This is a genomic window from Candidatus Bathyarchaeota archaeon, assembly GCA_026014725.1.
Classification (GTDB): Archaea; Thermoproteota; Bathyarchaeia; order Bathyarchaeales; family Bathycorpusculaceae; genus Bathycorpusculum.
The window spans coordinates 1-57,671 of sequence record JAOZHV010000022.1; the positions used below are offsets into that span (position 1 = coordinate 1).

General features: G+C 43.6%; 56 protein-coding genes and 1 tRNA gene (1 of these 57 running past the window's edge). 22 read left to right on the forward strand and 35 right to left on the reverse strand.

Annotated features, from left to right (window positions below; translation table 11 throughout):
* The 3 genes from NWE95_02455 to NWE95_02465 form a co-directional block, all read left to right on the forward strand.
* A partial coding sequence (locus tag NWE95_02455) for a DUF3387 domain-containing protein (GenBank protein MCW4002756.1) occupies positions 1–988 on the forward strand: 988 nt, incomplete at its 5' end.
* Between the two features lie 119 nt (positions 989–1,107).
* Positions 1,108–3,693, forward strand: a complete 2,586-nt coding sequence (locus NWE95_02460) for a hypothetical protein (GenBank protein ID MCW4002757.1) — start codon at positions 1,108–1,110, stop codon at positions 3,691–3,693.
* A 163-nt stretch (positions 3,694–3,856) separates the two neighbouring features.
* On the forward strand, positions 3,857–4,891 hold the full coding sequence (locus NWE95_02465; protein MCW4002758.1) for a hypothetical protein: 1,035 nt from the start codon (positions 3,857–3,859) through the stop codon (positions 4,889–4,891).
* A gap of 165 nt (positions 4,892–5,056) precedes the next feature.
* Here NWE95_02465 and NWE95_02470 read toward each other — a convergent pair whose 3' ends face one another.
* A complete protein-coding gene (locus NWE95_02470) occupies positions 5,057–5,377 on the reverse strand; it encodes a hypothetical protein (GenBank protein MCW4002759.1) in 321 nt (106 codons plus the stop codon).
* Positions 5,378–5,393: 16 nt separating this feature from the next.
* Positions 5,394–5,639 (reverse strand): hypothetical protein, encoded by a 246-nt coding sequence (locus tag NWE95_02475; GenBank protein MCW4002760.1) that lies wholly within the window; start codon positions 5,637–5,639, stop codon positions 5,394–5,396.
* Between the two features lie 188 nt (positions 5,640–5,827).
* On the opposite strand from NWE95_02475, the gene NWE95_02480 reads away from it, so the two are divergent.
* Complete coding sequence (locus NWE95_02480) at positions 5,828–6,541, forward strand: hypothetical protein (protein MCW4002761.1); 714 nt, start codon at positions 5,828–5,830, stop codon at positions 6,539–6,541.
* 47 nt (positions 6,542–6,588) lie between these two features.
* Here the strand turns inward: NWE95_02480 and NWE95_02485 are convergent, their stop codons facing one another.
* Together NWE95_02485 and NWE95_02490 are read right to left on the reverse strand one after the other, a co-directional pair.
* Positions 6,589–7,014, reverse strand: coding sequence for a hypothetical protein (locus NWE95_02485; GenBank protein ID MCW4002762.1), 426 nt, complete (start codon positions 7,012–7,014; stop codon positions 6,589–6,591).
* Complete coding sequence (locus NWE95_02490; GenBank protein ID MCW4002763.1) at positions 7,011–7,730, reverse strand: hypothetical protein; 720 nt, start codon at positions 7,728–7,730, stop codon at positions 7,011–7,013. Before NWE95_02490 ends, NWE95_02485 begins: the two co-directional genes overlap by 4 nt.
* Positions 7,731–7,926: 196 nt before the next feature.
* On the opposite strand from NWE95_02490, the gene NWE95_02495 reads away from it, so the two are divergent.
* Complete coding sequence (locus NWE95_02495) at positions 7,927–9,579, forward strand: hypothetical protein (protein ID MCW4002764.1); 1,653 nt, start codon at positions 7,927–7,929, stop codon at positions 9,577–9,579.
* Positions 9,558–12,044, forward strand: a complete 2,487-nt coding sequence (locus tag NWE95_02500; protein ID MCW4002765.1) for a phospholipase D-like domain-containing protein — start codon at positions 9,558–9,560, stop codon at positions 12,042–12,044. Before NWE95_02495 ends, NWE95_02500 begins: the two co-directional genes overlap by 22 nt.
* 300 nt (positions 12,045–12,344) lie before the next feature.
* Here the strand turns inward: NWE95_02500 and NWE95_02505 are convergent, their stop codons facing one another.
* Positions 12,345–12,500, reverse strand: coding sequence for a hypothetical protein (locus NWE95_02505; GenBank protein ID MCW4002766.1), 156 nt, complete (start codon positions 12,498–12,500; stop codon positions 12,345–12,347).
* Positions 12,501–12,654: 154 nt separating this feature from the next.
* On the opposite strand from NWE95_02505, the gene NWE95_02510 reads away from it, so the two are divergent.
* Positions 12,655–13,194: a hypothetical protein gene (locus tag NWE95_02510; protein ID MCW4002767.1), complete on the forward strand. Its 540-nt coding sequence runs from the start codon at positions 12,655–12,657 to the stop codon at positions 13,192–13,194.
* Between the two features lie 85 nt (positions 13,195–13,279).
* On the opposite strand, the gene NWE95_02515 is transcribed toward NWE95_02510, so the two are convergent.
* The 4 genes from NWE95_02515 to NWE95_02530 all read right to left on the reverse strand — a co-directional run bounded on the left by NWE95_02515 (position 13,280) and on the right by NWE95_02530 (position 19,439).
* Positions 13,280–14,653: a hypothetical protein gene (locus NWE95_02515; GenBank protein MCW4002768.1), complete on the reverse strand. Its 1,374-nt coding sequence runs from the start codon at positions 14,651–14,653 to the stop codon at positions 13,280–13,282.
* A 323-nt stretch (positions 14,654–14,976) separates the two neighbouring features.
* A complete protein-coding gene (locus NWE95_02520) occupies positions 14,977–15,579 on the reverse strand; it encodes a hypothetical protein (GenBank protein ID MCW4002769.1) in 603 nt (200 codons plus the stop codon).
* Between the two features lie 177 nt (positions 15,580–15,756).
* Positions 15,757–16,677, reverse strand: coding sequence for a DUF1385 domain-containing protein (locus NWE95_02525; GenBank protein ID MCW4002770.1), 921 nt, complete (start codon positions 16,675–16,677; stop codon positions 15,757–15,759).
* 209 nt (positions 16,678–16,886) lie between these two features.
* Positions 16,887–19,439, reverse strand: coding sequence for a PQQ-binding-like beta-propeller repeat protein (locus NWE95_02530; GenBank protein ID MCW4002771.1), 2,553 nt, complete (start codon positions 19,437–19,439; stop codon positions 16,887–16,889).
* Between the two features lie 315 nt (positions 19,440–19,754).
* Between NWE95_02530 and NWE95_02535 the strand changes: the two genes are divergently transcribed.
* Both NWE95_02535 and NWE95_02540 read left to right on the forward strand, forming a co-directional pair.
* A complete protein-coding gene (locus tag NWE95_02535) occupies positions 19,755–20,426 on the forward strand; it encodes a hypothetical protein (protein ID MCW4002772.1) in 672 nt (223 codons plus the stop codon).
* Between the two features lie 133 nt (positions 20,427–20,559).
* Positions 20,560–21,324 carry an orotidine 5'-phosphate decarboxylase gene (locus tag NWE95_02540; GenBank protein MCW4002773.1) on the forward strand — a complete coding sequence of 255 codons (765 nt, stop codon included), beginning with the start codon at positions 20,560–20,562 and terminating at the stop codon, positions 21,322–21,324.
* A 6-nt stretch (positions 21,325–21,330) separates the two neighbouring features.
* On the opposite strand, the gene NWE95_02545 is transcribed toward NWE95_02540, so the two are convergent.
* From NWE95_02545 to NWE95_02560, 4 genes are all read right to left on the reverse strand, one after another.
* Positions 21,331–21,486, reverse strand: coding sequence for a ribbon-helix-helix domain-containing protein (locus NWE95_02545; protein ID MCW4002774.1), 156 nt, complete (start codon positions 21,484–21,486; stop codon positions 21,331–21,333).
* Positions 21,487–21,575: 89 nt separating this feature from the next.
* On the reverse strand, positions 21,576–21,968 hold the full coding sequence (locus NWE95_02550) for a DUF2095 domain-containing protein (protein MCW4002775.1): 393 nt from the start codon (positions 21,966–21,968) through the stop codon (positions 21,576–21,578).
* A 78-nt stretch (positions 21,969–22,046) separates the two neighbouring features.
* Complete coding sequence (locus NWE95_02555; protein ID MCW4002776.1) at positions 22,047–22,661, reverse strand: nucleotidyltransferase domain-containing protein; 615 nt, start codon at positions 22,659–22,661, stop codon at positions 22,047–22,049.
* Positions 22,662–22,665: 4 nt separating this feature from the next.
* Positions 22,666–23,916 (reverse strand): glycosyltransferase family 4 protein, encoded by a 1,251-nt coding sequence (locus NWE95_02560; protein ID MCW4002777.1) that lies wholly within the window; start codon positions 23,914–23,916, stop codon positions 22,666–22,668.
* A 163-nt stretch (positions 23,917–24,079) separates the two neighbouring features.
* On the opposite strand from NWE95_02560, the gene NWE95_02565 reads away from it, so the two are divergent.
* Positions 24,080–24,643, forward strand: coding sequence for a DUF5752 family protein (locus tag NWE95_02565; protein MCW4002778.1), 564 nt, complete (start codon positions 24,080–24,082; stop codon positions 24,641–24,643).
* On the opposite strand, the gene NWE95_02570 is transcribed toward NWE95_02565, so the two are convergent.
* Positions 24,644–25,771: a fructose-1,6-bisphosphatase gene (locus NWE95_02570; protein ID MCW4002779.1), complete on the reverse strand. Its 1,128-nt coding sequence runs from the start codon at positions 25,769–25,771 to the stop codon at positions 24,644–24,646.
* A 122-nt stretch (positions 25,772–25,893) separates the two neighbouring features.
* On the opposite strand from NWE95_02570, the gene NWE95_02575 reads away from it, so the two are divergent.
* From NWE95_02575 to NWE95_02585, 3 genes are all read left to right on the forward strand, one after another.
* Positions 25,894–26,394 (forward strand): hypothetical protein, encoded by a 501-nt coding sequence (locus NWE95_02575; GenBank protein ID MCW4002780.1) that lies wholly within the window; start codon positions 25,894–25,896, stop codon positions 26,392–26,394.
* Positions 26,395–26,443: 49 nt separating this feature from the next.
* Positions 26,444–26,522: transfer RNA gene (locus tag NWE95_02580), tRNA-Arg, on the forward strand.
* A gap of 187 nt (positions 26,523–26,709) precedes the next feature.
* Complete coding sequence (locus tag NWE95_02585) at positions 26,710–27,351, forward strand: class I SAM-dependent methyltransferase (GenBank protein MCW4002781.1); 642 nt, start codon at positions 26,710–26,712, stop codon at positions 27,349–27,351.
* 11 nt (positions 27,352–27,362) lie between these two features.
* On the opposite strand, the gene NWE95_02590 is transcribed toward NWE95_02585, so the two are convergent.
* From NWE95_02590 to albA, 7 genes are all read right to left on the reverse strand, one after another.
* The gene (locus tag NWE95_02590) at positions 27,363–29,732 is read right to left on the reverse strand and encodes a PQQ-binding-like beta-propeller repeat protein (protein MCW4002782.1); all 2,370 of its coding nucleotides are present in this window, start codon (positions 29,730–29,732) and stop codon (positions 27,363–27,365) included.
* Between the two features lie 106 nt (positions 29,733–29,838).
* On the reverse strand, positions 29,839–30,507 hold the full coding sequence (locus tag NWE95_02595) for a DUF47 domain-containing protein (GenBank protein MCW4002783.1): 669 nt from the start codon (positions 30,505–30,507) through the stop codon (positions 29,839–29,841).
* A gap of 394 nt (positions 30,508–30,901) precedes the next feature.
* Positions 30,902–31,819 carry a 2-phospho-L-lactate transferase gene (gene cofD / locus NWE95_02600; GenBank protein ID MCW4002784.1) on the reverse strand — a complete coding sequence of 306 codons (918 nt, stop codon included), beginning with the start codon at positions 31,817–31,819 and terminating at the stop codon, positions 30,902–30,904.
* 16 nt (positions 31,820–31,835) lie between these two features.
* Positions 31,836–32,297 carry a molybdenum cofactor biosynthesis protein MoaE gene (locus NWE95_02605; protein MCW4002785.1) on the reverse strand — a complete coding sequence of 154 codons (462 nt, stop codon included), beginning with the start codon at positions 32,295–32,297 and terminating at the stop codon, positions 31,836–31,838.
* A gap of 104 nt (positions 32,298–32,401) precedes the next feature.
* Positions 32,402–33,025, reverse strand: a complete 624-nt coding sequence (locus NWE95_02610) for a 30S ribosomal protein S3ae (protein ID MCW4002786.1) — start codon at positions 33,023–33,025, stop codon at positions 32,402–32,404.
* A 51-nt stretch (positions 33,026–33,076) separates the two neighbouring features.
* Positions 33,077–34,366, reverse strand: a complete 1,290-nt coding sequence (gene serS / locus NWE95_02615) for a serine--tRNA ligase (GenBank protein ID MCW4002787.1) — start codon at positions 34,364–34,366, stop codon at positions 33,077–33,079.
* A 162-nt stretch (positions 34,367–34,528) separates the two neighbouring features.
* Positions 34,529–34,816, reverse strand: a complete 288-nt coding sequence (gene albA / locus NWE95_02620; protein ID MCW4002788.1) for a DNA-binding protein Alba — start codon at positions 34,814–34,816, stop codon at positions 34,529–34,531.
* A 226-nt stretch (positions 34,817–35,042) separates the two neighbouring features.
* Here albA and NWE95_02625 point away from each other — a divergent pair, with 226 nt between their 5' ends.
* The gene (locus NWE95_02625) at positions 35,043–35,669 is read left to right on the forward strand and encodes a CDP-alcohol phosphatidyltransferase family protein (protein MCW4002789.1); all 627 of its coding nucleotides are present in this window, start codon (positions 35,043–35,045) and stop codon (positions 35,667–35,669) included.
* 3 nt (positions 35,670–35,672) lie between these two features.
* Here the strand turns inward: NWE95_02625 and NWE95_02630 are convergent, their stop codons facing one another.
* On the reverse strand, positions 35,673–35,966 hold the full coding sequence (locus tag NWE95_02630; GenBank protein ID MCW4002790.1) for a 30S ribosomal protein S26e: 294 nt from the start codon (positions 35,964–35,966) through the stop codon (positions 35,673–35,675).
* 49 nt (positions 35,967–36,015) lie between these two features.
* A complete protein-coding gene (locus NWE95_02635) occupies positions 36,016–36,903 on the reverse strand; it encodes a DUF4438 domain-containing protein (protein MCW4002791.1) in 888 nt (295 codons plus the stop codon).
* Between the two features lie 145 nt (positions 36,904–37,048).
* On the opposite strand from NWE95_02635, the gene NWE95_02640 reads away from it, so the two are divergent.
* The 3 genes from NWE95_02640 to NWE95_02650 all read left to right on the forward strand — a co-directional run bounded on the left by NWE95_02640 (position 37,049) and on the right by NWE95_02650 (position 39,544).
* Positions 37,049–37,627: a CBS domain-containing protein gene (locus NWE95_02640; GenBank protein ID MCW4002792.1), complete on the forward strand. Its 579-nt coding sequence runs from the start codon at positions 37,049–37,051 to the stop codon at positions 37,625–37,627.
* A 76-nt stretch (positions 37,628–37,703) separates the two neighbouring features.
* Positions 37,704–39,050: a dihydroorotase family protein gene (locus NWE95_02645; protein MCW4002793.1), complete on the forward strand. Its 1,347-nt coding sequence runs from the start codon at positions 37,704–37,706 to the stop codon at positions 39,048–39,050.
* A complete protein-coding gene (locus NWE95_02650) occupies positions 39,047–39,544 on the forward strand; it encodes a Mut7-C RNAse domain-containing protein (GenBank protein ID MCW4002794.1) in 498 nt (165 codons plus the stop codon). The genes NWE95_02645 and NWE95_02650 overlap by 4 nt, the downstream gene beginning before the upstream one ends.
* On the opposite strand, the gene NWE95_02655 is transcribed toward NWE95_02650, so the two are convergent.
* From NWE95_02655 to NWE95_02675, 5 genes are all read right to left on the reverse strand, one after another.
* Entirely contained in the window at positions 39,519–39,914 is a 396-nt protein-coding gene (locus tag NWE95_02655) for a PIN domain-containing protein (protein MCW4002795.1), read from the reverse strand. The genes NWE95_02650 and NWE95_02655 overlap by 26 nt on opposite strands.
* Positions 39,904–40,140, reverse strand: a complete 237-nt coding sequence (locus tag NWE95_02660; GenBank protein ID MCW4002796.1) for an AbrB/MazE/SpoVT family DNA-binding domain-containing protein — start codon at positions 40,138–40,140, stop codon at positions 39,904–39,906. Before NWE95_02660 ends, NWE95_02655 begins: the two co-directional genes overlap by 11 nt.
* Positions 40,141–40,282: 142 nt before the next feature.
* Positions 40,283–41,011 carry a DUF4365 domain-containing protein gene (locus tag NWE95_02665; protein MCW4002797.1) on the reverse strand — a complete coding sequence of 243 codons (729 nt, stop codon included), beginning with the start codon at positions 41,009–41,011 and terminating at the stop codon, positions 40,283–40,285.
* The gene (locus NWE95_02670) at positions 40,924–41,166 is read right to left on the reverse strand and encodes a hypothetical protein (GenBank protein ID MCW4002798.1); all 243 of its coding nucleotides are present in this window, start codon (positions 41,164–41,166) and stop codon (positions 40,924–40,926) included. Before NWE95_02670 ends, NWE95_02665 begins: the two co-directional genes overlap by 88 nt.
* A 174-nt stretch (positions 41,167–41,340) precedes the next feature.
* Positions 41,341–41,976 (reverse strand): DUF996 domain-containing protein, encoded by a 636-nt coding sequence (locus NWE95_02675; protein MCW4002799.1) that lies wholly within the window; start codon positions 41,974–41,976, stop codon positions 41,341–41,343.
* A gap of 167 nt (positions 41,977–42,143) precedes the next feature.
* On the opposite strand from NWE95_02675, the gene NWE95_02680 reads away from it, so the two are divergent.
* Positions 42,144–42,617 carry a hypothetical protein gene (locus tag NWE95_02680; GenBank protein ID MCW4002800.1) on the forward strand — a complete coding sequence of 158 codons (474 nt, stop codon included), beginning with the start codon at positions 42,144–42,146 and terminating at the stop codon, positions 42,615–42,617.
* A 204-nt stretch (positions 42,618–42,821) separates the two neighbouring features.
* Here NWE95_02680 and carB read toward each other — a convergent pair whose 3' ends face one another.
* Genes carB through NWE95_02700 form a run of 4 tightly spaced genes read right to left on the reverse strand, consistent with a single transcriptional unit; the run spans position 42,822 to position 50,026 of the window.
* Positions 42,822–46,097: a carbamoyl-phosphate synthase (glutamine-hydrolyzing) large subunit gene (carB, locus tag NWE95_02685; protein MCW4002801.1), complete on the reverse strand. Its 3,276-nt coding sequence runs from the start codon at positions 46,095–46,097 to the stop codon at positions 42,822–42,824.
* A 1-nt stretch (position 46,098) separates the two neighbouring features.
* A complete protein-coding gene (carA, locus tag NWE95_02690) occupies positions 46,099–47,244 on the reverse strand; it encodes a glutamine-hydrolyzing carbamoyl-phosphate synthase small subunit (GenBank protein ID MCW4002802.1) in 1,146 nt (381 codons plus the stop codon).
* Between the two features lie 16 nt (positions 47,245–47,260).
* Positions 47,261–48,760, reverse strand: coding sequence for an argininosuccinate lyase (argH, locus tag NWE95_02695; GenBank protein ID MCW4002803.1), 1,500 nt, complete (start codon positions 48,758–48,760; stop codon positions 47,261–47,263).
* Positions 48,761–48,811: 51 nt separating this feature from the next.
* Entirely contained in the window at positions 48,812–50,026 is a 1,215-nt protein-coding gene (locus NWE95_02700; GenBank protein ID MCW4002804.1) for an argininosuccinate synthase, read from the reverse strand.
* Positions 50,027–50,153: 127 nt separating this feature from the next.
* Here NWE95_02700 and NWE95_02705 point away from each other — a divergent pair, with 127 nt between their 5' ends.
* Positions 50,154–50,732 (forward strand): ACT domain-containing protein, encoded by a 579-nt coding sequence (locus NWE95_02705; GenBank protein MCW4002805.1) that lies wholly within the window; start codon positions 50,154–50,156, stop codon positions 50,730–50,732.
* A 257-nt stretch (positions 50,733–50,989) separates the two neighbouring features.
* On the opposite strand, the gene NWE95_02710 is transcribed toward NWE95_02705, so the two are convergent.
* From NWE95_02710 to NWE95_02720, 3 genes are all read right to left on the reverse strand, one after another.
* Positions 50,990–51,235, reverse strand: coding sequence for a hypothetical protein (locus NWE95_02710; GenBank protein ID MCW4002806.1), 246 nt, complete (start codon positions 51,233–51,235; stop codon positions 50,990–50,992).
* Positions 51,236–51,538: 303 nt separating this feature from the next.
* Positions 51,539–51,817 (reverse strand): type II toxin-antitoxin system HicB family antitoxin, encoded by a 279-nt coding sequence (locus NWE95_02715; protein MCW4002807.1) that lies wholly within the window; start codon positions 51,815–51,817, stop codon positions 51,539–51,541.
* A 495-nt stretch (positions 51,818–52,312) separates the two neighbouring features.
* Complete coding sequence (locus tag NWE95_02720) at positions 52,313–54,085, reverse strand: AIPR family protein (protein ID MCW4002808.1); 1,773 nt, start codon at positions 54,083–54,085, stop codon at positions 52,313–52,315.
* 212 nt (positions 54,086–54,297) lie between these two features.
* On the opposite strand from NWE95_02720, the gene thrC reads away from it, so the two are divergent.
* The 3 genes in view from thrC to NWE95_02735 are tightly spaced (at most 15 nt apart) and all read left to right on the forward strand, a layout consistent with a single transcriptional unit that may run on beyond the window.
* The gene (gene thrC / locus NWE95_02725) at positions 54,298–55,548 is read left to right on the forward strand and encodes a threonine synthase (protein ID MCW4002809.1); all 1,251 of its coding nucleotides are present in this window, start codon (positions 54,298–54,300) and stop codon (positions 55,546–55,548) included.
* Between the two features lie 7 nt (positions 55,549–55,555).
* Entirely contained in the window at positions 55,556–56,584 is a 1,029-nt protein-coding gene (locus NWE95_02730) for a homoserine dehydrogenase (protein ID MCW4002810.1), read from the forward strand.
* A 15-nt stretch (positions 56,585–56,599) separates the two neighbouring features.
* Positions 56,600–57,671: the 5' portion of an aspartate kinase gene (locus NWE95_02735; GenBank protein MCW4002811.1), read on the forward strand. It continues 335 nt past the right edge of the window; the window shows 1,072 of its 1,407 coding nt (coding positions 1–1,072); it begins with the start codon at positions 56,600–56,602; the stop codon falls past the right edge of the window.

The following is a 57,671-nucleotide window of genomic DNA, read 5'->3' on the forward strand; positions in this document are numbered from 1 at the left end:
AACAGGCATCCCGCAGGAGCAGGCGGTGGCTATGATGCTGGAACGCTACGAAACCACCAAAGCCTTCTTCCACGGATTCGATTACCGCAGATTCTTCGATGCCCAACCCAAAGAACGCATAACCATCATCATGGAAGCCATGGAACAGATACTCAAACAGGAAAACGGAAAAGACCGCTACCTAAAAGAAACAACCACGCTGCTCTACGCCTTCGCCCTAGCCGTACCGCACCCAGAAGCACTCAAAATCCGAGACGACGTCGGCTTCTTCCAAGCAGTCAAAGCAGCCATCGTCAAAAACACCGAAACCAAACAACGCCAAACCCAAGACATAGACTCAGCCATAAAACAAATACTCTCCAAAGCCATCGTATCCGACCGAGTCGTCGACGTGTTCGCAGCGGCAGGACTCAAAAAACCCAACATAAGCATCCTCGACGAGGACTTTCTAGCCGAAATCAAAACCTTGCCCCAGAAAAACCTCGCCTTCGAAACCCTCAAACGCCTCTTAGCCGACGAAATCCGCTTCCGCCAACGCAAAAACCTCATCCAAGCCCGAAGCTTCGAAGAGCTCCTTGACAAAGCCATAAAATCCTACACTAACAAAAGCATAGAAACCGCGCAGGTCATCCAGCAACTCATAGACTTAGCCAGAAAAATTCGAGAGGAACAAAACAGAGGCACACAACTGAACCTGAGCGACGACGAGGTGGCATTCTACGATGCCTTGGCAAATCATCCGGGCGTTAAAGAAGTTATGGGCGATGAAACCCTCAAAACCATCGCCAGAGAACTCGTACAAACAATCAGAAACAACGTGCGCATTGACTGGACCCTGCGGGAAAGCGTGCAAGCTCAACTGCGCATTGCGGTTAAACGGATACTGCGAAAGTACGGGTATCCGCCTGATAAGCAGCAGAAAGCAACCGACACCGTGCTGGATCAGGCTAAGCTGCTAGCCAAAGACTGGGCAGAAACTAATGCGTGAAATATTTAGCGAAAGGTAACTGACAGCTTTTTAACACTTTTAAAAAAGCTCATATTAGTCATCCGAATTAACTTTGATATTATCCTTGCAACATAAACAGCGTTACATGGGGGAAGATAATGTCTGACGGCTGGCATGTTACTGCTATTAACATAACTAGATGGGTAGAGAACAATCAAAGAGAGGCACAGGAAATCCTTCCTCTGTTGATCAAAAGATTAATTTTTGCGAGCGTAAATGCCTCTTTGATTCGTTTTCCTTCTGGCGATAGCATTGTTCTACCTGGATGGGATGGTATACTCAAAACTGATAAAGGAAATGCCTTCATACCAACAGGCGACTCTGCATGGGAACTTAGTAATGAAAAAACCGTTAAAACCAAAGCAGATAGCGATTACCTTAAAAGAACCCAAAACCCCAGCGCCGTTGACAAAAAGAAAGCAACATTCGTTTTTGTAACAAGCCAACGATGGAGTGAACTTGCCAATTGGGTATCTGAGAAGAAATCAGAAGGGCAATGGGCTGATGTAAGAGCCTTATCGGCTGAAGAATTAGCAGATTGGCTTTCTCAGTGTCCTGCTGTTCATCGATGGTTTGCTAGGTTGATTGGAAATAGGCCAGAAGGTGTGTGGGATGCTGAACAAGCTTGGGAGGGTTGGTCGTTAGCGACCAAACCCCAGTGTAATACAAACTTAGTAATCGCGGGCAGAAATGACCAAGCTGATAATCTGGCAAACTTTATGTCGCAATCGCCGGAAATTATTGAGGTTTCATCTGATAATAAGGATGAAGCATATGCCTTTATTATCGCAAGTGTTAAAACACATCCGTGGCTATTACCTCGTTTGTTAGTTGTTAGAGATCAAAAAGAATGGGACCTCCTTATTCAAAATGATAATTCGCTGATTTTGGTACCTCTCTTCGATCCTTTACCCACACTTGGTCTGGCGGTTAAAAATGGACATTGGGTACTTCTTCCAGCTTTATCTCAGTTTAGTAAAAATGCAAAATTGTCTTTAAAAAGACCTAGTAAAGATCAACGTCTAAAAGCTCTTATTGAAATGGGCATACCAGAGGAAGCCGCTGAAGATATTGTAAATGATAGCAGACATCGGTTGCATATAATCCGTAGGCATTACATGATTGCTCAGGCAGGGCAGCAAAAGCCAGAATGGGCTGATTCTGAAAAAGCAGAAATAATGCTTGCAACATTGTTAGCTGGATCATGGTTATCTGACAATCCTAATGATCGCGAAAAGTTAGCCTATCTAGCCAATACTTCATATGACAAGTTGGAACAAACTTTAAACAAATGGCTAAATACAGGCGATTTTCCAGTAGAGCATCTTGGCAATAAATGGCAAGTAGTATCTGCTGTTGATTCTTGGCAATTTTTAAAACCCTTTGTAACCGACTCAATTTTGGACAGATTCGGCAAAGTAGCAGTTGAAGTTCTCAGTGAAAACGATCCCCGCTTAGAACTACCGCCTGAGGAAAGATGGCTTGCAACGTTACATAAGAAAATAACAAGGTATTCGTCAAACTTTCGCCACGGGCTATCTGAAGGATTGGCCATTCTTGGTAGTTTTGGAGACCGAGATTGCAAAAACTTAACAACAGATTCGATTCAAGGCATGGTATCTTACTGGTTAATGCAGCTTTTAAATGATACAATGTCTGAGACACAATGGGGTTCGCTTGCACCAGAACTGGATGTATTAGCTGAGGCTTCTCCAGAAGTATTTTTAGCATCAATCGAAAGTAGCCTTAATAATCAAAATCCACCAGTCTTGTCCCTATTTGTTGACGAAGGCACCATGGGTGGATGCTCGCATCTGGGATTGTTAAGAGGACTTGAGTATGTTGCTTGGGATTTAAATTATACAAGTCGTGTTGCGTCTATCTTAGCCAAACTATCGTTACGTGATCCCGGCGGAAAATGGGCAAACCGTCCATACAGTTCACTTAAAGAAATCTTTAGAGGCTGGTTACCCCAAACAAAGGCGCCCCTTGATAAAAGACTTGAAATTCTTGATTCTTTAATTACATATAACTCAGCCTTAGGCTGGAAATTATTGCTCGATCTTATTCCGGGAGACCATGAAGTTTCAACTCCCATAGGGATACCTCACTTTAGAGATTGGGCAAAAGGCTGGAAAAAGGGCGTTAGCAACTTAGAATACCGACAGCATATATGTGCTATTTCTGAACGTGTCCTTGGTCAAATTAGCAAAGACCCAGAAAGAGCTTGGTTAAGTGTGAATGAAATTTTAACGCTTCCACAACCATACTTGAGTCAAGCAATTGATCAACTGGACAAAGATGTGAGCACACTCAGTAGCAAAACTAAGCTTGTTCTATATAATGAAGTGCTGAAAACGATTTCTCATCATACTCAGTTCTCTAGTGCTGAATGGGCCTTACATAAGGAATGTATTGAAAAACTCACCACTATTTATCAAAAGTTAATTCCAGTAGACCTAGTAGATAGGTACAAGATTTTGTTTGATAATTACTTTGCGCCCATCATAAATCCAGTCCTGTATACAGAACATGAGGAAAATGAGCGAAGAGGAGAAAGCGCTCGCTCTATGGCTTTAGAGGAAATTTGGAGCAAGGATGGGATAGCCGGAATTGAACGGTTGATTGATAGCGTTCAATTTCCCGGAATAATCGGTAATTCATTAAGTGTAGCTTCGTTTTAGTGATAGTATCGAACAGGGTATATTCCATTGGCTATCGAATGCAAATAGTAAGTACCAGCAAGCAGCAAGTTCTTACATACGTGCAAAGGGCTTTAAGGCAAAAACCGAATGGTTAGATAGTATTTACAACAAATATTCATCTTCTTGGTCAGAATCGATTTGGGTGGATTTTTGTTTAGGGTTGCCGTTCAATAAGGCCCTTTTTGACTTCTTGGAGAAATTTAATGACCTAATAAAAAGTCAATATTGGAAAAATGTGCAAATGTATTTCTTAACAAAAGAAGATGCGCAGTATGCCCAATGGGTTTTAGAGATGTTAACAGCTAACAACAGACCATTTGCTGCCCTCGATGCTGCCGCAAATTACTTGCAGACCATTGCAAAAGATGCTGAAATAAGCAATGAAGTATTACTGAAAATACTGGAACAAACAATGGTTAACCCAGAAGATATCAAGACAATTCGGCAAGATATGCTGAGTTATGATTTTAGTTTAATTCTAAAAAGAATTACAGCGGACGAAAAAATAGATCAGAGTCGAATAGCGAGAATTGAATGGTTTTATATGCCCTTTTTCGGAAACGGAGAGACGCACCCGAAGATACTCACTAGTGAAGTTTTGAGGAATCCTGGGTTTCTAGTAGAGCTTATTTGCTTTATGTTTAAGGCAGATCCTCCAATTGATAACGAGTTTTCAGGTATACCTTCCGCTGTATTAGAAAGTAGAGCACTTAATGCCCATCGCTTAATTGGTTTAGTTAATTCGATTCCTGGACAGAAAAATACTTCAGAAATCGACCTTAATGAGTTAGACACTTGGGTTAAACAAGTGAGAGAACTGTGTGCCCAGAAGAACCGAAAAAGAATTGGCGATGAAATAATTGGGCAGATACTGTCTCATTCACCGATCGGAAAGGATACTATATGGCAGCATGAAGCAGTCAGGGACATAATCGAGCGGTATTGCAGCCATGACATAGAACAGGGGTTAGAAGTAGGTAGATTCAACCAACGAGGTGTAATTACTAAATCCTTGACTGAAGGAGGAGAACAAGAGCGGAAGATAGCGGCTAATTATGAAAGTCAAGCCGAGTTGATACGTTATAAGTTTCCGAGAACGGCTAGTATGCTTAAACGAATGGCTGATACATACAAGCGGGACGCAATACGTGAGGATAGAGACAAAGAACTAATGTAGTCGCTTTCAACAATCAAATAATCTACCGCTGGAATAAGCAGTAGTCTATACAACTGCTTTTTTACGATGGCAGAATAGTTAGTATAATTATCGGTCAGATTAGCAGCAACCACTTGCTGAATCAGGAGTTTTCCGGCTAAGAACAAAAAAGGAAATTTCATAGTTTTAGAATTTTCTTAGGATCTTCATCACAATGTAAAACCCAATTATAAACAGATAAATTGGATATTCCCAGGGTTCCATAAAATATTTTCCAATCAGAAATATTCCGCCAAAGTATCCAACAGAATAAAGTATGCCCCAATACTTCGCGCTTTGCAGTGAGCCTATCCCAACCAAAATTGAAACGAGATTAAACAAAACGGCTAGACCATTTCCAGCCCCAGAAATGCTGGTAGGGAGAACAGCACTAACAACTGCTGAAGTGACAAATCCAATAACTGAACTGGTTATGGCTGTTATCAGGCCGTTTCCCATGTCTGGCATTTTTGTTCCTCCAATCTTATACTTTTTTGAGAATACCAATGAAAGCTGTTACGAACACCATTGCGACCGCAAAATAGACTGCCCCAACTATATAGTCAACGCTAAAATTCACAACGTTGGTAGTTGCTGCTTGATAATCGCCTTTAAATGCTGGGGACGTGGCATCCATAACTTGGACTGCAGTATTCAAATCGTCAACTTGGCTATAGATGGCTATGCTAATCGTGATAAACGTAATTATGAGGGCTATAATTTTTTTCATGGCTTTTCTCCATCAACTGAAACAAGCTGGCTTTCCATTTCTTTTAGTCGTGTCATAATTCCAACAGTATAAGGGGTTGCTTAAAAGCATTTCTATGATGCACCTTAGTGCAAAATTCGTCAGTATGTTATACCTTACCGCATCAAGCTTTAATAAGGGTAATCATGACTAATATATGGGCGCAAGTCTTGAGCAAGACAAAAGAATTTGAAATCAGCACAGTCGTTGTAAGCGGGTCCCGCAACCTCTTCAAAGCAGCACTATCTCGATCACTTTTAGGTGTAACTTATAAAAAATTCAGTAGGAAAAAAGGGAAATTTTTTGCGAACCGCATACACAATGAAATAGTTACCGAAGGCGTTATCGATTGTGTACATGAGTCATTACTCTCAACATTGAGAAATGTTAGCGACTTAGATATGAAAACCAAGCTCAAACCAGAATGGGACGAGAATGGCAAAATTTTGGCGGTTTCCGACTTATCAGTGTCCGTCTATATGAAAGTAGGCGAGTTAAAAATCAAAAAGTTACAGGTACAAGATACCGTAGACTCGATTAAGGTAGACCTGTTCTTTTCAGAAATAGATGCAAGGAGCAAAAAGTTGAGAAACGATTTGCCGATAATTATTAATGAAATAGGAAAAGAAAGGGTAGAATATGCGGAACACGATTTCTTAACCTCCGAGGGGCAACAGCTAGCACAAGCTTACAAAATCACAACAGTACCTACAGTTCTGATTAATGCAGAGAAAGCCCTTGTAGACCCCGAAGAAAACCATATCAAACAAGAACTTGAAAAAGCCTTTCAGGCACGTATTGAACCAGTAGGAGATATTGAGTTTATCCCAGACACCTTATTGAAACCGAACGTCAAAGTGCTTTCACAAATTAATACCCGTTAACACGGCTAGCGAACGTTAGTCTATAAAAATCGCTTTTATGCTGTTCACTAGTGGGAGAGCGACTCCAATAACGCTTTATGCTTACTCAACTGTTTTTCTATTTCAGCCACCTTAAAGCCGCCCTCTTGTGTTTCTCTTAATGTTTCCAACCCAAGCAATGCCACTAGCCGATCAGTGACGTCTATCATGCGGGAGAGGTAAAGTGGTTTTTGGGCGTCACTTGCTGTCTGGAAATGGAGGCTTGCTTGGCGGTAGAGAAAGTCGTAACGGTTAATCACCATAAGTCTAGCTTTGTCAAGGTCAAACAGTTGGGTGAGGACTGGTTGCCAGGTGTCGCGGGTTTCAGCGTCATAGTAGATGTTTCTCTCTGAGGTTCGGTATTCTTCGCTTAGAACTTTCACTATCTCGCAGAGGGAAAAGCCTCTGGCTTCGAGCTTTAGGAAATCCAGCCTTCTTTTGACCACATCGTTCACAGAAAATCCTCCAAAATTGAAACCCGGATTTCATTATCACTGTAGTCTGTGCTTCTCTTTAGCATGTCACCTTCAAGTTTTACCTCTCTGCGGCGTGTTTCAGACAGGAAATAGTAGGGTTCCTCGAAGGTTGGCACTTTGTATTTTTTGCAGATTTTGAAGTAGGCTTCCACTATCTCGAAAATGTCACTATCCAGCAAAACGCCCCTAAACTCTTTAGCGTCTTGGATGTAGCTCCAGTCGCAGGTTAAATGCAGATAGAGGCGTAGACAGAACTTTTCATATTCTGAGGCTTTCTGTTGCAAAACTTGGACTTTGTCATAGATCGGTTTCGCCTGCATTAGTGCTTCCACAAAAACTTTGCTTAGGGGATCCTCTCTTGCTTTTGCAATGTCTATGTCATATTGTTCATTGGGTGCCTCTTCTAATGGCTGACCCTGCATGTTTGCTTCTTTTTGACTCCGCGGATATTTCTCTAAAAAGTACCTGCGAGTTTTACCGTAGGTCATCATTATTCGCAATTCAGTGTAGGACATTAACGATAAGTCGTTGCCATAGGCGTCTATAAATGGCGGAAAAAGCTGCTGGAGGGTGGCGTTGTCTGGGTCTATGCCGCTCTTTTTTAACTGTTCAAGAATTTCTGGGGAATATTCGGCAGACTGGGATTCGGTTTGTTCATGTTTTTGAGGTGTTTTCTTTTTTATTTCTTTAACCATTGCAGCTCCCTCTTGACGTGTTCTCCGACATCATGGAGAAGAGACAACAAAGCGAGCTAGCGCTCAAGACACCACAAAACAAGACAACAAATAGTCAATTATATTATCAGCCATAAAAAATTATTGCTGCATTGGCGGCGACTCTCTCTCGCAAATGTGATATATCGCTTAATTAAATAGTTGTTAGAGAAATGCTATGTCCTATGAAGTTTATTGGACAAAGAAAATCCCACTAAATGCAATAATTGACCCCTTAGGCATAAGATCACTTAGAGCGTTAGAAGACATATTTTTGCCTGGAATTACTACTCAGACTCACAGAATTCGCTACTTTACATTTCTTTTATGGGCGTGGAATCAAGTTAAAGATCGCAAAATTAACTTACTTCAAATGGAAAAACTGCTAACGTTGATTGTGCAATATAACCACGGAACAAATGTGCCCTATGGTTCTAGAAATACAGAAAAAACACAAGACTTCCTCCAAAAAAAGACTGAGGATGCAACAATAGACCTAGCTGAGTTTACAGATTTTGGAGTGCCAGGTAGCAACTATACAGTAGGATACGGTGATTCCCTTTACAAAAATTCTTTGGCAATGCTCGAACTTGTTGGAACTAACGATTTTAGGGAAATTAAATTCTCAGAAGCGGGAAGAACAATAGCAAATTCTTTAGAGCACGCAAAAGGAAAGGAAGCATTTTTCCAAACATCTATTTCGAAAAAGGAACTCAAAGAATTACACGACCATTTTTGCCTTTGCAGAGAAACAATTACTGACTTAGAAGTAGACCTATGGAGGAAAATATTTTTTGGGTTTACACGTTCCGACAAAACAGGAACACTTGTTTTTGATGAGGATAAATTCCAGAGTTTTCAAAATAATACGCTGCAGTATTACCGATCCCCGCAGGAATGGTATGAAATAGCTTGTTCAAACCAACCTGAAAAGATCGCGTTGGGCAGAGGCAGCCTCTTATTAATGATTTTAAGAATAATAGAGAACGCAGAACCATCTTCTCAGTCGGTTAACCAAACAATTCGAGACGCTATTTACTTCAAGCAGTTTATCAATTCAAAACAAGAGGTCCAAGTGATAGATTTTGGTAGTTTAGAAGCTTTTAGAACAATATGGGAAGTGTATGTTCACAATCTCTATATAATGTCTTTTCTCGAGAAAACTTTTGGAATTTTCTTGAAACTTCTCGAAAAAAAGCCTATGGGAACACGTCTGGAGAATTTAATCTCAGATTTATCATTTAATAAGCTAGAAGAAAATTTCCTTTCTAGCATCGGAAGCGTGGATTTAAGCCGATCAGAGGAAATACTTAGCAAAGAGTTACCCGGTAAAACAACGCTCAAGACCAGGATAAACGAAAGGGACATCTTCCGAAAGGCACAATCTTCTTCAACTATCGAAGAAAAACTATCAAATTATTTGGTTCTACTGTGCCTATTGAAGCATAGAAAAATGTCTTTTTCAGAACCTCAACTTTCAATGTTACAATATCTGGAAAGAAGCACATACAACCTTTCGCCAAATACTCTATACACTAACATCCTGCAAAGTGACCTGAGAAAGACGATTGGTGCCCTCTTTAGGAATCTCATCAATAATCATAGAACAGTTATAGCAGAAAGATACGGTGCTGGAACTAAATGCTGGCTATTGACAGAGGAAAAAGGCTTGCTAATTCCTTACAGTACTCCATATGAAGGAGTAACTTATTCAGAGACAAAATGGAGAAACGTACTTGAATTCCTATATGACCTGAAACTGGTCGAAAAAACGGATCAAAAATTCTCAATAAGTGAGGCTGGAAGTAGATGGCTCAAGCACCAAGTATAGTTTCTGAAATTGATCTCTTAAAAGAGACAGGGGCTGAAAAAAACTGCGAACTAATAATCTTTACAACCTTCTCTTTTGATCCTCATTTCTTTGACAATATAGTTCTTAAAAAATTAAGAAAAGACAACCCAATAGCCCGAATAGTCGTAGTTGCAGATTCAAACCACATCGATTTTGAAAAAAGAACTTATGAAACTGGAAGAGAATATCGGTTGATATTGGCGCCACCAACGTTTCACCCCAAGATATTCCTTTTTTGCAGCAATAAAACTGGCAAAACCTTGATTGGAAGCCATAACTTGACGCTTTCCGGTTTTAGTAACAATCTTGAACTGAGCTGTAAAATTGATAACAGAGATATCACAATAGAATTTCTAGAAATAATCAAAAACCTTCTTTCTAAACTACTCAGCTTAGATGACCCAATTTTTACTGACATAGATAAACAACTGCAGAATAAATTTATTCGTGGACAAACTGATCTTTATACAATAACAAATCTGGAACTTCCCATATTAGATCAAACATTATTAAAAATAACAAAACTAGACCCAAAAATCAGAACCGTCAAAATAGTGTCACCGTTCTATTCAGAACCAAGAAAACTAATTGAGAAAATAACTAACGCAACTAAAGCTGAAAAGGTGCAGATTTGTGTCCAAAAAAATAATCACACCCTTTCGTCTGATGAGATTAAGAACTTACTTCATGTTGAACCGTTAGAAATCCAAGCAAAACAAAAAAGGAGAATACACTCAAAAATTATTCTTTTTGAAGGAACAAAAAAACTTGCTTTAGTCGGTAGTCCAAATTTTACTACTGCAGCCCTTAATGAAATCTATCAAGTGGGCAGAAGCAATTTAGAAATTGCAGTTCTAGTGGATGGTGAAAAAATAAATTCCCTACTCAGTGAGCTTTCCTATCTTAGTATAACAATGGATGAGATTGATGATTCACGTATGAAGAATAACCAATGGCTCGCTGGTCATTATACGCATCATATTGTTACGTCAATTTACGATCCGTTTGGCTACTTACATATCGAGTTTGCATCAAGCCCGAGTCTTTCTGGAACCTATGCTGAATTAAAATCAATGAAAAACGAGATTAACATGATAGACATAGGAAGCAGCGAAAAAGTTGAAGGCCGCAAACTAACGTTTAATTGCCCTGTTAAGCTAGAGCCTGGTACGCTACTTACGATCTACTCCAATGCAGGTCTCCAAGTTTCAAACGTCAGCATTGTCAATATTTTAAGAAGTATCACAGACATAATGCCGATTTACAATACAATGTCACCCGACCAAATTATAAAAACTCTGGCAAAAGCGAGCACCTTTGAAGACTTGGTCAGATTAACTATTTCATTATGGAATCCCCCTGAAAAAACCGCCACCAGTTCTGAGAAACAAACAAGTGAAGATAATTCACAACCAGATATTCTGCCAAGTTCTTGGGGAAGAAGTCAAGCTCGAAAAGACATCTTGGACATTTTAGAAGAGCTTTATTCTTTAACTTCGTCTAGAGCCAATTACCCGACTGGTTTAGCCTCAACTACAAACTATTCAAAAGAGGATATAGTCGATATTAAAAACAGAATTCGAAGGATTCCTCTAAAGTTTACAAAGTGCTTTGAGAATTATAAACTTAAAACAGACAACAGTTCTAGCGTATACTCAATCTATCTTTTGTATTCCATTAGATTAAGTGAAGTCTTATCCAAAATTCTGCAAACTGACATTCAAGAACTATTACAGAGAGAAGCCCTTCTTAACTTCAATACACTAATTCGAAACTATGGGATTTCATTGGGTGACAACTCAAAATTGTTATCTTTACTACTTTACTTGGAATCACATAGCGGATTAAAACTCGATGAGAAGCTTCTACTGAAGCTTACATCCAATATTCGAATAAATGAGCTTAACCTATTCAATACCTCTTATTTAGAGGAAATGTCAATTGAGCTAAACAAAAAACAGGACTTGTACGACATAGCAGAACAGCTAACAATTTCCATAATAAAATCAAAAGGTAACCTATGGGAAAATATTCAAATAAATCCTGAAATTGAAAATAAGATATTTGACTATTATCAATCGATAATACCGGAATGCAAACAAATACCGAAACCAGTTTTCATGAAAGCAGTCACTGGAATAGATGTTATTAACCTCTATGGATACGGCGTATACCCGAGAACAGAGGCAGATGGTCTTCCATCATTTACAACACAAATACCTTTAAACGAAGTCTTGGAAAAGACACTCCAAATAATCAAAGGAAACCACATCAATTTAAACAATGAATCCTTGACGGCAATTCTATTAAATAAACTCCGTAAAGAAGACCTTAGAACAATTCTGGCATTTACCCTGGAAAGAGGAAAAGCAAGATTTACACCGGGGCGAATAATTCTGAAATTTAGAAAACAAAATGAACCGAAACTAGCAGCCACCAGGTAATACCTTTAAGAAAAGGTATGAGTTGCTGTGAGGAATATCATTCGTGATACTGACCTCTTACCCTTACACGTACCCCTACTCAATTACTTCTCAACTCCAACATATGCTTATGCATAGATTTAGTGCGCGTAACAGGGTACGAAGTCACAGGAAAGATTAACGGGAAAAAGGGAGAATGAAGCTGCGTAGAGACTGAAGAATTGGCGATGACGCCAGCGTGTTAGGGGTTCGAATCCCACCCCCTGCACCAAACTACACATTCCATCTATTTGTGCAAGATTACACATTTTAACCGCTACTTTACACTTTTACGCCAGGTTTTTCCTGTTTCATTACCACTGCGGTCATCAACAATGCTAACGTTAAAGCAATTATTGCTATTGGTGGAAACTCTGGTACAGTAGGTGAGGGGGTCGCTTGAGGTGTAGCTGTTGTGCTGTCTGATTTATAAGCCAACGAGTCCTTTTCGCCTACAACGTGGTTCTATTGATACTGTTATTTCAAAGGTACAAAAAACGCTAAAGCTAGTGATTGGACAAAAATTGAAGACTTAATTACAAGCAATCAGAATTATGTTCTTGCCAAAATCTAAATGAGGAGGCAGACTCGATTGAAAAGGAACTACTTCGGAATCAGCGCAGGCATAGTAGCGTTTGTTAGCTTGCTTTTACCTTGGTTTAATATCGAATTGTGGACTGAAAACCTTAGCAGTACCATGAACTTTGCTGCCAACCTGTATCAGCTAACCGGAACCGTGGAAGGAACAACAGCGAGAGTTTTTTTGATGACTTGGTTTACCGTGGGCGCCATTATTTTGATGTGTATAACCGGAGCAACTGCATTACTCGGCAGTACTCTTATCAAAAGAAAAAGGAAACTGTTTCTAATTGTTTCTTGTGCTTTTGCGTTGATTGCTATGTTGATCTTCGGTTATGGTTTAGCTAACAGCAGTTTTGCTGTTGAAGAGATAAATCCCGGATACACGATTAGTCAATTTCCCAAAGACACCTTTGGGTTATCAGCTGAAGAATCCATGCAGAATTCATATCATTACACTTGGAATGCCGGGATTGGCTTCTGGTTGGCGCTAGCCACTGCCATTCTTGCATTGGTTGCTACGTTCATGTCAAGAAAAATGGGTGAAAAATAGAAAGCTGATAGTATAGCAAGCGCGCAAATTAAAAAACAGAAATCAGCGCCTTAAACTGGTTGCTTCTCAGAGGATTTGTTTGAACTCATACTTTTATCGAGCGACGGCGGTATCTTATCAAAATAGCAATGGAGAGCATCATCACAAAGAAGGGCAGAATCATAAGCATTTGAAACTCTGGTACGCTTGGTGAAGGATACGGGGATGAATCATCTGAGTTTGTAGACCCCTGTGTACCACCTGCTTGTGCTGGACCAGCTTGGTTTGAAGCTGAAGGCGTAGGAGTGGCAACAGGGTTCTCCAATTTTTCTGTCTTGAGCAAAAGTATTTTGGAGGACTCAGTTATACCGACTAAGACATAAGCCCCATCACTTGTTTTAGTCATAGCTGTAGCGTAGTCGTCTCCTGTTCCGCCGTAAGTACGATTCCAAAGTTGTGTTCCTGAAGAATCAACTCTGACTAAGAAGAAATCTCTAACCGCATTAATAGGCTCTGCCAAACCCAATCCTCCTGCCAAAGCAAATCCGCCATCAGCTAAAGCAACAAGTGAATAAGCACCAAATTCCTCAAAATCACCACCATACTTCTTGCTCCAAACCGCGTTGCCAGAAGAATCAGTTTTCACAAGCCAAAAATCACCACGCGCATAGTAAATCCCTGAAAAGCCAGCCAAGGCAAATCCGCCGTCAGCAGTTTGAACTACCGAATAAGCTATGTCCTTATCGCCCCCTCCGTAAGTTTGACTCCACTGCATCTTACCAGAAGAATCTGTCTTAACTAACCGAAAATCCTCACGACCATCAGAGCGAAAGGTATAACCCGCCAATGCAAACCCACCATCCTTGGTAGTTACTATGCAATGTACGGCGTTCTCAAAATCGGAATACTCATAGATTTGATTCCACAACTCATTACCGGAAGAATCAACTCTCACAAGCCAAAAAGTAGACAACCCCGTGGAAGGACTCCAAGTTGAACCCGCAATAGCAAAACCTCTGTCACTTGTCTGCACAATTGAGTATGCTTTTTCATCCGCTTCGGTTCCAATAGTTTTGTTCCATTCAACGTTGCCCGATGCATCAGTTTTTATCAACTTAAAATCGCTATATCCCGCACTATAATAGGTGATGGAACCCGCAATGGCAAATCCCCCATCTTGAGTTTGAATTACGGCATATGGTGACTCAGTTACAGTGCCGAGGACTTGATGCCACAGTTTGTTTCCTGAAGGACTATATTTTTCCAACCACAAAGTACACAAGCCGTCATTTTTGTAGTCAAAGCCCACAATAACATAGTTGCCGTCTGTTGTCTCAATAACAGAATAACAGTATTTTGGTTCTGGCCCCTCAATCACTAAATTCCACTGCGGGGCAGCTTGCACAAACGGACAAATAGCAATTGGAAGCATTAAATTTAGAGTCAAAATGAATAAGAAAATTTTCGTTCTGTTTGGCAAACAACTCACCTACGATGACTATTAAGTAGATTTGTTTAAAAAATTTTCATTCTAAAATGGTATTTTTGGGTTTCCCTATATTAAGTAATTGCTAAATGTTGCAGTTTAACCAGGGCTATGAGGAAGACTTAAGTTGTCGATGAAGTAGAATCAGGGTTTGGGCGTCTGCCGCATTCCGTCTCTTGTGTGTCGCTATCCTTTTGAATGTTATCTACTGTCAAGCAGATTTACGTATCAGAAAAAAGACTTATACCCAGCGTCTTAAGGTTCGAGGCCGTCTGCGCTTTCATAAATATTATGTTTACTTTACGCCAGTGCCAGTCTCATGCTCTTCTTCTAGCCCCGCAATTTGGGCAGAATATTGAAGTTTGAGGCATTAGACCGCTACAATATGGGCATGGAATTAAAACCACTTCTCTTGTAACTTCTTTCACAATTGGTGAGGAATGACTAACTTGTGGTGGCGCTACTTGAATCTCATATGTTTGCGTACGAATATGAGGGCGACCGACTGGCTCCATCAATGCAAAAAGATGCCACTTAACGTTATGATCTAGACTATAGAGTGTCTCCTTAGCCCCAAATGATATGTCAATAGCATATGGATATGTCTGATTGAAACCTGAGGGGATTTGTACATTTCCGAATATTTTGCATGAGTTATTATATATTGTAGCGCTATCCCAGTATTCAGTTTGAAATGTTCCATACTGGCTTCCGGAAACTCGGGTTTTTTTCTTTGTTTCATTGCAACTTAAGCAAACGTTTAGTTGATTTACCAAAAATTCTTCTTCCGAAATAATTTTAATACTGCCTGTTACTTGTTCCCCAAGTGAATACTTGCTTTTATGCGAATAAAGCTCGATTTTCGCTTTAGGGGAATTTGATGAACTTGACTTGAAAATATCAGACCATTTTGGGCTCAATTTCAATCAATTCCTCAATGCTACTTTTTTGCAGTATTATTGATAACTATGCAGTCTTCTTAAAAAATTTGCGAACATCCATAACAGCGGTTTTTTCGGGGTGATATCACTTTACTGGAGGTTCAAATACTACTCTTGCACCGATGCGGCTTTACGGTTTGTCTTGTAGTGTGGGACTCATAGTTTGGCTGTTTCCCCGACTGCTTTGCTGGCTACTTCAAGCATGACTGTTTCCGTGACTGCCTTAATCGAGACTTCAAGCATGTCGTCAGTTGGCTCTTTTGTGGTTAAGCGCTGGAATGCCAGTCCCGGCGCAATCAGAACCTTCGTGATTGGTGAGTCTTTGTACTTGGCGCTTAACCTTAACAACTCATAGGAGATTCCTGCTATGACTGGAATCAAAAGCAATCGGTAAGATAAGTTGATTGCAAAGCCCAAGTTCGGCATCAACGTGAATATGACGATGCTGATTATGAGTACTATGAAGAGAAAGCTGGTGCCGCACCGAGGATGCAGCCGCGAGTACTGCTTGACGTGTTCGACATCCATTGGGGCTCCTGCTTCATGGGCATGTATGGCTTTATGTTCTGCGCCATGATACATCAGCACCCGCCTATATTGACCCCAAAGAGAAATGGCGGATAAATAACCAATAAACATGCCCAGACGGATAACGGCTTCAACTATTATGAAGAGAACACCAGACAGTTTAAGCCAAGTTGACAACAGGAAAGGAACCAAAAAGAAAACAGCCATAATCCCCACTACGCCCGCAACCAGCAGAGCGATTTCCTTGTAGCCAAACTCTATCTTTTCAGGCGTGCCCTCTTCATCCTCAAACTCAAACGCAACGCTGGCCGAATCCCATATGGCATTCATGCCAAGGTAGAGGTTCTCCACCATGTTCACGATGCCTCTAAAGAAAGGCCAACCCAGAACCCTGTGCTTCTCAGAATACGGCGTTACTGGTTTAATGTTCACCACTATTTCCTTTCTTGGGTTTCTAACGCAGCAAACCAAGTGTTTTTTGGAGCGAATCATTATGCCTTCAATTAATGCTTGACCGCCAAATGCAAGCGATTGCTCTTTCTGCGACAACTCGTCCCCTCACCCATAAGAGGATGGCTTGGCATTAATAAAACTTCAATATAGTGCATTCTAATTCAGAAAAGAAAAGTCATAAGCAAAAAACCAGCATGGTTATTATTGCCGCTTGTGAATCAAAGCCCTAATTGGCAGTAACACATCTCACTTGTAAGGTTTTCACAACTAGAAAAAGAAAAGGGGGAATTGATGTTGACAGCTACTTATCTTCGCCTAATCAGAAATGCCAAGACAGCACCTATGATGATGAGGATTATGATTATAACTATGATGCCTCCAATCAGCCACTGCTCAAGCGCCGATGCCGGAGGTTCTGCTGTGGGGATAGGTGTCGCAGCAACGGGTCCCACATTGATGTATGTTTGTGTATGCGTGCCATAGTAAGCTTTGGAGCCAGCGAAAGTAGCTATGATAATGTAGTCACCCTCAATGTCAGGTGTCCAAACGAACTTGAATTGACCAGTAGAATCAGTTGTGGTTGTGCCGATGTTGCGGAAGTTACCATTTACGTCGATGACATCTAATATTACAGGAACGCCTGTTATATTCCCTGCGTGATCAAACTGTTTGTACACCGTGAGCATCCATGCACTTTGGCTCTCGTCAGAAACTGCTGGAACACCATTGGGGAACCGCGCGGCAATCGCATAATCTAAGGTACCAGGTGAAATATCCATGACCGAACCAGTTATCATTACACCACTGTTCAAAGGCAAGAATCCGGGAGACGCTGAGACAGTAATTTTGGTTGGACCTTTGCCGATTGCATATATACGTTGGTCATAGGTATCCATGGTTGCGATGATGCTGTCGCCGATAACTCCGTTGCCACCCCAGCGGGTATCACGGAACATACCGTTAATACGCCAGATTTCACTGCCGTCGGTTGCGTTAATGCAGACTTGGGGGGCGCCACGAGGTAGAGGTTGTTCAGCAGAGTGTTCGATTGTTCCCATGTAGATTTTGCCGTCAGCAATCAGAGTAATCCAGCCCCACCAGTTATTGCCCGTTACAGGTTCACTGTAGGGGTCGGTTAAATTGTATGTCCATGCAACATTACCTGTGCTGAGGTCATAAGCATACAATATGCCAGAAATACCTGTTGAGTACAGTTTATCGTACGCAAAGTACCAAGTGTGCTCAACATTACCAAAGCCATATGCATTTAAGAAGTTCTCAGATGGAGTTTCCCATAAAAAGCTGCCTGTTTCTGTGCTGAATGCATAGTGTTTGCGTAGTTCCTTGTTCCAAACCGCGATTACACCATCCTCGGGCTGGTTAGTTGCACCGGTGTAGTGTAGGGTGTTTGAACCAGCAAACCATTCAGCAGGTGCTGACCACGTCTTATCGAACAATAACGATGCGGAAGTGGAAGCACGAGTCACGCCTTCAATGTTTAGTCCCCATACGCGAACTTGTGTTTGGTTGAAGAATATTCCCACCACCCTGTCTGAATATGGTTTGAGTATTGGTGTGAAGAATGATGCACTGACCTGTAGTCCTGCAGGGATTGTGACATTCCATGAATAGCTCTCTGGGTTCGATGCATCAAGTGTTCGTCCGTGAACTATTCTACCCCAACTACCATAGTCAGCACCAGTAGGGTCTTGACCTTGCTGACCGCAAGCAGTTGAGTTCCAAAGAGCCATCCAATTGTTAGCAAAGTCAGCTTGCAGTATCAGAATTTCACCACTAGGACCATAATACTGAGTTCCTGAGGGGACGTTTATCATGCTATACAACCATTCGCTTGTGAAGGGATCGTAGGCATGCCAAGTAGTGCCTGCACTAGCGTCCCAAAGATATTGGAAGACGCCATCGTAGTTGAAGCTGTTGAAGTAGAAAATTTGACCAAATGACAATTCAGTGTTATTTCTAAACCATAGTTCTTTCCCGCTGTGGAGGTCAACCGCATATATTCCCTTTTGAGGCTGGAATGTGCCAGCGAAGCCCTGCGGCATTCTGTTGTAGTAGAGAACTCCATACATTACCACTGAATTTATGAATTTGCCTTCGTATGCATCACCTGTACCAGCGGAAGCTGGAACCTGACCTGGCCCCCATAAGCCACCGGTTAAGCCGCCAGTGGTTAAGTCACGAGCCCACAGTACATGGGGGGTTTCTGGTGCGTTGTCATTGTAGAGTGCCAGCGAGTTATCTGGTCTGCTTACCCAGTTTCCGGATATTGTGTACCATTCTCTAAGCTGTGGGTCGATTGGACGACTCCAATATTCAACTGGAAGAGCATGGCCTGGATAGAAGACTGAGGGTTCTGAGTGGACGACGAGGTTTATTGTCTCACTGGTGCCTGCTTGCACCACAGTGCCTTCAAGAACTAAATTGCCTGATTCAAGGTCGAGGAATGTGGAAGGAACAGTCTGTTCTGGAAAATGTGTAGTCAATTTGTATATGCCAGCTTGATCGGGAGTATAGATTGTAAAAGTTGAGCCTGTTGAGTCTGTCCTAAATGGACCAAGCGTTTCGGTTGTGTTGTCAGGCTTGACAACGGTTACTGTAACGCCAGTCCAGCCTTCGGTGACGTTTCCCAAGGGCATCAGAATGCCTGTGCGTATTAGTACTTGTTCTCCAACCCCTGCTGGGTTGGGGACTGCGTCTATAATGGGATAGGATCTTCTAGTAGGGGGCTGTTGCTGTGCGCCAACGGGCACGAAAAAGACGACGAAGGAGGCTGCAAATGATATTATTAGAAGCGTTGCAATGATAGCATTTTTCTTCTTATTGCTTAATATTTGCATGTTTTTCCCTTTTTGTTTGTTTGGGCAAAAACCACAAGTCATTTAATCTTTGCTTAAAACAAGAATCTGGGCTTTTGCCCAACTATAAATACACAGCCACCTGCTTATAATTCTTACGAGAACCTTCTTATTTCATCTCTTTCTGGAGATTTGTAGACAGTGGTCAGCAAAAGCCAAGTGCTAAAGAAATGCTCTCGTCTATCCAGTCTATATGTCGAATGGTGTGGGTCTTGGCGCTGGTGTGTTAATTTTGTTCGTATTACGCTGGGTTTTTGGGAAAACAACTAAATAGTTGACCATTGCAATGAATTAGTTATGTCCAAAAAAGTAGTCCTCGTAATCGTTTTAATGAGTGTACTTCTTGTATCAGCTATTGCAGCCGTCTATTATACACAGTTTGCTCCTCCCAGAGTGGATGTTGGCGTCAAAGTGGGAGACACATTTACATATTCTTTGCAGGGCACCTGCATTTTAATAGGTCTGGACGCTGTGGAACCTGCAGGATTCTCAAGTTATAACCAAACAGACTACTACAAAGTTACAATCACAGGCATAAACGGCACCTCAGTAACGATGGATACTGTTTGGCGATTCAAAAATGGTACAGAAGTTATAACTCCACAAACAATCGACTTGGCGAACGGAGCGAAAACTGATGAGCATGGTTTTTGGGCAATTTACGCCGCAAACCTCAACCTCAACAACGCGGTTCGACCCACAGGTTATGACGGTGTAGTCGTCAACGATACTGATACTAAAACGTACACTAGCGGTACAAGGGATAGAAATTTCTTTTCTACACAAGGCAATTTCTATGATATTAACGACCCGACACAGAGTACATGGCGTATCGAATACACTGGAATTTACTTCGACAAGCAAACAGGGATGCTGGAAACCTTAACCAACATACAAGAATACAACAACCCCCAGTACAGACTAATTATCACTTGGAAACTTGTTAGCTCATCAGTCTGGGGAATCTAAAACCCCTAAGCCATAACTCAACATTCAACCAACAGAGTTAACTCGTTAATTGCCGCTTACCTGTTGGAATCGGGCTTATACGAAAAAATGAAATAGTCAAGCGATTACACCTATAACAAGAGGCACGCAACTATTGTCGTTTAAGACGAAAATGGGAGAGGTAGCAAAACGCAAGAATTCAAAGATAGTTTTAGCGTTAGACTTTCCCTTCGAAAGCCCAATAAACCCAGCAAAATTGTCGACTAAAGCCACCAGCGTCCTGGAGGCTGTTGGCTCTCAGGTTTGCGCCGTTAAAATAAACCATCACCTCACCCTTCCGCTGGGGCTTTTTGATGGCGTTCAGCGTATTGTTGATAAAATTCATGCACAGGGGTCACTTGCAATAATGGATGCCAAAGTTAACGATATAGGAGCAACCAACCAAGTCATAACGGATTACTACTTCGCCGCAGGGTTCGATGCCATAATTGCTAATCCGTTTGTCGGCTGGGATGAAGGCTTAAAACCGCTCTTTGACGTAGCCAAACGGCTTGAACGCGGAGTGATTCTTCTCACCTACATGAGCCATAAAGGCGCAAACGAAGGCTACGGCCAAACGTTAATCAACCCAGCAGGAGAAAAAACACCACAATACATCTCCTTTGCCAAAAAAGCCCTCCAGTGGAGCGCTGATGGCATAGTGGTGGGCGCTACTTACCCAGAGAAAATCGCCGAAGTAAAACAAGTCGTTGGAGACAAGGTTGCGATTTTCTCACCCGGCGTTGGTGCACAGGGCGGGGCAGCTGAAACAGCGCTTAAAGCAGGCGCTAATTATCTTATTGTGGGCAGAGAAATCACTCTTTCAGATAACCCAGAACAAGCAGCACGCGAACTTAACGCCACGATAAGGAAAAATTGAGCGGTTTTATCTGCCGCGTTTGTTTTCCCAGAGTTCTTTCTTTAGCAGGTCCCGCACGGCGGAGCGGATGACGCTGCTTCTGCTGGGGTACATGTTTGCTCGGACTAGTTCATCTAAGCCTTCTAGGTAGGCTTCTGGTAAAAGTACGGTTACAAGTTTCATTTTGTTTTGTTCTCCCTCAAACTATGTTAGGCATATAACATGTGGCAAATATAAGAGTTGGCGTGCAAACCCTAACTTCCCAAAGATGTTTAGTAAATGCCGCCTTCCTTAAAGTAATAGTTTTCCTCTTTCTTTGGACCAAAACTTCTAACGCCGTCCCGCTTTAGCTGGCACCGCAACTCTTTTGCGTAATCATCGGAGATTTCGCCTTTCTTGTGCAGGTATGCAATTATTTCTTCAGCTTGCTCTTCCGTGTCGCATCGACGGATAAAGTCCACCGCCTGTGGGTTGAAATGGCGCAGTTTATCAGGCGTTTCAGTGCAGGATGCAAATTCTTCTTCGCCGCATTCTTCGCAAGCAGCTTCTTCCGCTACCATGGCATCTTTTCGGATGGCGTCAATGGAGATTTTGTTTTCGCCTTCTTCGAGTTCGCGGTAGAGGTTTGGGAACATCTTTTTTAGGGATTTCTTGTCTATTGCCATTGTTCATCAATTACTTAAAACTAGATATTTGTGGTTCTTTATGTGCTTTTTTGACAAAAAGAGTTCTTTTGCGAGAATTTAGGTTGGTAGGAACTGTTGTGTTGGATTGTTTTCAAGAATTTTTTGCAGTTCTTTGATGTTTAAGCCTTTGATTTGGTCGCCGAAGGTTTCGCATTTTCTTTTTTTCCCAGCTTCCTCTTGGCTTCTTACCACTATTTCAAGATCATGCTTGCCTTCTGTTTCAGCATAAATATGGAATGATGGTAAGGTAGTGCCTTGCTTGTTGACGGTGGTCCAAGAGGTTTTCAAAACCCTGATGCCCTCAACCTTGAGGGTGTCTACGATTTCTTGTGGCGTATCCGTGTAAACGGCTATGTCAATATCGCTTCCCTGTTTAATTGTTCCGCGCCAAACGCTCCCAATCAAAACAGGGCAATAATCATTTAGGAGTTGCATGATTTTTAGGGCTTCTTTTCGCATTTCTATTAAGCGTTCTTTTCGTTTTGCACCCTCGTGCTCTTCTGCTATTTGGTCAAGTTCAAGGGCGACTTCAAGGTTAGAAGGCAAAAAGTGAGCGCCAAGGGTTTGTGCTGCCTTGAGTTTTGCTTGCTTGTACTCTTTTTCTGCTCCAAAGTAAAGTAGCGTTGCGGCTTCTTTTGCTACGCGACGCTTTAGGTCAAAGTCTTCGGTCAACAATTCACCGTTTCACTATCGTTTCGTAAAGGTTCACGGTTTTTTGAGCGATTTTGCTCCAAGTAAACTCTGCTAAGACACGCTTTCTGCCGTTCTTGCCGAGCATTCGGCTATTTTCAGGGCTCTCTAAAGCACTGATGACGCCCCATGCGATGTCTGAGGGGTTGTTTGGGTCTATGTGGTAGCCGCATTGTTCTGGACCACAGCAAATCACTATTTCACGCATGCCACTGACTCCAGCAGCGCCCACCACGACTGGTTTTTCCATAGCCATGGCTTCGAGTGCAACGATGCCGAATGGTTCGTAGTAGCTGGGGAAAACTGCTATGTCGCATGCGGCATAATGCAGTATGCGCTCTTCTTCGGGGATGAAGTCGAAACAGAATTTCACGTATTCGTCTAACTTTATGGTTCGAGTTAAATTACCAAGGTACTCTTGGAGGTCGCCAACTCCTACAATTACAAGTTTTGCCTTCGGAATCTTTGCCAGTATGTGGGGCATAGCCATAATTAATTTGTCAACGCCTTTAACGCCGACGAGTCTGCCTAGAAACAGAATCATGTATTCGTCATCTTTAAGGCCGTATTTTGCTCTCACCCTCTTGATGTCGTCGCGGGAAACGTTTTGGGGATTGTACTTTTCTGGGTCAACTCCGTTGTAGGCAACTTGAATCTTTTCTCTTGGAAAACCAAGCTGAACAAGCTCGTCTTTCATGGCATACGAGACTGTTACAATTAAGTCAGCCATATTGCCAGCGCGCAACTCGATGTTGCTGACAACGCCTGAGCCATTTCCGAGCGTTCTGCCTTTCTCGGTTGAGTGCACATGGAAAGCAAAAGGCAGACCTGTTTCGCGTTTCACAGTTATGCCGCCCATGGCGGAGAGCCAATCATGTGCTACGACAATGTCGTACTTCATGCCTTCTTTCTTAATCAGTTCATTGATGAGTTTTGCTGCAGACAAGTAATTGTAAACCATAAGGTTACCGAACAAGTGTATTCCTCTGCCCCATTTTCTTATGTCTTCAGCAATAACATCTGGCAGAGAATCGGATATGTCAATGTGGAGGGGTCTGTGAACTTCTATGCCGCGCCAGATTTCCCTTGTTGGCAGAGAACCCTCATCATTATTCATTGTGAATACTGTTACGTCGTGGTCATTTAATACGAACTTGCGTGTTATTTCAGCAGCATAAGTTCCAAGTCCGCCAACAATTTTGGGAGGATATTCGTAGACAAAAACAGCAATTTTCATGTCTTAACAGTCACCATTTGTCATTTAGCATTAGGAATCTTGGTACAAAAGCTTTACTTAGCTTGAGTAAGTGTTGAGTATTAAACTATCTTAAGAGTGTTGGTTTAAAGGAAAAGTTTGATTAGACCGTTCTACATAGCACTAAGGGTAAGGTGCCGAGAATATGAGTTTATCACCTATTAAAAAAGAAATACTGGAAACCATGCTTCTCAACGAAAAGCCAGAGAAAGCTACCGTAATTGCAAATCAGTTGCAGAAGGATTTTAAGCCAATCATGATGCACCTTTTAGGGCTTTCACGCATGGGATACGTCACTTCACCGCAGAAAGGGCAATACATTATAACTGAAAAAGGCAAACAAGCCCTCGGCATACCAGAAACCACCAAAGAAATGGCTGAAGCAATACTATCTTATGCACCGCACGACAAGGCATTCAACTTTTACGTTTCAGTTGACAAACCTATAAATCTCCATGCACACACCTTGAGAGATTTTGCGAATAAAATTGAGAGAGCTGAAATAGCATCCATAGAATTCCACACTCAACGCGGCGATTTCGAAGCTTGGTTTAAAGGACTTGGCGATGAGGAATTAGCGAAGAAAACAGCACTCTTAAAACAGAAAAATAAGAGCGGAGAAGAACTGCGACGGCAACTCCAGCAAATTGTTGAGCAACGGTATCTTGATTTGGCAAAGTTAGCTGAGCAGCCTGTGCCGCCAGAATAGTTAGCTTTGGCTTAATGGTGTGAAGCGTTTTTCCATTTTTTCTAGGACCGTCTGAATGGTAGTGTACTCCATGTCTTCCGCACTCAAGCGCGCAGGCTCAAACTCACCCATCCTACGCAACATGTTACCGTTGTTTATGGCTTCACGTCTCGCAATAGAGAACGCTGGGTCATCAAACAAATCAGCAATCATGGGTTTTCCGTCATCGTCACTGGCAATTTTGCCGTTAGCTATCTGCAGACCTAAAGCAACAATCCGCGGAGGTCCATCAAACGCTGTGCACTTGGACGCTTTTAACCCCACGGGCATTAGTGGCCCCCAATGGCTTCCACGCATCCAGCCCTGAACAAAGTAGCTATGCATGAAAGGCGCTAAAATCTCACCGACCGCAGGAAGTCCATGTTGAGCGCGAGCCATCATGACTGGGTCGTCTTTTCCGACGTATTTGCCAGCAATCAGCGAAAGCTTAGACACACTGCTTGAAGCACAGATTAAATCGTCACTTGCACGCCAAACTCTAGAAATTGCATATCGCCCCACTGTTCCAATAAGAGACAGCAACTCGTACATTTCTGCTGGGCATTGAAGAACAGCACACTTGTTCTCCACTGTGTCAATGACTTCAAACTTGAAACCACAAAGCATGTTTGGGTCAATAACTAAGCCAGCCGTGTTCATAGGGTCAGCGAACATTCGGAAAAGCGGATAATTAAAAGACCCCGCAGAAGTCTTGTCAGCAGCAAAAACAACAATGGGGTCAGATGCACGCTCCTCAAACTCCATCTCAGCCACGCCGGGTCCCATGCCGCGAACGTTGCCGCTGAATGCGTTTTTTAGGAGGTCTTGCCCTGCAGCGTAAAGCTTGAGTTGTAGGGCTTTGTTTGCTGCTTTTTTAAAGGTCTCCCAAGCGAGCTTGTGAATTTCACTGTTTTGTTCGCCCAGTTCATGAGCCATCAACAGTTCAAGGTCGTCGCCTGCGTTGAAAACAAAAAAGTTGTTGATTAAGCCTTCGTCTTGGGCTTTTTTTAGGTTTTGTTCAGCTATATCAAAAAGAGGTTTAGGAACAATATGATGACCAGCCAGTGAGCCGACATCACATTTAATCAGAGAGATCGTGACTTTGCTCACACACAACCCCATTTAAATCGAGGAAACCAACGCATTTAAGTTTTTCACAAATCCACGTTTAGCGGTATGGAAAAAATGAAATACACTAAAACAAATATCACTCTACCGAGGAGTCACAAGCCTTGAGTGAAATCCGCACAATCACCGTAAAAATCCCTGAAGCAGTCTACCAAGAACTGTGCTTGCGCATACCAGAGGGTGACCGAAGCACCTTCATAAGAGAAGCCATAAGCGAAAAACTCCAAAAAACACCTAAATCAGACAAACTCTTAGCGCTAGAAGAACGAATGAGCCGAATCGAGCAGGAATTTGGTCAAATAAGAAAATACCTCGCAGATTTAGAAATTCTCACTTTCCAGCATGGCAAAATCAACCCGCATAGCTTCTGCATTGATGAGCTTGACCATAAGATAATGGAGTACTTGCTTCATTACAAGTCGGCGACGACTCCTGAACTGGCGGATTACGCGAAAACCAACCGTTGGCTTGTCCTAAACAGGCTTCGAAAAATCCAAAAGAACAGCAAAAAGCAAGTGGGAAAATCAATAGTCGAATACTACGCTGGCGAGAAGTCAGGCAAGAAGAAGGCTTGGTGGATAGACGAAGAGTTAATCCAAGAATAAGGGCAAGGTTAGCTTTAAATCAATAGGCAAGGTTTGTTTGTAGCCGCATGGGTCCGTAGTCTAGCACGGATTAAGGCATCGGCCTCCGGAGCCGAGAATCCTGGGTTCAAATCCCAGCGGACCCGCCACCCATCGTCTTAGTGCATGATTGTTTTTTTAGTATTAGAAGAAGAGATGAGTGCCCTTATTCATCTTCTTCTATGGGGGCTTTGTGGCTTTGTCGGTTTTGGCGTCTGCGTTTAGTTTGGGTTGCAGACTGGTTGTGGAGTTGAAGTTTACAACGTTTTTTAGTTTCCGTTGTGCTTATTTATTTCCATGGGAATTTCGGACAAAGACGATACTTTCATGGGTCAATTTAGGTGCCCAACTGGTGTTCAAGGAAGAGCTGTTGCCGCGCTGATGAATCAGGACCATGATGCCCTCTCAAATTGGGGGTTGAGTCACATCCAGATTAAACCTGATTTTGTCGTTTTAGATGTTGGTTGCGGTGGAGGGAGAACCATTGGCAAACTGGCGCGGCAGGCGTCTCGAGGTTTGGTACTCGGCATTGACTACTCTAAAGACATGGTCAAATACTCCAAAGAGCAAAACCTGCAACTGGTCAAGGAAGGGCGCATCGGGCTGACTCAAGCATCAGTGGAGAAGTTGTGTTTCCCAAATGACTTCTTTGATTTAGTTACAGCGATTGAAACGTACTATTTCTGGTCAAACGTCCAAACTGCTTTTCAAGAAATTAGGCGCGCCCTAAAGCCAAATGGAAAACTGCTTATTGTTAGTGAAATGGTTAAGGACGGTAAATATGAGGTTGAGAACGCTGAAACAGTTAAAAAGTGTGGTGTGCGCCTTCTTTCCCTGCAAGAAATTGAGAACTTGCTGGCTTCCGCCAAATTTGCCGAAGTTAAAGTGTTCAAGAAGCCCGATTCCGTTTGGAACACTGTAGTTGGTACCAAGGCTTAAGTGCCAAGCTTTTAGCCGCCTTTAGGGTGAGTGTTGAACCGAAGTTGCAGTTTCTGTGAGGCTTGATAGATGAAGTTGCTTATGGCAAAGGCAAACGCTGGCAACGCTGGCAGGATGTACCAGTACAGTTTGGTTTGAGCAACCGAAAACAAGACAAGCACAATCGCCATCCAAGCCAAAACCAAAATGTCGCTTTTGTGGCGCTTAAAGAAAGCGTTGAAACCGCACAGCACGACTGAGAACGGCAACAGCGCGACCCAGAGAAGGTTTTCGCCTGTGAGCAGATAGTTGATGTAGAAGAGGGGGCTTCCAGCGTGTCCCTCAATGGGGGTGGTGGCGCGTTCAACGACGCAGTAGATGAGGTAACAGTCCCAGAAGTCTCTAAAGCGCATGGTCATGTAGAGCACGTAGGGGAAGCAGACAAGAACTGGGACTACCCAGAAAAGCGTAAAACTCTTTGTGAAGATGAACCTGATGCTTTTTTTCGTGGCGACGAAGTAAGCGATGATGATTAGAGGTATTAGTAGCGCTTGAATCTGCTTAGTCATCAACGCCAGTCCAAAGAAGAGCCCGCCTAAAGCGGCAAAGTAGCTGCTATTTTTCTCTTCGCTCAGGAGCATAAAGTAGATGCTTGCCAGCATAAAAAACAAAAGAGGGCCATCAGTCATGGCGTGTGTTGCAAACTCAAAAAACGTTATGAAAGTGCCTAAAACCACAATCGACAAAAACCCAACCTTCTCATTATACAGCCTCTTGCCCAAAAAGAACACAACAACCAACGACAAAATTCCAAACATGGGGTTCCAGAGTCTTGTTGAATAATTGTTTACGCCAAAGGCTTGATAAGAAAGCGACATCAGCCACATGAGAATCGGCGGCTTACCAGTCCAAATTGCTGGTTCACCGTAAGCCCAAGGCAAGAGGTAATCGCCGCTTTTCAGCATGTGGTATGCCATTTGCGAGTACGTTTTCTCGTCAGCCGCCCATAATGGTCCAGCTTCCAAGCTGGCGAAGAATGCAACCGCGAAAATTACAAGAACCAAAACAGTGAGCGCATTTAAATGTGCTGAAAACCAAGACTGCTTTTCGGGGCTAGTTAGCGCTCCAACTTTCAACTTATTCTTTCTACTTGAACGAACATAATACGCGATTGTAAAAGCAATCACTGCCCCTACAGCGCAGGCGAGAATGTCAAAAACAATCGTGCTCGTCTTTATGGCATCTGAGGCTTCCACAGGTGGGGGTTCAACGGTTGAATCAGACAGTGTTAAGGCGTAGACGTGATAGTCATGGGAGCCCACGTACAGAATGCCGTTAACGATTGTTGGAGAAGAATCCACGTAACACCCAACTTGATACTTCCACTTCACTTGCCCCGTGAAGGCGTCAAGACAGTAAATGTTGTAGTCCTCAGAGCCCACGAACACGTTACCGTCCGAAACAGCAGGCGAAGACCAAACCCAGTACCCCGTTGTAGTCTCCCACAACTTCTCGCCGCTGGTAGCGTTTAAGCAATAGATACTGCCGTCTTGTGAGCCAATGTAAACGCGCCCATAAGCGACGGCGGCAGAAGAAGTCACTGAGTCACGCGTCAGATACCTCCAAATCTTTGCGCCAGTGGAAGCGTTCAAAGCGAAAACGTAGCTGTCGTATGAGCCTATGTAGAGGTAACCATCAGCTACACAGGGCGAATTCATGTTGCTTCCAGTATGCTGGTGCCATATTTCCTCGCCTGTGGAGGCGTTAATGGCGTAAGTGAAAAAGTCATCCGAAGCAAAATACACTACACCATCTACAACGGCAGGCGACGAATCCACACGGAACCGTGTTGGAAAAGTCCAAACTACATCTCCCGTGGAAGCGTTAAAACAGAACAAATCATGGCTTCCCGAACCAATGAACACGTAGCCATCCGCAACTGCAGGGCTTGACCGCACAACCCCTCCCACTTTGGAAATCCAACGAGGCGAACCAGTGGCTAATTCTATGCAGTAAACCCGACCGTCATCTGAGCCCACATAGACGTAACCGTTATCGATGGCAGGCGAAGAATTCACTTCGTGCCCAGCCGTAAAATTCCACAACTGCTCGCCGGTCGAAGCGATGAGGCAGTAAAGTCTGCAATCCTTACAGCCAACGACGACTTTGCCGTCCGATACAGCGGGGGAAGACAGTACTGATGCGCTGGTGCTGAAATTCCACAGTTTCCTAACCGAAGCCGCCGCACCATTGCCAGTCGTGTAACCAGTACGGCTTAGGTCGTAGCGGAACATCGTCCACTCGCCGCTGGAGGCGCTGGCGCTTGGCAATGCCAACAGACTGCATGATTGTGTAATAGCAAGCAAGAGAATAAGTAGTGGCAGTAGCTTGTGCTTTCTCATCAGCATTCCATAAAGAAGACTTCTAGTTTGCTATTTTAAATTATTCAAAAAAGAGGTAAAACAGAGATTATGAAAGAGGTCTTGGAATGCGGAATAGAAAAGGTTGTTATTCTCTGCTTGAGAGCACCAAGATGTAGTCTGCTGTGTCAGCGCACATGTCTGCTGCTTGCTCAATGAATTCTATGAGGTCATCAAAGATTACCATGGCACCGCAGTTTATCTCTGCACCGTATTTAACGAACAAGCTCTTTGATTTGAGGTATTCAACATCAATGGCATGTTCGATTTCTCCGACTCTCTTTGCTTCTCTGATGGCTTCACTGGGGTTTGATGAGATTTTTTCTATGCTCCCGCGCAAAGTTTGAGCAGTTTCGACTAGTTTAGAGGTCATAAAGACGGTTTTGTCGCAGAGTTCTTGGGGAATTTCCGCTTCAGAGAGCATTTCAAGGCATCTCGCAGCATCTTTGGTGTGGTCTGCCAGCGTATCTAACCGTTTAACAAGGTGCAACAGGTCCTCGCGGTAATCTGCCACAAGCGCAGCGCCCTTTGAGAGTTCCATGAAAACGTCCGTGCGAAGAGCATCTACTTCTTCTTCAGCTTTGTAGAGGTTTTCGATGTATTTCTGTGACTCTTTATAGTTTCTTTCTGCGAAACTTTTGGTTGCCTTATGCAACCACGTTACAGTGTCAAAAGCTTTTGTAATCTGGTCGTGAGCAAGTTCTAAACCGCGGGTTTTTCGGCGTTGCTCAAACCAGTCATAACTTCTTTTTTCCACCAGCACCAACTCCGTTTGATAACATAATTCTACCTTGCAAATATAACCCTTCTCTTAGTACCGTGTTCGCAGGATACCTTTAGCGCTTGCTTTACGTTCACATGTTTCCCTCTCTGCTTTAGAAAGCATCAATTGTCAAGAGCCAATCCAGAAAATCAGCCCTCTTGGTGTCCTCTTCCTTTTCATCTTTCAGATTTTCCTTCATATTTGCACTCCCCCACTAACTAACATGCCATTATACACGAATGAAATACCATGGCGCTTCGACTTTTGCATGATTCTTTTTATTCTCTTTAGGTTGCATGGCAGTTCACTAAACAAAATATTTTTGTTTCTTCCCTATTTAGGGTATCAAAGTAGTTTATAGAGAAGTAATTATTCTCTATAGACCTTTTTAGCTTTCTAATACGGTTTTTGCCAGTGAAACCTTATCGCTCAAGCTCTTCATTATCGTATTAGTAACTTTAACATCCAGACCAAGCAGTTCAATCTTATTTTTCTCGCCCGCATCCTTGGCATCGATGACAAAGACGTCGAGGAAATCTGCATAAAGCTTCGCAACGCTATATGCGGAAACATCCAAGCCCAAACCACGCAACAATTTATCCGCAGGACCCTTAATGGGAGCACCAGCAACAATTGGGCTGACTCCAACTACTCTTGCCTTTGTCCTTTTCAGTGCATCTCTGATGCCGTCAACCGCAAGAATAGCCCCTATGCTAACTATGGGGTTGCTTGGGCAAATAACAACTTTTTCCGCATCTAAAATGGCGTCTAAAACTTCTGCTGAAGCTGTTGCGTCTTTGGCGCCAGCAAATTCGACGCCTAAAACCTCGTCTTTGGCTTGTCTTTTAACAAAATACTCTTCGAAATGCACTGTGCCTTCAGCGATTTTGATTCGTGTTTCAAACTTGTCATCGCTCATGGGCAAAATCTTTACTTTCAAGCCTAAGGCGTGGCAGATTTCGTCTGTTACTTGCGAGAGGGTAAAGCCTTTAGCTAAACGTTCAGTTCGGTAAATGTGCGTTGCTAAATCCTTGTCACCTAGATTAAACCATGTGTCCGCGCCGTGTTTTTTTAGCATTTCAAGGCAGTGGAAAGTGTCCTCTTTTATTCCCCAGCCTTTGTCTTCGTCAACTATACCCGCCAGAGTGTATGCGACAATGTCTATGTCAGGCGAAATGTGCAAGCCAAAAAGTTCAATGTCATCGCCAGTATTAGCGATAATCCGCAAATCTTCCGCATTAACAAGCTCCACCAGCCCCGTTAGGAATCTTGCTGCACCAACTCCGCCTGCTAGTGCCGTAATCAAGCGTGTGCACCCCTGTTTAGTGGTTGTGTTCTTTTTCTGAAACCCAGTACCCTGATGTTGCACCTTGTTCGTCAATTATGTATTCTTTCTTGAAAACAGGGACCTCAGTTTTGTAGCGCTCCACTGCTTCCCGTAGCACTGGGAAAACATCTGTTCGATGAGCGCCAGCGACTGCAACGTAAACCAAGTCATCTCCAACTTGGAATTCGCCTAATAAATGGTGAATTTGAACGTTAACTATCCCGTGCTTTTTCATCAAGTCATTTCTTATTTGGGTTAGAACTTGGTTTGCTTTTTCCTCATAAGCTTCTATGCTGAGCTTTTGAACCCTTTCACTGTTGAGCGTTTCTCCCCGCACAATACCGATGAAGAACGCTATGGCACCAGCTTGATGATAGTTAGGGTCTGTTTTTATGTTATTCATGACGTCTTGAATGGTGAATGTTCCTTTTTCATGAACAGCTGCATTAGTGGTCAAAACCTGTGCGCTCCTTTGCTTACTGTTGAGAACTGCATATTTTAGGGGTTAATCTCTTTAAAAACTGTTTGCGATTAAAAATAAGAAAAGGAAAAAATTTGTGCTTAAGCTGTTGCTTCTACTTCTGCCTCTTGCGGCTTTGAGACTGTTTGGATGATTAGTTTTGATTTTCTTATACCCACATGCCTCAAAGGAGCAATAAGCTTTGTTTGGTTGTAGATGTCTGAAGCGATTTTTCCAAGAACCATTTCTTGAACGAACTGGTCAAGTGTGAGCATTGCGGCTTTGTCTTGGATAATTTTCTCCATCATGTCTCGAATCATTTTTTCTTGGGAGGTTTTTATTCTTGAAAGTGTTAAGGCTGAAACTGAAATTCGCAGTTTAAAGCCATCTTTTGTTACAAGATTGAACAAGCCATCCACTTTTGTGGTTCTTCTTCTGACAAGACTTCGCAGGTAGTCCCGTGAGTATTCGTGACCTTTAAACATGGTCTTGGCAGTTTTTCCATCAATCTCGTTTATTTGGAAGAACATTTTCAAATAGTGATGAGAGAAGTCTCCCGTAATATCGTATAATGTGGCTTCTACGACTCTGCCGATTAATTGTTTTTCTTCTTGAGCTGGAATGGAACCTAACTCTATGTTACCAAAGAATGATGGCGCAATCACCATGTACCATGATTTTCCTCGCCATTTATCCCGAACGTTTTTCTTGACTTTTGAAGACAAGCTTATTTCTCCAAGACGTTCCACAACATTCTCAAGGGAATATTAAAAGCTTTACCGTTTTCGGCAGATTTTTTCTGTGTTCCCCATGTACTTTCTGAGCGCTTCAGGTATATTTATGGTTCCATCTTCATTCTGATTGTTCTCCAAGATGGCTACAATGGTTCTGCCAGTGGCAATGGCTGTGGAATTAAGCGTGTGAACAAAGCCTTTTGGCGGCGCGCCTTCTTTTTCTCGGTAGCGAACTCCAAGCCTCCTTGCTTGGTAGTCAGTGCAGTTGCTGCATGAGACAACTTCTCGGTAACCGTTTTGGGCTGGCATCCACGCTTCTATGTCGTATTTTTTGGCTGCAACCGTGCCTATGTCTCCTGTGCAAACGTTCACTACACGGTACGGTAAGCCGATTTTTTGGAGCAGTTCCTCAGCGTTTTGCAAAAGTTCCTCATGGAGTTTTGCTGAGTCTTCAGGTTTGCAGAAGATGAATTGTTCTATTTTGTTGAATTGGTGTGTGCGGAATATGCCTCGTGTGTCTTTGCCGTGTGCGCCTGCTTCTTTGCGGAAACAAGTGCTTATGCCTGCGAGTTTGATGGGCATGTCTGCTTCTTTGAGGGTTTCGTTCATGAGCATGGCTGCCATAGGGTGCTCCGAGGTTGCGATAAGGTAGAGGTCTTCGTTTTCTACCTTGTAGAGCACATCAGCGAAGTCTGCCAGAGCAGTTACGCCTTCGTATGCTTCGCGCTTCATCAAATACGGTGGTATGGTTGGAGTGTAGCCTTTCTTTGTTAGTTCCTCAATGGCAAAGCTCATCAACGCCATGTCTAAGCGTGCTACATCGTTTTTAAGGTAGAAGAACCTTGCTCCAGAAACTTTGCCTGCCCGCTCCATATCGATTAAATCTAAATCTAACGCCAAATCAATGTGGTTTTTTACTGGAAAACTAAACTGTGGAATAGTCCCCCATGTTTTCACTTCCACATTGCCGCTTGAATCGGTTCCCAGCGGAACGGAATCATCCAGCAAGTTTGGCAACCGCATCAGATAATCGCGGGTCTGTGCTTCTTGCTCGGTTACCTGCTTTTCAAGCAACGTGATTTTCTTGTCGCATTCTTGGGCTTTCTGGAGTTCAGCAGTGGCTTCTTTCCCTGCTTTTTTAAGTTTGGCAATCTCTATGGTTACTTGCTTTCTATCGTGGCGCAAATCGTTTAGGGCGGTTAGGTTTGCACGCCATTGCTTGTCAGCAGCAATCAATTCTTCAAGCATGGCTAGAACTTCAGGGTTGCCGCGCTTAGCTAAATTAGATTTGACCAGTTCAGGGTTTTCACGGATAAGCTTGATATCTAACATGTTAGTCACACGGAACTAATTCTCTACTAATAAAATCAGCTATTTAACCTTGCGATACAAGCAACCGAAAGCAAAACACAACAACATCGAAAGCCTTGAGAGCTAAAAAATAAAAGAAAAATAAACTTTGGGTTTCGTCTTTATTGTCTGCGTTGTTTCAGTTTACTTTTTGACCAGCGTTATCTCCATCGTGGAAACCATTCTGGACTTATTCTCTCCCTCGCGAGGCGGCATTTCTGCTGTTCCAATAGCAATCTTGCTAACTTTGAGGTCTTTAATGAAGCGGTTTCTTGCGATCTCGGCGACGTCGACAGCGGTGGTGATTGCTTGGCCTCTTGCTTTTAAGGTTATTTCATTCAGTTTGCCTGAAGAGAGGCTTGTTATGATTGCCAGAACATAGCTCATTGGAGGTTTGTTTCCGACGAAGATTACATCTGCATTTTCAGCCATATTCTTTACTCCTTTTTTGTTGTTTGCTTTGTGTAACGCTACAGTTACGGCTCTGCTGTGTAACAGGAACGTTACTTCCAAAATAATTAACAGTTCTTCCTTATAAGTCCATTGAAAACCACCATCTTTGGGGGACTTGTTGAACAACTTGGCGGTTTATGGACTGGAAAGGCTTTTCTACCGCTAAGCCGTAATTGACTTTAACATCCTACAAGTGGCAGGTCATGTGCTAACCAAACTTAAACAAAGAATCCAGCAAATGCTGACAACCGAAGCCAAAATCGCACATAAACTAGGCTTAACGCCTAACCGCATCAGCATAATCGGCTTTGTTCTTGCTATAGCATCAGCCATCACGTATGCCTTGGTGTCCACCCAGTCACCGTGGCTTTTGCTCTTGGCTACGTTTTTTTTGCTTGCCTCTGGCTTTAGTGATGCTTTAGACGGCATAGTTGCCCGAACGTTCAAGCAAACAACAGCTTTTGGAGGTTTCTTTGATTCTGTCCTCGACAGGTATGCTGATGTACTAGTATTCTCTGGAATAATCATCGCTAGTTTAACCAACGACGTCTTTAACCATTTTTGGACCCTTCTCATTGGTTTAGCGGCGCTTTCAGGTTCTGTTCTTGTGAGTTATACTCGTGCAAGAGCTGAAGCGGCGGGAATAAAAATGGAGTCAGTTGGTCTAGCTGAACGGGCAGAACGTATGCTAATCCTAGCGGCTACCAGCATAGTTGCGTATTTCTATATGCCAGCATTCCTTTATGGAATAGCCTTGATAGCGATTCTCGCAAACCTGACCGTAGTGCAGAGACTGCTACATGTTTATAAAATCTTAAAGAAAGAAACGTAGAGCTTAGTAGCGTCTTCGCCTATACTTGTTGTGGCGCTCGTTTTCCGCTCTAACTTTAACTATGCCGCGGTGAACGGCGCATGAGATACAGTAGTATTTTGTGTCAACCCATGAAGCCAAAAATGTGCCTTTTTGCCTCAGTTCTTTGGCTAATTGAGGCTCAACGAACGACACCCGACGGGTGGATTTCTTTGCCTTATCACGCGGCACCATAGACCCACAGTTTACACATTGAACAAGCGTACTGCTTCCTTTGCTTCCTTTTGATCTTCCTCGGCTTTTTCGCTTAAACGGCACTTACTTGTGACCCTCTTTTTGTTTTCTGTCAATTATGGATGAAACTATCTTATATATCTGCTCTTAGCTTGAGCAGAGAAGCCACGTTTGCTTTTCCATTTAGCTGCGGAATAATCTTGCCTGTAGGCGAAGTCATCAATGTTGTTACGCCTGGACCGTGACCTGCCGTGACACAGTTCGTATGCACGACAACACCTACTGAGATTGCGCCTTGGCGGAAGATTCTGCCGTACGAGTGGTCAGCGTCAATGATTGCTACTAAATCGCCCAAACGCAAACTCTCCAATCCGTACTGGTCAATGATGGTTTGGTCGAAAAGTTGGATGTCGTAGTCTCCTGAGTTGACTTGGTTTGCGCCTAAACCTGAGCCCATGATTGCTGCTGGAATAACATGCGTAACTGGCACTTCAAGTTTGTCGCCGTTGGGTTTGGGGTTCCAGGCTTCTAGCAGTTTTGGGTCTGCGTTTAGGACTTTTATGCCTGGGAAATCCAAGAGTTTGAGTCCGGTACCATAGGCTTTTATGAGGATTTTGTCGCCCGGCAGGAGTTTGTCTAAAACTTCGGGCGGGAAGTCTACGAGTACATGTTCGATTCCGCCATGTTTGCCTGTAACTACGCCTTTGGCTCCTTTCGCGTCGCCTGTGGCTACGGTCGCTTGGTTGCCCACGCATGAGAGCACGTTGAGGGCTGTGTTGGCGGCTTGACCTGAGCGCGAGTCGTTTTCTTTGTTTTCGACGCTGACGCCTGGTTCAACGTGGTCTGCTTCCCATCCGCATGCTTTGTCACCGACTCTTAGGTTGTAGGTTATGCCGCCTACTCCCGGCAACACAACTGGGTTGCCTGTTGCTGAGACATTGTAGGGTTGACGCATGGTTGGGCTTGCAACTTCGCCAACGACGGAGATTTTTATGAGTTTTTCAGCGTTTGTTTTGAGCATAAGTGGTTCTTCTCGGTTATGGTGGTAATCGCATGGTTTCTAATAAAAGTTGTATGAGTCTTTTTTTAAGCAACTCTTAAATTATGCGCTACTTTATTGTTGCATTGACGCGTAGCTCGTCTAAATTGTCGGAGTGAACGAAGCGATGTCTGAAATTGGTTTGAGAACTAAAATGCTCGTGAAAGACGTGATGAGTAGCCCAGTCTTTACTGTTAATGAAGATGAAACGGCAAATAAAGCGGCTGATATGATGGCGAAAGATGATTTAGGCTGCGTAATCGTCACCAATAAGGCTGGAAAATCTATCGGAATTATAACTGAGCGTGACCTCGTCATCAGGGTTGTGGCTAAGAATTTGAGGCCTGACACTATGAAGGCGAAGGATATTATGACTACTCCGCTTGTTACCATTGAGCCTGATGCCACGATAAGTGATGCGGCGCGAAGAATGACGCGACTAGATATTAGACGACTTGGCGTGATGTATAAGGGTAGCTTGGTTGGGATAATTTCAAGCAAAGACGTTTTAGGCGTTATGCCTGAGTTGATTGAAATTATGCAGGAACGCGTGCGCATCGAAGGCGCGGCGCATACCGAGGAGACGGAGGAGGCTCCACTTTCAGGTTACTGTGACCGTTGCAACGCTTACTCTGAGAGCCTAAAAGAACGCAACGGGCAAAACATCTGTGACGAATGCCGCATAGAACTTGAACAGGAAAAGTAAGAATCTTCTCTATTTCTTTTTGGCTTAAAAAGCTTTAATTAACAAACCATGCGCTATTTCTAGGCTGTGACCTGTCTTGATTGTTGATTCTGTCCTCACCAACGCCAAAGCGTACCTAAACGGGCAAATTGTTGACTGTTGCATAGCCATCAACGAAGGCATAATTCATAAAATCGGCAAAGAAACCCAGATGCCAAAAGCTGACGAGAAAACTGACCTGCGCAACCTCCTGGTTTTGCCTGGGTTGATTGATGAGCATGTGCATCTGCGGGATGAGGGCAAAGCCTACAAAGAAGACTTCATTTCAGGAACTGCTGCGGCTGCGGCTGGTGGCTTCACAACGGTTTTGGATATGCCAAATAATGAGCCTGTCACTATGAGCGCTGAGGCATTGCGGAACCGCAAGCGGGTGGCGCAGAGGAAGATTTTGGTTAATGTTGGGTTTTACTCGGAATTTCCAGTGGACTTGGGTGAAGTACAGAACATTGTTGGGGAAGGCGCGATTGGGTTTAAGCTGTTTATGGGTTGCCAAATTGGCGGATTGAACATAGATGACGATAGTGCCTTGCAAGAAGGTTTCAGGGCGGTTGCTGGTTCTAAGATGCTTGTGGCTGTTCACGCTGAAGATAAAATGATGCTTTTGACAAATGAGGAGCAGCTAAAGCGAAACAAAAAAGTCAGCACTGCCGATTTCTTGAGGGCGCACACAGAGGTTGCTGAGTTGATAGCTGTCGAACGGTTATTGAGATTGAGTGCAGAGACGGGCGCACACTTGCATTTTTGTCATGTGTCAACTAAAGAGGGCTTAGAAGCCATTGCTAAAGCAAAAAAATCAGGTCGCCAAGTAACCTGTGAGATTACACCAAACCACCTCATGCTGTCAAGTGACGATTACGCTCGTTATGGGCAGATGGCGATTATGGCTCCACCGCTCCGCAGCAAAGACAACGTTGACGCACTCTGGCGCGGGTTAGAGGACGGCACTGTTGACGCTTTGGGTTCTGACCATGCCCCCCACGCTCAAAGCGAGAAGTCAGCCAGTAGCGTTTGGGACGTGAAGGTTGGCGTTGTCGGGTTGGAAACGACTTTGCCGTTGATGTTGACTATGGTTAGGAAGAATCGGCTGTCTCTGTCTCAGGTGGTTTCGCTTTTGGCTGAGAAGCCCGCGGAAATCTTCGGCTTGACAAATTTGGGACGTTTAGAGCAGGGCAAAAACGCAGACTTAACCGTTGTTGATTTTAACTGCCAATTCAAGATTTACGCTTCCAAATTCAAGTCTAAAGCCAAGTTCTCGCCCTACAACGGCTGGGAAGTCTGGGGCAAACCAATGAAAACCATCGTGAACGGGCAGTTAGTCATGGACGAGGGCGAAATTGTTGCTAAGGCAGGCAGTGGCAGAGTGGTTCGGAGAGGCACCGCGTGAAGTTTCTTGCCGATGGCATGCTGGGGAAGTTGACGCGTTGGCTTAGGATGATTGGACAAGACGTAACCTACTCTACTAAGTTTAGCGACAGTGAGCTTTTGGAGTTGGCGAAAACAGAACAGCGTGCTTTGTTGACGAAGGATTTCCAGCTCTACAAACGCGCCATCGCGAGAGGTTTGGATGCCTTTTATGTTGAGGGCAAAACGGAATCAGAGCGGCTCGCAGAAATCTCCAAGCGTTACGGGGTACCGTTAAAGATTGACATGGACAGGTCGCATTGTCCCGTGTGCAACAGCAAACTCGAAGCAGTCACCAAAGAGCAGGTTGCTGGCGAAGTAGAAAAAAACACGTACAAGCACTATGACAAGTTCTGGAAGTGCCAAAACTGTGGACAAATCTTCTGGCAAGGCGCACACTGGAAAAAAATCGGGCAGACACTAACAGAGGCACAACAAAAGAGCTCTGGTTCTAGCGAGGGCACCAGACGGTCTTGAGGTTTTCAATGCGCTTAAAGTGAGCGTCATCTGAAAAAAGAGGGCATCCCTCAAGCTGTGCGGTTGCTGCAATAACACTGTCAGCCATCGGCATCGGATGATTGCTTCTTATTTCGGCGCTCTTTACGGCGATTTGGTAATCAACATCGATAACTTGGAAGTCTCTCTGAATAGTGCTACTTCTTAATGTTGCAACAGTTTTGCCTTCCTTTCTTAAAACGATTCGGTATATCTCATGGATTGTTAGCGAGGACACCAACCGTTCATTCACTGATTTGAACTCTTCCCTGAGTTTTTTTGCTAATTGCTGGTCAGATGTATAAAAAGATTCTGCAAAGAAGCGGGTGTCATAGAGGCGCCTATTCGTCATCTTCTGCCCTCATTTCATCAAGCATCTTCTTTACTTCTTCAACGGTGGCTTTACCCACACCGCTCCCTATTAAATCCAGAAAGCTCGGCTGCTTTTTTATGACTATCTTGCCGTCTTCCTCAAGGATTTGCACTTTAGAGTTTTCGCTTATGTTGAATTTTCTTCTAATCTTAACAGGTATGGTTACTTGTCCTTTTCTTGTAACTACAACTTCTTCCACAGTCATACTCTCACCAAAGTTATACAATAATGAAAGTATTACTTAAGGATAATGTATAACTTTTAGAATTTGCGGTGTCTCCACTGCGGACAAACCTACTAGCAAGCACATACTGAAAACAAAGGCTCGCATTGAATTAACTGAATAGTTATTTCTTGCTACTGCTTTGGGCTCTCTTCGCTTTAAGTGTAGCGAGCTCTTTTTCTATCCTATAAATGACTTCTTCAATTGTTGGGTCTTCGGGCTTCTTTAGCTTATTCCAATTGGGGTCATCCTTACATATTCCAATCGCAATATTATAATTGTCTCTAGCTTCCGCATATCTGCCTAATTGGTCACAGACCCGAGCGAGAAGAAGGAAATGGTCATAGTGTCCCCTGTCAAATTCTGTTAAGAGTCGACCGAATTCATATGCTCCTTGAAGGTTTCCTTTTAGGATACAATCGCCAATTAAATAGTCAAGACCAAGTCTTACTCTGTATCGCACATTTAGTTCAGCTTGCTTTGAGAGCCACAATAGGGGTATAGACCGAACATATCCATCGCCTATCATATGGGGTATACCATAGTTAGCATTCGCCAAAACTGTATCGTCTTTAACTCTCTTGATAAATTCGGTGTTTGCACCGTTTCTCTTTAAGAGGCATTTTCGAGTTATTGTAACTTCTATGCTTTTATTTGTATCAGCAAGTTTACTTGTCCAGTCATTCCGGCATTCTTCGACAGACAACCAATAGCAGTTTCCACTATTGGTTTCCAATAACAACAGAAAAACAGGCGATAATTGCCTCAACCAGAACCTAATTGTATCTTTTTCAACGTATTCACTCCAACATTCATCAAAGTGTTGCGTTTCCTTAGCTTGAACCCAAAAAATATTCCTGTTGACGCACCGTTCTCAAGCAGCTCACAGCAAAAATCCAGTCCTATATCATAATCAGGAACCATCACATTCGAAAATTTGCTTAGCAAAGAAGCGACCGCATATTCTCCACTTTGCCCTTTAGTCCTAAACTGAGGAACTTTTGGCACTGCTTTCCACCTTAATCATACAAAACTCTTCTTAAGCAACGCCTAATTAGTTTTTCGAAAGGCTAATTGTTTATGGAGCAAATTCATAGTTTAAATCGGAAACAAGATTAAGTAAGTTAATAACAAAAATGGTGGGTATTCACTTTCTATTTGAGCAGTATGTTTCTTGTGGTTTTACTGGTGTACCGCAGTTGAGTTGTGATTTGCTGTTTGTGTTGGTGCTACTGGTGGTTGTGTTGGTGGCGAATTGTTTGCATAAGGTTGTGGCGTATAGTATGGTGATTTCATGGCGAAGAAGCCGACTATTGCGAATATCCAAGCGATTAGTATCAGCAGTAAGCCGACCACGATTATTGTTAGGATAGAGCCAACCCAGAGTAGGGCACCTGCAGTTTCAAACGAGTGTTCGCCTGTTTTCTGTGCAAGGGTGCTGAAAGTTTTTCTCAGGTTCGTAGCCGCAAGAACGTAGAACACGAAAGCGACGATTATGAATATGACTCCGAGTGCTATTCCAAGTGCGTTGCCAACGGTAAGCACGGTTGTGAAGTCAGTGAATACGAAGCCAACCACGAAACTAGCAGCAGAGACAGCAAGCGCGATTAAGGCAATTATGTAGTATTTGACGCCTGTTAGCGAGTTCTGGTAGATGCTGTTGTCTTGGTAGAAATTAGAGAACTCTCTCATGGCGCGAAGCAGCAGGATGACGCCTACGATGCCAAGCGCCCAACCAACATAAGGAATCAAACCGAGTAATAGCAGTATTGAGCCTTCCATTGCCAACGTTTTACTATATTCGAAAGTTGTTGCCAAATTTTTTTCCTCCTTGTCATTTTTTTTCTTGAGTACCACTAAGTGCTGTCGCGCCTATAGCCCTAACATTTAGAAATGCAGTTCTAAGGGTTAGAGTCATAAGCAAATCAACCAATAATAATCAAAAAAGGAACAAACCCGCACCAATGGGCAGGGCAAACAAGAAAATGGCAAAGTCACGTGGAATAAGCTCCGACATTCAGTCACCGAGAACAAAACTACTCTTCACCATATACTCTGCCCCAAACAGCAAAATCAAAGCCGAACCCGGCGTAAAATCAAGCCTCAGCACAGCGTTAGGCTACAAGTCTGATGGACACTTCCACTACGACTGGAACTACCTCATCGGCGCAGGCATGATAGAAGAAAAACAAGGCTACATTTCAGTGACGGAACTTGGCAAAAAAGAGTTCGCACTCCATGAAACAGCGCTTAGAAGCAACTACATCATGATTGCTATGGGCATCGCCATAATCTTTTTCACCCTCGCGCTTCAGTTTGGACTTTTGCCTCAAGAAAGCGCCATTTTCTTCGGCGTCATCCTAATCGTAGTGGGCACCCTGTTCTTGTTGGTGAGCAGAAAAAACCGCCCCAAACTGCCCACCGCTGTGAAAGTGCTGCTAAAAGAGCTGAAGCATTGAATTGTGAGAACCAGTTGAGTGCGCCCAAAAATGCGTAGCTCACCAACCTATTAGCAGCCTATTAGAAGCCTATTTGGATGCAAATAACAGTTCTATGCACAAACCTATAGGGGGTAGGTGCTATTGCCGCTTTCTCAAGCCATTAGCATGTTGAAAATCAGCGCTTTAAATAGGGGGATAGGGTCGATGGCAAAGCAACAAACCTTACCAGAGCAACCAAGGCAAATCTTGCATATACTCGTTTAGTGAACGTATAGAGTTGCCGTTTTGGCCTTTTTTCTTGAGCACTTCCACCAGCGCCGTTGCCAGCTGCAAGTTAGTGATGACAGGCACGTTGAATTCAACAGCTTGGCGTCTGATGATGTAGCCGTCGGTTATGATGTCAGAGATGTTGGAGCGCTTGTTTGCCATAGGCACATTGATTACTAAATCTATTTTGCGTTCCTGTAAATAGTCCAAAATGTTGGGGCTAATTTTAGCTTCACTGACCTTATGAAGCACTGTAGCATTTATGCCATTAGCGTTAAGTACAGTCGCCGTGTTCAGTGTCGCGTAAATCTTAAAGCCCATCTCGGCAAAAGCCTGTGCTATCGGGACAACACGTTTCTTGCGTTCCTCATCGCCGCCAACACTCAACAGGACCGCGCCGTCTTTATCTGGAATATTGACCTCTGCAGATTGCAACGCCTTGGAGAACGCATCAGAAAAGTTCTCACCTAAACATGCCACTTCGCCTGTGCTAAGCATTTCCACACCTAAAACAGGGTCGGCACCGCTCAGGCGCATGAAGCTGAACTGGGGAACCTTAACCCCAACATGAGGCGCCACAGTCATTGGCGAGAGTTTAACGCCGTCGATTTTTTTGCCCAGCATCGCCAAAGTTGCCAGTTCAATGAGGTTTATTCCGCGTGTTTTACTGACGAAAGGCATGGAACGGGATGCCCGCAGGTTGCATTCAATAACATGAACAACATCGTCCTTAACAAGGTACTGAATGTTGTAGGGACCACGAATCTTTAGTGCCTTAACTATGCTGACTGTGGCTTTCTCAATATCCTGTTGCACCTCAGGCTTTAGAGCTTGAGGCGGAATAGTCATGGTTGCGTCGCCGCTGTGAACACCAGCATTCTCCACATGCTCCATTATAGCACCGATGAACACGTTCTCACCGTCAGAGACACCGTCCACTTCAACTTCTTTTGCCTGCGTGATGAATTTACTGATAACTACAGGATGGTCAAGAGAAACCTTCGCTGCCAATTTTAAGAAGTTCTCGAGTGATGTTTCATTGTATGCTACACGCATCGCTGATCCAGAGAGCACATAACTTGGGCGCACGATAACTGGGTAACCAATCTTTTCCGCAAAACGTTTGGCATCCTCAATGGATTGCAGTTTGCTCCAACTTGGCTGAGAAATTCCCAACTGGTCTAGTAACGCGCTGAATTTGGAGCGGTCTTCAGCTAAATCCACATCCTCCGCCGTTGTGCCCAGCAACTTTACGCCTGCGTTTGAGAGTTTCATGGCTAAGTTGTTTGGAATTTGCCCGCCTACACTTGTGATAACGCCAAGCGGGCTTTCCTTATCATAAATATCGAGGATACGCTCTGTAGTTAGTTCTTCAAAGTAGAGTTTGTCTGAAACATCATAATCTGTGGAAACTGTCTCAGGATTATAATTAACCATAATGGCTTCTTGTATGCCGTTCTTCTTTAGCGCCCAAATAGTGTTGACACCACACCAGTCGAACTCTACACTTGAACCGATGCGGAACACGCCAGCGCCAAGCACAACGACTTTGCTTGTAGTGCCACTGAGTTCTATGTCGTCTTCGTCTCCACCGTAAGTCAGGTAGAGATAGTTTGTCTTCGCTGGCCACTCAGCCGCTAACGTGTCAATTTGTTTCACGGCTGGGATAATGTTGGCTGTTTTTCTAAAGCTTCGGATTGTTGACGCACTAGTTTTTTGGCAAACGGCAATCTGCTCATCAGAGAACCCTATGCGTTTGGCTTCGCGTATGACTTCAACTGCGTCGCTGTCTGCCAGGTTTAGGGCTTTGAGTTTATCTTCCATATTAACAATGTTTTGGATTTTGTATAGGAAGAACGGGTCTACGCCGCTTAAGCGGTAAATCTCCATTATCGGGATACCCATGCGCAAGGCTTTGGCAATCTTGTAGAGGCGCTCGTCTGTTGGGTGAGCCATCTCGTCGCGTAACCGCTCTTCTGATTCAGGCTCAGCGTCTTCAGGGTTGCAGACTAAGCCTATCTTGCCGATGTCTAGCATGCGCACAGCTTTCTGTAAGGCTTCCTCAAAACAGCGCCCAATAGCCATAACTTCGCCTACGCTACGCATTTGAGGACCAACATGGCGGTCAGCGTTTTTGAACTTCTGCAGGTCCCAACGCGGGATTTTTACGGTTATGTAGTCAAGAGCTGGCTCAAAACAGGCAGTTGTGACCTCGGTAACTTTGTTTATGAGTTCAGGTAGAGTGTAGCCTAGCGTTAGTTTCGTGGCTATATATGCGAGGGGGTAACCTGTAACTTTGCTTGCAAGCGCTGAACTGCGCGACATGCGTGAGTTAACTTCGATTACTCGGCACTCTTCAGACGTTGGGTGCAGTGCCCATTGGATGTTGCATTCGCCCACGATGCCCAAGCTACGGATGGCATTTATGGAGATTGAACGTATATGATGGTACTCGCGGTTAGTCAAGGTCTGAGACGGCGCCACAACGATGCTGTCGCCTGTGTGGATACCCATCGGATCAAAGTTTTCCATGTTGCAAACGGTTAAGCAGTTGTCAGCGTAATCACGCATGACTTCATACTCGACTTCTTTCCAGCCACCCACGTACTCCTCAACGAGAACTTGACTAATGCGGCTCTGCACTATACCCACTGAAACTATGTCTTTTAGTTCTTTTTGGTTGTGTGCCACACCTGCGCCTTTACCGCCCAACGTGTAAGCTACTCGAACCATCACAGGATAACCGATTTGGTCAGCAATCTCCAAGGCTTGTTTTACGCTGGTTGCAGCTTGACTCTTTAGGAACGGCACACCAGCTTTGAGCATGGCTTGGCGGAATCGTTCACGGTCTCCTGTGTCTTCGATGGCTTGAACAGGAGTACCTAAAACCTTAACATTGTACTTTTGCAGAATGCCTTTCTTTTCCAGTTCGATGCCGCAGTTAAGGGCAGTTTGTCCACCGAAGCCCAAAAGTATGCCATCAGGGCGTTCTTTCTCAATCACTTTCTCCACATACTCAGGAGTAACTGGCAAAAGGTAAACTTTACCTGACAAGCGAGGATCTGTCTGGATAGTAGCGATGTTTGGGTTAATCAGAACGGTTTCTATGCCGTCTTCACGCAACGCTTTTAGGCATTGGCTTCCCGAATAGTCAAATTCCGCAGCTTCCCCGATTTTGATGGCGCCGCTCCCCAGAACCAGCACTTTCTTTATCCAGTCAAACTTGGGCATACTAGTTCACCTCCAAGGTTTTGGCGAACTTGTCAAAAAGCAGTTCAGTGTCATATGGCCCTGGAGATGCTTCTGGGTGCCATTGCACAGCGAAAACGGGCTTTGTTTTGTGACGAATGCCTTCGGTAGTTTTGTCGTTGGGGTTTAGGAACCATGGTTCCAGCGGCGTATTATTTAGAGATTCTGGATCTATTGCGTAACCGTGGTTTTGTGTAGTGATGTAGCAGCGTTTGGTGTTTAGGTCAAGTGCGGGCTGGTTTTGGGCGCGGTGTCCAAATTTGAGTTTGTAAGTGTCTCCACCTAGCGCTAGCGCAAGTATTTGGGCACCTAGACAGATGCCCATGATTGGAGTTTTTTCGCTGAGTTCTCGGATGGCTTCGATGGTTTTGACACATTTTTTGGGGTCACCTGGGCCATTGCTCAAGAAGACGCCATCTGGGTTGTAAGACAGGATTTCGCTAGCTGAAGTATCATAGGGCACGCGTATGACATCTATGCCTCGTTTGAGGAGATTACGGATGATGCTGTATTTGACTCCGCAGTCGATTAGAACCACTGTTTTTTTGCCTTGAACAGTGTACTTGACGGTTTTTTGGATGGAGACTTCCTTGACCAAATCTGTCAGGTTCGGGTCAGGGATGTTTTTGCCGTCCTTTAAGAGTGCGCCTAAATCTGGCTCTTCTCCGTCTCCGAAAACTTGTAGAATCCCCAGCATGACACCACGGGTTCGAAGCTTTTTTGTAAGACGTCTGGTGTCTACTCCGTAGATGCCGGGTACACCTTCGTCTGTTAGCCATTGGTCAAGGGTTCTTGTGGATGCCCAGTGAAACGGCTCGTGACATAGTTCATGAATTATTAAACCTTGGACTTGGATGTGGTCAGATTCAAAGTAAAGCGGAAGCCCAAGGTTTAACTCGTTGGATGGAACGCCGTAGTTGCCAACCATTGGATAAGTGAAAGTTAAAATCTGTCCCTTGTATGACGGGTCAGTTAATGCCTCTGGATAGCCAACCATCTGCGTTGAGAAAACGACTTCGCCAGATGATTTTCCTGTTGCGCCAAAACCATTACCGATAAATGACGTTCCGTCTTCAAGAAGCAGAATCGCTTTTTTGTTATTTTTGAACGTGCTATGTTGTGGAGCCAAAGCCCTATTCAACCTATCAGTTTGGATTTTTAAGCCTTACGTTTTTAGGCGTGTTTGAAAGAGAATACGTTTCAACGGTTGTTTTGAGTGCGGTTTCTGCGTTGGCAAGTTTCTCTTGGAGTTTAGCGATGCTGTTTTTGTCTTGTGAGATAGTTTTGTTTTTTGCTGATATGGCTCTTTCAACTTCTTTGGGTGAAGGACCGCCTTGTACTTTATATGTTTCGACTAGTTTGCGAAGATTTGTGCATGAAACAATGTCTTCACTCTTAACCACCAATTTGATGCCAGCAACTTCCTGAGCAACATTTTCTATCAATTCAGGTGTAGCATCAAACAAAGTTTTCTTAGAACCAATCAATGCCTTAACCACAGCGCCTACAATCTTATGGGATGTGCGGAAAGCAATATTGTACTTTCGCACCAGCATGTTGGCGAGTTCAGTTGCGCCTACGAAACCTGCGGTAGCTTTGCCCTCAACATCAGCGGTTATCTTCAGGTTAGGGATTAGCTTAGCAAAAATGCTAAGAGAAGAGGTCAAGTTGTCTGTTGATGCCCAGAGCTTAGGTGTTATCTCTTGAAAATCAAGGTTGTACGTAGTAGGCAAACTCTTAAGAGCAGCGACTGAAGCCACTAAATCGCCAAGCGCGTAGCTGGCTCGGGCACGTATTATCTCGAGCACTTCTGGATTTTTTTTCTGCGGCATGATGCTGCTGGTTGAGGTGAACTCGTCAGGTAACTCGACAGTGCCGAATTCTGGTGAACTCCAAATTATCAAATCTTCGGCTAAGCGGCTCAAGTTCACCGCTAACATTGCTAACGCTGATTGGGTTTCGACGACAAAGTCTCTGCTACCCACTGCATCAATCGAGTTTTCCAAAACAGAATTGAAGCCTAAGAGTTCGGCGGTTCGTTTGCGGTTAATTGGAAAACTAGTTGTTGCTAATGCTCCAGCACCTAGAGGGCACAGATTAACATGCACATAGGCGTTTTGTAATCTTTCAAGGTCTCGTCCTAAAGCCTCAACGTGAGATAGCAGGTAATGTGCGAATGTGACTGGTTGAGCTGGTTGCAAGTGAGTGTACGCTAAGATTACGGTTTCCGTATGTTTGCTAGCGGTTTCAATCAGGCTTTCCTGCATGTTCAGCAATAGTTGCACTATATTAAGTAGTTCACTGCGCAGTTGCATGCGGATAGCGGTTGTGACTTGGTCGTTTCTGCTTTTGGCAATATGCAGGTTTCCACCCACTTCTGGTCCTGTCTCGGCGAGGACTGCTTCTTCTACTGCCATGTGAACGTCTTCGGCTTTAGGGTCAAGTTTTTGGCTGGATAGTTTTTGGAGGGCTTTTAGAATCTTTGCGCCGTCTTGCAACGGGATGATTTCTTGCTCGATAAGCATGACTACGTGAGCCTTGTTGATTGCTAAAACAGCATCGGCTACTCTTGCATCGTCCTTTCTGGATGAGGTAAAGTGAGCAACGTCTTCTCGGACATCACCGAGCCGTCCCCCATGTAGCATTTTTGACGCTTTTTTGCCCTCCTTACATTTACCTTTTTTATTAAAAAGTTTTTAGGTCTTCTTGGTTTTCTTGCCTGACTTCTTTTTTAGCACATTGTACATTCTTGTTTGAAGTCCCCAAAGTTCTATGAAGCCTTTCGAGTAGGATTGGTTGAAGCTGGTTTTTATGTTGTAGTTGGCTAGGTTCTTGTCGTAGAGTGACATTGGTGATGAGCGCCCGATAACTTGGAGACTGCCCTTGTAGAGTTTTAGTTTGACCTCGCCGTTCACGTTCTCCTGAGAGCGATTAATGAATGCGTCAAGGTCTTCTTTTAAGGGGTCAACCCACAATCCAGCGTAAGCTAAGAAAACCCATTCAGCATCAACTTGCTGTTTGAACAAAACCTCGTGCCGTGTCATGACCATTTTTTCAAGGTCTTTGTGAGCTTCCAGAATCACTGTGGCTGCGGGGCACTCGTAAACCTCGCGTGATTTAATGCCAACTAAGCGGTCTTCAATGTGATCTATGCGACCCACACCATGCTTGCCAGCAATCTTGTTCATTTCCATGATGAGCTCGAGTGGTTGCATGTTTTTGCCGTTGATGGCAACTGGAACGCCTCTCTCGAACTTTATGGTTACTATCTCTGGTGCGTCTGGGGCTTTTTCTGGCGCGGTTGTCCATTCATAAGCGTCTTCTGGCGGCGCGTTGTTTGCGTCTTCGAGTAGTCCGCATTCGATGGCTCTGCCCCAAACGCTTGCGTCTATGCTGTATTTTTTGGCGGCAGTGGAGACGGGGATACCTTTGGCTTTGGCGTATTCAATTTCTTCTTCGCGTGTCATGCCCCATTCGCGGACTGGTGCGAGGATTTTTTTGTCTGGTGCCAATGCGCCTAGGGTTATGTCGAAGCGTACTTGGTCGTTGCCTCTGCCTGTGCAGCCGTGTGCCAGACCTGTGGCGTCTTCTTTTTCGGCGATTTCCACCATTTTTTTTGCGATTAGTGGGCGGGATAGGCTTGTGCTGATGGGGTATTTGCCTTCGTAGAGTGCGTTGGCTTTTATGGCTGGGAAGATGTAGTCTTTGGCAAATTCGTCTTTGGCGTCTATTCCATAGTGTTTGTAGACGCCGAGTTTTTTGGCTTTTTCCTCTGCTGCTTTTTGGTCTTCCATTTGGCCGACGTCTACGGTTACGGTTATGACTTGTGCGTTATATTTTTCTTGAAGGTATTTTATTAGTACGGATGTGTCTAATCCGCCTGAGTAAGCTAGGACGATTTTTTCGGGTATTTGTTTGCTCCCCCATTTTTCTTTTAAATTTATTTCCTTAACCTCAGTTGCGGGGGTTTTAAAGGTTGTGACTTTTTTGTTACTTAACAATCTTTAAATGTACCATTTGATACATCCAGTTGACGATATGACGATAGCTAAAAATGTCAGGGACCACCTGAAAAATAAGCCCTATTTGCTGGAAGCGTTAGAGAAAGGCATAGTTAATCTGAGTGAGCTTTCTAGGCAGATTCAGAAAGAACTAAAAATTAATGACACAAGTGCCATAAAAGCTGCCTTGCGCCGTTATGCGGAAGAGTTGCAAAAGCATAAGCAGAAGCGGGAAGAGAAGGTTTTGCATTTGTTGCGGCGGAGCAGTATTGCGGTGTATGACCATAAAGCGGTAATGATTACGGGAAAGGAGTTCAACTCGAAAACGGGTATGAAAGTGGATTTACTCAATAAATTCGTTTACTTACTAGATAGAGCCGATATGCCTCAGCGGGTGAACACTCTTGTGAAGCATGATAACTGCACTATGATTGTGATTCATTCTCCTGAAGAGCTTGAGGCGACGCCGGGTGTTGTGGCTTTTTTGGCGACTTTGCTTGCTGAGCAGAACGTGAACATCGTTGAGTTCATTTCCTGTTGGACGGAGACGATTTTGGTGGTTGAGAAGAAGGACAGCCTCAAAGCCTATGAGGTTTTGTCGAATATGGTTGGTTAATTGTTGTTTTGTTTTTCTTTCTTTGTGTGAGAAATTTTGTTTTAATCCTGTTACAAGTCTGCTTGTGGAGCGGGTTGTGTTTTGTTTTTGGGTTGGTTTTCTGCGTCTGATTGGTTGTGAGATAAGGGTTTTTCTTCACAAGTTCAACATGGTTCTATGTTGAGCCTGGGCTAGTTGCAGAAGTGAGTGCATGTTAAGAACGTTTTAGAATTCACAAGCATCAATGTTAGCAGTGATTGGCACAATGCAGTCGGGCACTAGCATGACCCATTCAGACGTTTCCGCCCGCCAAACCAGCCGCCAACCGTCCCTTTAAACAATTTTGGCACATAAAAAGCGGAATAGAAAACGCCTTTTTCAAACAGCCATAGCAAGAACCACAGCTTTGCTGCTTTGCCACCTGCCCCTATCCCCCTATTTAAAGCGAGTCGGGTGAGGGTTTTTATGCGATTTACTACGACCATCAAGGAATCGTCTAGCGCAGTCTTGGCAGTTTTTACCACGACCAAACCCTAAAAGTCAAACGTTGCCGTAATGGTCGTAGTAGCAGATGGTCGTAGTAAACTCATGCTTTTGGAGCGATTTTGCGTCAATAGCACCTACCCTTCTAAGGATTTTACCAATTACTCAACTACTCAAATTCCGAACGCTGCTTCTCCGTTTGCTTTATGATATACTGTATAACAAACACGGTCACTTCTCTATGATGAGGAACCCAAGTAGTCAGCACCTTATGCCCCACACGCTTCTTAAAAGTTGTATGCTTACTAGAGCGTACTTCTTCAAAGCCGTTGGATTTGAGGATTTCAATTACTTTTCGCTGAGGCAACGGTCGAAGCTTTGGCACGCAAAACACCTTCAGGAACAGTAACGGCAATATTTGCTAACGAAAGAGACATCAAATCCTCAATCGCAGGCTTAGGCGTATCAGGATCACTTAGGTAATCATCGATTAAATCAGCCATGTTCGCTTTAACCTCCGCCTCAGATTTTCCCTGCGTAGCAACATCTAAAAGAGGACAAGAAGCAACAAACCATTTTCCCTCTCTGGCAATAATAATCGGGAAAGGCAACTGAATAGACATAGATTAACCAATGGTACTACTGTTCTAATAAACATATAATTATTTCCCATCAAAACGCTAAAGATTAAAAAGCAAACCTCTCAGAGAAAAAGGCAATTTAACATGCCATTGGACACAAAACCCGCCAAAGCACCTAGCCCCCTTTAGGATTTTTCGCGCATACGTAGCGGTTGCGTTTAACGCACTGTTTTGCCGCGCTGAAACCTACCCCCTATAGGTTTGTGCATACCACTGATATTAGTATCCTAATATGTTCGCAAAAAACGCACCACAAAACAGGTTTTCCGTGATAGCCATTGCGTTTTCGGCACTCTGTTGCCCATGGGTCTCTTATATAAATGGCGTTTTTACGTATGCCGTAACCCTCAGCTAACAACTTTTAAGTCTTAATTAACTTTCGCCAAAGTTTACCTTTAAGTGCAAACAATAATAAGTCAAAGACTTGAACACCAGTAAAAGAAGATATCACCCATCTTCAGTTTTTTCTACGAAGATTTAGGGCATAGCATCGATAAAAGCATATCTTTTGCGCATAAATTCCCTCAATAGTCCGATGCTTTTTTCGCTTTTGAAGAATTTGTTGTGGTAGTATTCCGGATCCTTTCTGAGTTCATTTGTGTAGTTGGCTATTTCATTTTTAATGATATCGTATATTTGTTGAAGATTATCACTGTTTCCATCTATTTGTTTGAGTATATCCATAATGGCGACTCTATCATGGACAATATCATTGGTTCGACAAATGAAGTCTCTCATTAAATCAAGAACGAAGTACTCGGAGTGTAGAACTGAGTCATAGGCAGTCAATACTTCTTTAGGCTTATCCCCAGATAGAACCGCCTTTTTAAGTTGCTTGAGCTCTTTTTTATATTCTCTCTTTTTTTGCTCTACAAATCGAAGAATCTTCCAAGCAAGGAACAATTTTTCTGCAAGCAATTTTTCATTCTTATTGAATACCTGCTCGTAAAAGCCGCTGGTGTCCTTCACGAATATGCGTCCCTTCTCTGATTTGGATTGAGACGGCATGTTGAGGTATAATGCTAAGAATGCTTGCGCCGCTTTCTCATTACTAATTATCTTATTTTTATATCCTCTTCCAAAGTTTTGTATCTTTTCTCTGGGGGTTTTGTATGTAGAATCGAACTCTCCTCTTTTTCTTTCATAAAAATATTGGAAACAGCCGTTTATCACCCTTTGAATAGTAATTTGTACTTCATCGTTTGAAGATAAATCCCTTAGGCGTATAGCATTTTGAGAGTTTGTGTATAAAGTTACGTTTTCAATAAACTCTTTTTCATGAGTTTCAATTACTTTCACTAGCAACTCGACGCAGTCATCTAGTTTACCGCTACTATACGCATCAAAAAGAGCATATGTTGTTTGAGCGCCGTTAATAATCTGGGGTTTTCTCAGGTTCGCCACTCTGCCGCTCGGAACGACATCCACGTTAGAGCAAACGATTGTAATCCCGTTATTAAAATACCAGAAATCGTTTTTTCGCTGGCTACTGATTGCTGTCTCGAAAATTTTCTTGTTGATACTTCGTGATTTTAGCCCAAGTGAAAGTCTTACGTTTTGTTGAAAAATTCGTTCCTTGTAGTCGTTGAATATTTTAGCAAGTTCTATACCCTTACATGTGAAAACGTACGCTTTTCGAGGGCTCTCCTTCTTTAAGTAGCTTGAAAGTACTGTGAACGATATTCTTTCTGGTGGAGAGGCTACGGACAGAAGAAAACTGCCTTCGTAAAAGTCCTTCAAATCGCAAAAGTTAAAAAATATAACGTCTGTGCGCTCAAAATCTTTTAGAAATTGCTTTACATATTTATCATCCACAGGATTCTTCTTCATAAAAAGGAATAAAATCTTGGTTTCATAATTACCAGTATTCACTAGTGCATGATATTCATCAACTAGATTTTCAAGTTCAGGTGTTATTTTACCTTTATAACCGCCAGTTAATAATAACCTCATTCCCTCCAAAGTTGATTTTACGTCATTTTCGGAGAGGTTTTTTTCGATTTGGTCAAAGCCATTAGTTTTAGCAGAGATAAAGTATATGGTTAAGTTTCTTTCGTCAATGAGTACTGCGTCAATTCCTTCTGCGTGTGTATCTTCGACAATTCTTTCCACTATTTCTTCAGGGTCCAAGTACATTGAATTCTCGCCGAACCATACTATTAGAGAATCATGAATTGACTCCAATTCATATTTTCGATTTACATTTTCTAACAGCATCTGGAACCGGTCATAGAATTCTTTGTTATCCAATTTAACACCTTGAGGATATTCAGCGCTATTACTTTAAAGATTTTTTGCTAGGCTGTAAACAAGACATTAAAGTAGTAAACGACATATCATAGCGGTTTGAGCCTGTGCTTTACCAATAGGTTTTTCCCGAGAACCCTTAAATAATAATAACCATAGTCGATAGGTAAGCTATAACCCTTTCACGATTAACAATCTAAACGGAGCGATATAGTGTGGTACATCAAGAATGCATAAACTGCAAAATAGTCTACGATATAGATGAGATTATTTACTTCTGCAAGAAATGCGGAGATATCTTAGAAATAAAATTCGACGATAACGAACTAGCCGAAAACCTCAAGAATAGCGAGTGGAAGAAGACTCCGCTTTCAGTTTGGCGGTACCGCAACTTTATGCCTATTCATGAAACTACAAAGTTAGTAACTTTAAATGAGGGCGGCACAGGGCTCCACCGCTCACCGCGGCTAGCCGAAGAAATAGGACTAAAAGACCTGTACGTTAAAAATGAGGGAGAAAATCCAACAGGCAGCTTCAAAGACAGAGGCATGACCGTTGGCGTCACAAAAGCCGTGGAACTCGGCGCGAGGCACGTTATTTGTGCTTCAACAGGTAACACCTCAGCAAGCTTAGCTGCTTACGCCGCCAGAGCTGGAATAAAGTGCACTGTACTGATTCCTTCAGGCAAAATCGCCTACGGTAAGCTCTCGCAAGCCATGATTCACGGAGCTAAAGTTCTGCAAGTCCGCGGCAACTTTGACCAAGCCCTAGAGTTCGTCTTAAAACTTGCCGAGAAGCACAAGAGCATTTACCTGTTAAACTCAATTAACCCCTTCCGCATCGAAGGGCAAAAATCGCTGGGCTACGAAATCTGCGAGCAACTAAACAACCAAGCCCCAGACCGTATCATCATTCCAGTGGGCAACGCAGGAAACATCAGCGCCGTCTGGAAAGGCTTAACCGAATTCTACAAGCTTGGGTTCATCAAGAAACTGCCCAAAATGACAGGCATCCAAGCGGCAGGTTCAGCCCCAATCGCACAGGCAATCAAAGCCAACAGCGATAAAATCGTCCCAGTTGAACACCCAGAAACCATCGCTACCGCCATCCGCATCGGTGCACCTGTAAGCTGGAAGAAAGCCGTAAACGCAATCCGTGAATCAGGCGGAACCGCAGAAACGGTTACGGACGAGGAAATCTTGGAAGCACAAAAAACTCTTGCCCGAATCGAAGGCATCTTTGTAGAACCAGCAAGCGCATCCTCAATTGCAGGACTAAAGAAACTGGTCAAAAACGGCGTGATAGCCAAGGATGAGAGGGTTGTCTGCATCACAACAGGGCACGGACTAAAAGACCCCGATACAGCAATTAAGCAATGCGAAAAGCCGCTGGAAGTGGACGCGGAGATTTCAGCTATAGAAAATGCTTTAGGTTTAAAAGAAAGAGTAACACTGCTGGCACGGTGAACCTAAAATGAGAATCATACTGGTCGGTTATGGCGTAGTCGGAAAAGGCGTAAGCACCATCCTTGCCCGCCGATACGCTGAGCAGGTTAAGGATTACGGGTTTAACCCAAAAATCGTCGCCATCTCCGACATAGACGGAGCAGTCATAAACCCACGGGGATTGAGTCCTGAAAAGCTGGAAACCATCAAACAACGCGGGTACCCAATCTCTGCTGACCCTGATTTTGGTCGCCCAGGCATGTCAGCGCTGGACGTTATTGAATCGGTTGAGGCAGAAGTAGTCGTAGAAGTCACGCCCGTCAACATAAAGAACGCTGAGCCCGCGCTGTCGCATATTACTAAAGCTTTCAAAACAGGCAAACATGTAGTCACAACCAACAAAGGACCATTAGCCTTAGCCATGCCAGCCCTCACAGAACTGGCGGAGTTCAACAATGTTTACTTGCGGTTCAGCGGCACAGTCGGCGGCGGCACACCCATGCTAGAGTTCGCCAAACGATGCCTCGCAGGAGACAAAATCTTAGCCATCAAAGGCATACTAAACGGCACAACAAACTACATCCTAACCGAGATGTCGCAGAACCGCGTTTCCTTCCAAGAGGCATTGGCAAACGCGCAGAAGCTTGGCTACGCCGAGCGCGAGCCCTCAATGGACATTGACGGGTTTGACACTGCCTGCAAAGTAGTCATACTGGCAAACTGGATACTCAACAAGAAAGTTACCCTAAAAGACGTGGACAGAACAGGCATCCGCGACGTAACCCTGCAAGCGCTTGATGAAGCCGCAAAAAGAGGCAACACAATCAAACTAATAGGCTCCATAGACGGCGACGTGCCAACCGTGAAGCCGACGGAGATTCCGAAAAACAATCCTTTATGCGTCAGCGGAGTGTTAAACGCAATAACCTTCTTTACCGAGTTTGCAGGAGAACAAACTCTTGTAGGCAGAGGCGCGGGAGGCATTGAGACTGCCAGTGCAGTTTTAAGAGACCTCTTAGACATTAGACATAAGTTAGCAACTAAACTACTAAGATAAGGCTGGTGTGAAAAAATGAAGAAAATTGTGATGAAGTTTGGTGGAACAAGCGTAGGCACAGGCGAAAACATTCGCCACGTTGCAGACCTAGTTACCCAAAACGCTAAAAAATACAAAGTAGCAGTTGTTGTTTCAGCGCTCGCAGGAGTCACAAACAATCTCATCGAAAACGCTTGTCAAGCAAAAAAAAGCAACGAGAAAAACATCCAAGCATTCACAAAACAACTGCTGGATAAGCACTTAACAGCGATTAAAACAGCCATCAAAAGCAAACAAATTCAAAAAGAAGTAACCCAGATAACAGAGAAAACCATTGCTGAACTCGAAAAGGTGTTAACAGGCATCTGTTATGTTGGCGAATTGACACCTAAATCAAAAGATTATGTTCTCTCGTTTGGAGAGCGGTTGTCTGCACCCATCGTTTGGGGCGCCTTAAAAGACCACGGACTAGAGACCCAGTGGCTCACTGGAAAAGAAGCTGGCATCGTAACAGACTCAAACTTTGGCGACGCAGACCCCCTGATGAACTTCACCACGCACTTGATTCAAGAAAGATTAGCGCCGCTTTTGGAAAAAGGCATCGTGCCAGTAATCACAGGCTTCATAGCAGCAAACCAAGACGGCATAGTAACCACTATTGGTCGTGGTGGCTCAGACTATACTGCGACCATCATAGGCGTCGCGCTGAAAGTTGACGAAGTGTGGATTTGGACTGACGTAGACGGGATTATGACCACTGACCCCAAGATAGTGCCAGAGGCGAAGATGCTAACCCAACTCAGCTATCAAGAAGCTGCGGAAATGGCAATCTTCGGCGCCAAAGCCATGCATCCAAGAGCGCTAGGTCCAGTAATCAAAGAAAACATTCCAGTGCGAATATACAACGTGTTCCATCCTGAAGCACAAGGAACGCTGATAACGAAGGACCCGATTGAGGCAAAAGAAGTCGTCAAGGCAGTAGCCATGATAAAAGACGTCGCCATGATAAACGTAAACGGCGCAGGAATGGTGGGCGCGCCAGGCAGCTACGCCAAAGTCTTAGACGTTCTGGGCAAGAACAACATCAACGTCATGATGATATCCACAG

Excerpts from the sequence above, each read along its gene's own strand:
- NWE95_02460 (MCW4002757.1), top strand. The coding sequence starts at position 1,108 with ATGTCTGACGGCTGGCATGTTACTGCTATTAACATAACTAGATGGGTA.
- NWE95_02470 (MCW4002759.1), bottom strand. The coding sequence starts at position 5,377 with ATGCCAGACATGGGAAACGGCCTGATAACAGCCATAACCAGTTCAGTT.
- NWE95_02475 (MCW4002760.1), bottom strand. The coding sequence starts at position 5,639 with ATGAAAAAAATTATAGCCCTCATAATTACGTTTATCACGATTAGCATA.
- NWE95_02490 (MCW4002763.1), bottom strand. The coding sequence starts at position 7,730 with ATGGTTAAAGAAATAAAAAAGAAAACACCTCAAAAACATGAACAAACC.
- NWE95_02495 (MCW4002764.1), top strand. The coding sequence starts at position 7,927 with ATGTCCTATGAAGTTTATTGGACAAAGAAAATCCCACTAAATGCAATA.
- NWE95_02500 (MCW4002765.1), top strand. The coding sequence starts at position 9,558 with ATGGCTCAAGCACCAAGTATAGTTTCTGAAATTGATCTCTTAAAAGAG.
- NWE95_02530 (MCW4002771.1), bottom strand. The coding sequence starts at position 19,439 with ATGCAAATATTAAGCAATAAGAAGAAAAATGCTATCATTGCAACGCTT.
- NWE95_02535 (MCW4002772.1), top strand. The coding sequence starts at position 19,755 with ATGTCCAAAAAAGTAGTCCTCGTAATCGTTTTAATGAGTGTACTTCTT.
- NWE95_02545 (MCW4002774.1), bottom strand. The coding sequence starts at position 21,486 with ATGAAACTTGTAACCGTACTTTTACCAGAAGCCTACCTAGAAGGCTTA.
- NWE95_02550 (MCW4002775.1), bottom strand. The coding sequence starts at position 21,968 with ATGGCAATAGACAAGAAATCCCTAAAAAAGATGTTCCCAAACCTCTAC.
- NWE95_02560 (MCW4002777.1), bottom strand. The coding sequence starts at position 23,916 with ATGAAAATTGCTGTTTTTGTCTACGAATATCCTCCCAAAATTGTTGGC.
- NWE95_02565 (MCW4002778.1), top strand. The coding sequence starts at position 24,080 with ATGAGTTTATCACCTATTAAAAAAGAAATACTGGAAACCATGCTTCTC.
- NWE95_02585 (MCW4002781.1), top strand. The coding sequence starts at position 26,710 with ATGGGAATTTCGGACAAAGACGATACTTTCATGGGTCAATTTAGGTGC.
- NWE95_02590 (MCW4002782.1), bottom strand. The coding sequence starts at position 29,732 with ATGAGAAAGCACAAGCTACTGCCACTACTTATTCTCTTGCTTGCTATT.
- serS (MCW4002787.1), bottom strand. The coding sequence starts at position 34,366 with ATGTTAGATATCAAGCTTATCCGTGAAAACCCTGAACTGGTCAAATCT.
- albA (MCW4002788.1), bottom strand. The coding sequence starts at position 34,816 with ATGGCTGAAAATGCAGATGTAATCTTCGTCGGAAACAAACCTCCAATG.
- NWE95_02635 (MCW4002791.1), bottom strand. The coding sequence starts at position 36,903 with ATGCTCAAAACAAACGCTGAAAAACTCATAAAAATCTCCGTCGTTGGC.
- NWE95_02640 (MCW4002792.1), top strand. The coding sequence starts at position 37,049 with ATGTCTGAAATTGGTTTGAGAACTAAAATGCTCGTGAAAGACGTGATG.
- NWE95_02655 (MCW4002795.1), bottom strand. The coding sequence starts at position 39,914 with ATGACGAATAGGCGCCTCTATGACACCCGCTTCTTTGCAGAATCTTTT.
- NWE95_02660 (MCW4002796.1), bottom strand. The coding sequence starts at position 40,140 with ATGACTGTGGAAGAAGTTGTAGTTACAAGAAAAGGACAAGTAACCATA.
- NWE95_02680 (MCW4002800.1), top strand. The coding sequence starts at position 42,144 with ATGGCAAAGTCACGTGGAATAAGCTCCGACATTCAGTCACCGAGAACA.
- carB (MCW4002801.1), bottom strand. The coding sequence starts at position 46,097 with ATGCCCAAGTTTGACTGGATAAAGAAAGTGCTGGTTCTGGGGAGCGGC.
- argH (MCW4002803.1), bottom strand. The coding sequence starts at position 48,760 with ATGCTACATGGGGGACGGCTCGGTGATGTCCGAGAAGACGTTGCTCAC.
- NWE95_02705 (MCW4002805.1), top strand. The coding sequence starts at position 50,154 with ATGACGATAGCTAAAAATGTCAGGGACCACCTGAAAAATAAGCCCTAT.
- NWE95_02715 (MCW4002807.1), bottom strand. The coding sequence starts at position 51,817 with ATGTCTATTCAGTTGCCTTTCCCGATTATTATTGCCAGAGAGGGAAAA.
- NWE95_02730 (MCW4002810.1), top strand. The coding sequence starts at position 55,556 with ATGAGAATCATACTGGTCGGTTATGGCGTAGTCGGAAAAGGCGTAAGC.